Source organism: Mesorhizobium quangtriensis, from assembly GCF_040081925.1.
Classification (GTDB): domain Bacteria; phylum Pseudomonadota; class Alphaproteobacteria; order Rhizobiales; family Rhizobiaceae; genus Mesorhizobium_K; species Mesorhizobium_K quangtriensis.
Genome location: NZ_JBEBMF010000002.1, coordinates 1387422 through 1442198, shown reverse-complemented (window position 1 = coordinate 1442198; position 54777 = coordinate 1387422). Strand labels below are relative to the sequence as shown.

At 61.7% G+C, this 54777-nt stretch carries 58 protein-coding genes and 1 tRNA gene (2 of these 59 running past the window's edge); 28 read left to right on the top strand and 31 right to left on the bottom strand.

Features of this window, described 5'->3' with window-relative positions; all coding sequences use genetic code 11:
- The 5 genes from ABMA32_RS15660 to ABMA32_RS15640 all read right to left on the bottom strand — a co-directional run.
- On the bottom strand, window positions 1-715 hold the start of the coding sequence (locus ABMA32_RS15660; protein WP_349014672.1) for an amidase. Its footprint begins 734 nt before the window's first position; only the first 715 of its 1449 coding nucleotides appear in the window; it begins with the start codon at window positions 713-715; the stop codon falls past the left edge of the window.
- Between the two features lie 175 nt (window positions 716-890).
- A complete protein-coding gene (locus ABMA32_RS15655) occupies window positions 891-1580 on the bottom strand; it encodes an SDR family NAD(P)-dependent oxidoreductase (RefSeq protein WP_349014671.1) in 690 nt (229 codons plus the stop codon).
- 27 nt (window positions 1581-1607) lie between these two features.
- A complete protein-coding gene (locus ABMA32_RS15650; RefSeq protein WP_349014670.1) occupies window positions 1608-2594 on the bottom strand; it encodes a transketolase family protein in 987 nt (328 codons plus the stop codon).
- Window position 2595: 1 nt separating this feature from the next.
- Window positions 2596-3480: a transketolase gene (locus ABMA32_RS15645; protein ID WP_349014669.1), complete on the bottom strand. Its 885-nt coding sequence runs from the start codon at window positions 3478-3480 to the stop codon at window positions 2596-2598.
- 50 nt (window positions 3481-3530) lie between these two features.
- On the bottom strand, window positions 3531-4616 hold the full coding sequence (locus ABMA32_RS15640; RefSeq protein ID WP_349014668.1) for an SDR family oxidoreductase: 1086 nt from the start codon (window positions 4614-4616) through the stop codon (window positions 3531-3533).
- A 210-nt stretch (window positions 4617-4826) separates the two neighbouring features.
- Here ABMA32_RS15640 and ABMA32_RS15635 point away from each other — a divergent pair, with 210 nt between their 5' ends.
- From ABMA32_RS15635 to ABMA32_RS15620, 4 genes are all read left to right on the top strand, one after another.
- Complete coding sequence (locus tag ABMA32_RS15635; protein ID WP_349014667.1) at window positions 4827-5900, top strand: glycerol dehydrogenase; 1074 nt, start codon at window positions 4827-4829, stop codon at window positions 5898-5900.
- Between the two features lie 68 nt (window positions 5901-5968).
- Window positions 5969-6328 carry a DUF2147 domain-containing protein gene (locus ABMA32_RS15630; protein WP_349014666.1) on the top strand — a complete coding sequence of 120 codons (360 nt, stop codon included), beginning with the start codon at window positions 5969-5971 and terminating at the stop codon, window positions 6326-6328.
- A 4-nt stretch (window positions 6329-6332) separates the two neighbouring features.
- Window positions 6333-7772: a cryptochrome/photolyase family protein gene (locus ABMA32_RS15625; RefSeq protein ID WP_349014665.1), complete on the top strand. Its 1440-nt coding sequence runs from the start codon at window positions 6333-6335 to the stop codon at window positions 7770-7772.
- A 46-nt stretch (window positions 7773-7818) separates the two neighbouring features.
- Window positions 7819-8220 (top strand): DUF2177 family protein, encoded by a 402-nt coding sequence (locus ABMA32_RS15620; protein ID WP_349014664.1) that lies wholly within the window; start codon window positions 7819-7821, stop codon window positions 8218-8220.
- 10 nt (window positions 8221-8230) lie between these two features.
- On the opposite strand, the gene ABMA32_RS15615 is transcribed toward ABMA32_RS15620, so the two are convergent.
- The 4 genes from ABMA32_RS15615 to ABMA32_RS15600 are packed head-to-tail and all read right to left on the bottom strand — an operon-like array spanning window position 8231 to window position 11279.
- Entirely contained in the window at window positions 8231-9259 is a 1029-nt protein-coding gene (locus ABMA32_RS15615; protein ID WP_349014663.1) for an SAM-dependent methyltransferase, read from the bottom strand.
- 3 nt (window positions 9260-9262) lie between these two features.
- Window positions 9263-10075, bottom strand: a complete 813-nt coding sequence (locus ABMA32_RS15610; protein ID WP_349014662.1) for a DUF1295 domain-containing protein — start codon at window positions 10073-10075, stop codon at window positions 9263-9265.
- Between the two features lie 14 nt (window positions 10076-10089).
- A complete protein-coding gene (locus tag ABMA32_RS15605; RefSeq protein ID WP_349014661.1) occupies window positions 10090-10710 on the bottom strand; it encodes a ChrR family anti-sigma-E factor in 621 nt (206 codons plus the stop codon).
- Window positions 10707-11279, bottom strand: a complete 573-nt coding sequence (locus tag ABMA32_RS15600) for a sigma-70 family RNA polymerase sigma factor (protein WP_349014660.1) — start codon at window positions 11277-11279, stop codon at window positions 10707-10709. The genes ABMA32_RS15605 and ABMA32_RS15600 overlap by 4 nt, the downstream gene beginning before the upstream one ends.
- Window positions 11280-11463: 184 nt before the next feature.
- Between ABMA32_RS15600 and ABMA32_RS15595 the strand changes: the two genes are divergently transcribed.
- The 3 genes from ABMA32_RS15595 to ABMA32_RS15585 are packed head-to-tail and all read left to right on the top strand — an operon-like array spanning window position 11464 to window position 14851.
- The gene (locus tag ABMA32_RS15595) at window positions 11464-12828 is read left to right on the top strand and encodes an NAD(P)/FAD-dependent oxidoreductase (protein WP_349014659.1); all 1365 of its coding nucleotides are present in this window, start codon (window positions 11464-11466) and stop codon (window positions 12826-12828) included.
- The gene (locus tag ABMA32_RS15590; RefSeq protein WP_349014658.1) at window positions 12825-13604 is read left to right on the top strand and encodes a DUF1365 domain-containing protein; all 780 of its coding nucleotides are present in this window, start codon (window positions 12825-12827) and stop codon (window positions 13602-13604) included. Before ABMA32_RS15595 ends, ABMA32_RS15590 begins: the two co-directional genes overlap by 4 nt.
- The gene (locus tag ABMA32_RS15585; protein ID WP_349014657.1) at window positions 13601-14851 is read left to right on the top strand and encodes a class I SAM-dependent methyltransferase; all 1251 of its coding nucleotides are present in this window, start codon (window positions 13601-13603) and stop codon (window positions 14849-14851) included. The genes ABMA32_RS15590 and ABMA32_RS15585 overlap by 4 nt, the downstream gene beginning before the upstream one ends.
- Before the next feature lie 20 nt (window positions 14852-14871).
- Here ABMA32_RS15585 and ABMA32_RS15580 read toward each other — a convergent pair whose 3' ends face one another.
- Window positions 14872-15150 carry a hypothetical protein gene (locus ABMA32_RS15580; protein WP_349014656.1) on the bottom strand — a complete coding sequence of 93 codons (279 nt, stop codon included), beginning with the start codon at window positions 15148-15150 and terminating at the stop codon, window positions 14872-14874.
- A 129-nt stretch (window positions 15151-15279) separates the two neighbouring features.
- Here ABMA32_RS15580 and ABMA32_RS15575 point away from each other — a divergent pair, with 129 nt between their 5' ends.
- The gene (locus tag ABMA32_RS15575; protein ID WP_349014655.1) at window positions 15280-16317 is read left to right on the top strand and encodes a winged helix-turn-helix domain-containing protein; all 1038 of its coding nucleotides are present in this window, start codon (window positions 15280-15282) and stop codon (window positions 16315-16317) included.
- 611 nt (window positions 16318-16928) lie between these two features.
- On the opposite strand, the gene ABMA32_RS15570 is transcribed toward ABMA32_RS15575, so the two are convergent.
- Window positions 16929-17004 (bottom strand) — tRNA-Ala (locus ABMA32_RS15570).
- A gap of 124 nt (window positions 17005-17128) precedes the next feature.
- Between ABMA32_RS15570 and ABMA32_RS15565 the strand changes: the two genes are divergently transcribed.
- The 3 genes from ABMA32_RS15565 to ABMA32_RS15555 are packed head-to-tail and all read left to right on the top strand — an operon-like array spanning window position 17129 to window position 18394.
- Complete coding sequence (locus ABMA32_RS15565) at window positions 17129-17419, top strand: YggT family protein (RefSeq protein WP_349014654.1); 291 nt, start codon at window positions 17129-17131, stop codon at window positions 17417-17419.
- A 19-nt stretch (window positions 17420-17438) separates the two neighbouring features.
- Complete coding sequence (locus ABMA32_RS15560) at window positions 17439-17774, top strand: DUF167 family protein (RefSeq protein WP_349014653.1); 336 nt, start codon at window positions 17439-17441, stop codon at window positions 17772-17774.
- Window positions 17775-17806: 32 nt separating this feature from the next.
- Window positions 17807-18394 carry a hypothetical protein gene (locus tag ABMA32_RS15555; protein ID WP_349014652.1) on the top strand — a complete coding sequence of 196 codons (588 nt, stop codon included), beginning with the start codon at window positions 17807-17809 and terminating at the stop codon, window positions 18392-18394.
- Here the strand turns inward: ABMA32_RS15555 and ppa are convergent, their stop codons facing one another.
- From ppa to ABMA32_RS15530, 5 genes are all read right to left on the bottom strand, one after another.
- Entirely contained in the window at window positions 18395-18931 is a 537-nt protein-coding gene (gene ppa / locus ABMA32_RS15550; protein WP_349014651.1) for an inorganic diphosphatase, read from the bottom strand.
- Between the two features lie 104 nt (window positions 18932-19035).
- On the bottom strand, window positions 19036-19542 hold the full coding sequence (locus ABMA32_RS15545; protein WP_349014650.1) for a GNAT family N-acetyltransferase: 507 nt from the start codon (window positions 19540-19542) through the stop codon (window positions 19036-19038).
- A gap of 115 nt (window positions 19543-19657) precedes the next feature.
- The gene (locus tag ABMA32_RS15540; protein WP_349014649.1) at window positions 19658-20296 is read right to left on the bottom strand and encodes a TPM domain-containing protein; all 639 of its coding nucleotides are present in this window, start codon (window positions 20294-20296) and stop codon (window positions 19658-19660) included.
- Window positions 20296-21081, bottom strand: a complete 786-nt coding sequence (locus ABMA32_RS15535; RefSeq protein ID WP_349014763.1) for a TPM domain-containing protein — start codon at window positions 21079-21081, stop codon at window positions 20296-20298. The genes ABMA32_RS15540 and ABMA32_RS15535 overlap by 1 nt, the downstream gene beginning before the upstream one ends.
- 94 nt (window positions 21082-21175) lie before the next feature.
- Window positions 21176-21808, bottom strand: coding sequence for a LemA family protein (locus ABMA32_RS15530; protein WP_349014648.1), 633 nt, complete (start codon window positions 21806-21808; stop codon window positions 21176-21178).
- Between the two features lie 45 nt (window positions 21809-21853).
- Here ABMA32_RS15530 and ABMA32_RS15525 point away from each other — a divergent pair, with 45 nt between their 5' ends.
- From ABMA32_RS15525 to ABMA32_RS15510, 4 genes are all read left to right on the top strand, one after another.
- A complete protein-coding gene (locus ABMA32_RS15525; RefSeq protein ID WP_349014647.1) occupies window positions 21854-22114 on the top strand; it encodes a hypothetical protein in 261 nt (86 codons plus the stop codon).
- Window positions 22115-22117: 3 nt separating this feature from the next.
- Entirely contained in the window at window positions 22118-22999 is an 882-nt protein-coding gene (gene pdxY / locus ABMA32_RS15520) for a pyridoxal kinase PdxY (protein WP_349014646.1), read from the top strand.
- A gap of 60 nt (window positions 23000-23059) precedes the next feature.
- Complete coding sequence (locus ABMA32_RS15515) at window positions 23060-23707, top strand: carbonic anhydrase (RefSeq protein WP_349014645.1); 648 nt, start codon at window positions 23060-23062, stop codon at window positions 23705-23707.
- Window positions 23708-23785: 78 nt separating this feature from the next.
- Entirely contained in the window at window positions 23786-25834 is a 2049-nt protein-coding gene (locus ABMA32_RS15510) for a M3 family metallopeptidase (RefSeq protein ID WP_425475531.1), read from the top strand.
- Window positions 25835-25865: 31 nt separating this feature from the next.
- Here the strand turns inward: ABMA32_RS15510 and ABMA32_RS15505 are convergent, their stop codons facing one another.
- Window positions 25866-26147 carry a hypothetical protein gene (locus ABMA32_RS15505; protein ID WP_349014644.1) on the bottom strand — a complete coding sequence of 94 codons (282 nt, stop codon included), beginning with the start codon at window positions 26145-26147 and terminating at the stop codon, window positions 25866-25868.
- A 181-nt stretch (window positions 26148-26328) separates the two neighbouring features.
- Between ABMA32_RS15505 and typA the strand changes: the two genes are divergently transcribed.
- From typA to ABMA32_RS15475, 6 genes are all read left to right on the top strand, one after another.
- The gene (gene typA / locus ABMA32_RS15500) at window positions 26329-28158 is read left to right on the top strand and encodes a translational GTPase TypA (protein WP_349014643.1); all 1830 of its coding nucleotides are present in this window, start codon (window positions 26329-26331) and stop codon (window positions 28156-28158) included.
- 74 nt (window positions 28159-28232) lie between these two features.
- Entirely contained in the window at window positions 28233-28592 is a 360-nt protein-coding gene (locus ABMA32_RS15495; protein ID WP_349014642.1) for a hypothetical protein, read from the top strand.
- 96 nt (window positions 28593-28688) lie between these two features.
- Complete coding sequence (locus ABMA32_RS15490) at window positions 28689-29600, top strand: DMT family transporter (protein WP_349014641.1); 912 nt, start codon at window positions 28689-28691, stop codon at window positions 29598-29600.
- Between the two features lie 68 nt (window positions 29601-29668).
- Entirely contained in the window at window positions 29669-30283 is a 615-nt protein-coding gene (locus ABMA32_RS15485; RefSeq protein ID WP_349014640.1) for a LysE family translocator, read from the top strand.
- Between the two features lie 116 nt (window positions 30284-30399).
- The gene (locus tag ABMA32_RS15480) at window positions 30400-35160 is read left to right on the top strand and encodes an NAD-glutamate dehydrogenase (RefSeq protein ID WP_349014639.1); all 4761 of its coding nucleotides are present in this window, start codon (window positions 30400-30402) and stop codon (window positions 35158-35160) included.
- Between the two features lie 70 nt (window positions 35161-35230).
- Window positions 35231-36556: an MFS transporter gene (locus tag ABMA32_RS15475; protein ID WP_349014761.1), complete on the top strand. Its 1326-nt coding sequence runs from the start codon at window positions 35231-35233 to the stop codon at window positions 36554-36556.
- Between the two features lie 77 nt (window positions 36557-36633).
- Here ABMA32_RS15475 and rpsP read toward each other — a convergent pair whose 3' ends face one another.
- The 4 genes from rpsP to ABMA32_RS15455 all read right to left on the bottom strand — a co-directional run bounded on the left by rpsP (window position 36634) and on the right by ABMA32_RS15455 (window position 40159).
- Window positions 36634-37023 carry a 30S ribosomal protein S16 gene (gene rpsP / locus ABMA32_RS15470; protein ID WP_349014638.1) on the bottom strand — a complete coding sequence of 130 codons (390 nt, stop codon included), beginning with the start codon at window positions 37021-37023 and terminating at the stop codon, window positions 36634-36636.
- A gap of 42 nt (window positions 37024-37065) precedes the next feature.
- Window positions 37066-37395 (bottom strand): chorismate mutase, encoded by a 330-nt coding sequence (locus ABMA32_RS15465; RefSeq protein WP_349014637.1) that lies wholly within the window; start codon window positions 37393-37395, stop codon window positions 37066-37068.
- 7 nt (window positions 37396-37402) lie between these two features.
- Window positions 37403-38983, bottom strand: a complete 1581-nt coding sequence (gene ffh / locus ABMA32_RS15460; RefSeq protein ID WP_349014636.1) for a signal recognition particle protein — start codon at window positions 38981-38983, stop codon at window positions 37403-37405.
- Window positions 38984-39214: 231 nt separating this feature from the next.
- On the bottom strand, window positions 39215-40159 hold the full coding sequence (locus ABMA32_RS15455; RefSeq protein ID WP_349014635.1) for a CPBP family intramembrane glutamic endopeptidase: 945 nt from the start codon (window positions 40157-40159) through the stop codon (window positions 39215-39217).
- Window positions 40160-40489: 330 nt separating this feature from the next.
- On the opposite strand from ABMA32_RS15455, the gene ABMA32_RS15450 reads away from it, so the two are divergent.
- Window positions 40490-41290 carry a lytic murein transglycosylase gene (locus ABMA32_RS15450; protein ID WP_349014634.1) on the top strand — a complete coding sequence of 267 codons (801 nt, stop codon included), beginning with the start codon at window positions 40490-40492 and terminating at the stop codon, window positions 41288-41290.
- A gap of 72 nt (window positions 41291-41362) precedes the next feature.
- Here the strand turns inward: ABMA32_RS15450 and ABMA32_RS15445 are convergent, their stop codons facing one another.
- A complete protein-coding gene (locus tag ABMA32_RS15445) occupies window positions 41363-42586 on the bottom strand; it encodes an argininosuccinate synthase (RefSeq protein ID WP_349014633.1) in 1224 nt (407 codons plus the stop codon).
- A 170-nt stretch (window positions 42587-42756) separates the two neighbouring features.
- Between ABMA32_RS15445 and ABMA32_RS15440 the strand changes: the two genes are divergently transcribed.
- Window positions 42757-43398 carry a LysE family translocator gene (locus tag ABMA32_RS15440; RefSeq protein ID WP_349014760.1) on the top strand — a complete coding sequence of 214 codons (642 nt, stop codon included), beginning with the start codon at window positions 42757-42759 and terminating at the stop codon, window positions 43396-43398.
- Here ABMA32_RS15440 and ABMA32_RS15435 read toward each other — a convergent pair.
- From ABMA32_RS15435 to ABMA32_RS15400, 8 genes are all read right to left on the bottom strand, one after another.
- Window positions 43376-43852 carry a hypothetical protein gene (locus tag ABMA32_RS15435; protein ID WP_349014632.1) on the bottom strand — a complete coding sequence of 159 codons (477 nt, stop codon included), beginning with the start codon at window positions 43850-43852 and terminating at the stop codon, window positions 43376-43378. The two genes, ABMA32_RS15440 and ABMA32_RS15435, sit on opposite strands and share 23 nt — an antisense overlap.
- On the bottom strand, window positions 43849-44298 hold the full coding sequence (locus ABMA32_RS15430; RefSeq protein ID WP_349014631.1) for a hypothetical protein: 450 nt from the start codon (window positions 44296-44298) through the stop codon (window positions 43849-43851). Before ABMA32_RS15430 ends, ABMA32_RS15435 begins: the two co-directional genes overlap by 4 nt.
- Window positions 44299-44304: 6 nt before the next feature.
- Entirely contained in the window at window positions 44305-45537 is a 1233-nt protein-coding gene (gene rlmN / locus ABMA32_RS15425; RefSeq protein ID WP_349014630.1) for a dual-specificity RNA methyltransferase RlmN, read from the bottom strand.
- A 156-nt stretch (window positions 45538-45693) separates the two neighbouring features.
- Window positions 45694-46203: an invasion associated locus B family protein gene (locus tag ABMA32_RS15420; protein WP_349014629.1), complete on the bottom strand. Its 510-nt coding sequence runs from the start codon at window positions 46201-46203 to the stop codon at window positions 45694-45696.
- A 268-nt stretch (window positions 46204-46471) separates the two neighbouring features.
- Window positions 46472-46816 carry a YkvA family protein gene (locus ABMA32_RS15415; RefSeq protein ID WP_349014628.1) on the bottom strand — a complete coding sequence of 115 codons (345 nt, stop codon included), beginning with the start codon at window positions 46814-46816 and terminating at the stop codon, window positions 46472-46474.
- A 67-nt stretch (window positions 46817-46883) separates the two neighbouring features.
- Window positions 46884-47180 carry a 4a-hydroxytetrahydrobiopterin dehydratase gene (locus ABMA32_RS15410; protein ID WP_349014627.1) on the bottom strand — a complete coding sequence of 99 codons (297 nt, stop codon included), beginning with the start codon at window positions 47178-47180 and terminating at the stop codon, window positions 46884-46886.
- A gap of 78 nt (window positions 47181-47258) precedes the next feature.
- Window positions 47259-47852, bottom strand: a complete 594-nt coding sequence (gene thpR, locus ABMA32_RS15405; protein ID WP_349014626.1) for an RNA 2',3'-cyclic phosphodiesterase — start codon at window positions 47850-47852, stop codon at window positions 47259-47261.
- 134 nt (window positions 47853-47986) lie between these two features.
- Window positions 47987-48649: an arylesterase gene (locus tag ABMA32_RS15400; protein ID WP_425475530.1), complete on the bottom strand. Its 663-nt coding sequence runs from the start codon at window positions 48647-48649 to the stop codon at window positions 47987-47989.
- Window positions 48650-48710: 61 nt separating this feature from the next.
- On the opposite strand from ABMA32_RS15400, the gene ABMA32_RS15395 reads away from it, so the two are divergent.
- The 4 genes from ABMA32_RS15395 (at window position 48711) to ABMA32_RS15380 (ending at window position 53686) form a co-directional block, all read left to right on the top strand.
- Window positions 48711-49406: an ABC transporter ATP-binding protein gene (locus ABMA32_RS15395; protein WP_349014625.1), complete on the top strand. Its 696-nt coding sequence runs from the start codon at window positions 48711-48713 to the stop codon at window positions 49404-49406.
- Window positions 49407-49524: 118 nt separating this feature from the next.
- On the top strand, window positions 49525-52023 hold the full coding sequence (locus ABMA32_RS15390) for an ABC transporter permease (protein WP_349014758.1): 2499 nt from the start codon (window positions 49525-49527) through the stop codon (window positions 52021-52023).
- 200 nt (window positions 52024-52223) lie between these two features.
- Window positions 52224-53006: a Bax inhibitor-1/YccA family protein gene (locus ABMA32_RS15385; protein WP_349014624.1), complete on the top strand. Its 783-nt coding sequence runs from the start codon at window positions 52224-52226 to the stop codon at window positions 53004-53006.
- 95 nt (window positions 53007-53101) lie between these two features.
- Window positions 53102-53686, top strand: coding sequence for a GNAT family N-acetyltransferase (locus ABMA32_RS15380; protein WP_349014623.1), 585 nt, complete (start codon window positions 53102-53104; stop codon window positions 53684-53686).
- A 15-nt stretch (window positions 53687-53701) separates the two neighbouring features.
- Here ABMA32_RS15380 and ABMA32_RS15375 read toward each other — a convergent pair whose 3' ends face one another.
- Window positions 53702-54340 carry a GntR family transcriptional regulator gene (locus tag ABMA32_RS15375; protein WP_349014622.1) on the bottom strand — a complete coding sequence of 213 codons (639 nt, stop codon included), beginning with the start codon at window positions 54338-54340 and terminating at the stop codon, window positions 53702-53704.
- A 199-nt stretch (window positions 54341-54539) separates the two neighbouring features.
- Here ABMA32_RS15375 and ABMA32_RS15370 point away from each other — a divergent pair, with 199 nt between their 5' ends.
- A protein-coding gene (locus ABMA32_RS15370) for an ABC transporter substrate-binding protein (protein ID WP_349014621.1) crosses the window boundary here: on the top strand, window positions 54540-54777 show its beginning. Its footprint extends 554 nt past the window's final position; the window shows 238 of its 792 coding nt (coding positions 1-238); the start codon lies at window positions 54540-54542; its stop codon lies off the right edge, out of view.

Below are 54777 nucleotides of genomic sequence, written 5' to 3'. Positions count from 1 at the left end.
CAGGCAGTGTGCCGGATACAGCGTCGAGATAGGCTGCGGTATCGCGGACTGTCCGTGTATTGGCCAAGAAATAAGCTCCGCCGTGCCAGACATCCGCGAACGGCGCCATCGTGACCCGGCCGCGCGACGGTTTCAGGCCAAGCACGCCGCAACAGGACGCGGGAACACGAATGGAGCCGGCAGCGTCACTCGATTCAGCGATCGGGACCATCCTCGATGCGACTGCTGCGCAGGAGCCGCCGCTGGAACCCCCCGCCGTTACGTCGGCCCGCCATGGATTGACCGTCGCGCCATAGAGCTTCGGTTCAGTCGTGATCGACCAGCCGTTTTCGGGAGCGTTCGATTTGCCGACGAGAAGGAAGCCAGCCTTCTTCAGGCGGGTTACCACTTCCGCATCGAAATCAGCGACGACATCCTTGAGATAGCGCGATGAGTTTGTATTCGGCGCGCCCTTCCATGATGTCGCCAGTTCCTTCAGCAGATAGGGTACGCCTGCGAAGGGCGCGTTGCGGTCGACGGTCTCGGCTGCCTCGAGACCCATGTCGTAGAGCTTGTGGATGACGGTGTTCAGAGAAGGGTTGAGCTTCTCGATCTCAAGGATCGCAGCCTCGACCAGTTCGGCCGGAGAGACTTCCCCGCGATTGACCAGTTTGGCGAGGCCAAGTCCATCGGATTCGATGTAGGTGTTCAACAGGTCTTTGGTGACGGCCGCCATGGTCTTGCTCTCCCTTCAAGCGCACAATTGGACAGTCCAGTTAGACCGACCAAACATGCCCTTGTGACATGCCGGCGTTCGCCGCTCCAGCGCGCCGACGGGATATCAAGATGCTGCCGCCTCTTGTGTTGGGCTCATGCTTCCCAAAGCCGGCTAAAATTCAGCAACGATTGCCTCAGGCGATGGAATAGCCGCCGTCGACCGGGAGTACGGCTCCATGCACATAGGTTGCCTGGTCTGATACCAGGAAGGCGATCACGTTCGCGACCTCGGAAGGCTCGGCCCAGCGGCCGAGCGGGATACGCGCAGTAATTTTCGGCTCACGCACAGGATCGTTCTTGGCACCCATGCCCATGCGCGTCATGATCCAGCCCGGTGCAACCGCGTTGACCCTTATGCCCTCCGCTCCCCACGCTACCGCCATCGATCGCGTGAGCGCCACTATGCCACCTTTCGATGAGGCGTAGGCCGGCGATTTCGGTGAGCCGAAGTAGCTCCACATCGAAGCGATATTGACGATCGATCCACGTGCGTCGCGCAGTTTCTCGCGGGCGGTCGTGGCTGCGGCGAGACTGGCAGTCAGGTTGACGTCGAGGACGAACTTGAAGTCTTCCACACCCCATTCGCGCTCCTGGCGAAGGATACCAGCGCAGTTCACAAGCGCATCGATCCGATCGGCTTTCGCGACGAGAGCGTCCAGGTCCTGCTGCTTTGTCACATCGGTCGCGACGAACTCGGCGCCTTCGGGAAGGTCGCCTTCGGTATCGAGTCCACCGGCGATGATCCTGTAACCCGCTGCCGCCAGACGATGGCAGGTGGCGAGGCCTATGCCTGTGCCGCCACCAGTCACTATTGCAGTCTTCATGCGAATTTCCTCCATGTCTGCGCGTTATTAGCCGCGCAGAAATCCTTCCGCCACCTCGCGGATGCCTGCGCCGTCGAGCTTGTAGTAGGCGTAGAGATGGGTAGGCGGCGCGATCAGGCTGTACTCGTCGTAGATTCCGTGACGCTTCAGCCTGATGCCCTTGCTCTCGTCGGTCAGGACTTCAGCGACGGCCGCGCCGAGCCCGCCAAGCACGTTGTGCTCCTCGACCGTCATCAGCTTGCCGGTGCGCGAGCGATCCGCCGCTTCGATGATCGCGTCGCGGTCGAGTGGCTTGATCGAAGCCATGTCGATGACTCCGACCGAGCGCCCTTCTGCCTTCATCGCGGCCGCGGCTTCAAGCGCGGCATGGACCGTGATCCCGCAAGCGATAATGGTCAGGTCTTCGCCGAAACCGTGGACATGCGCCTTGCCGAAAGTGAACGACGGGCGGCTTTCGTATACTACCGGATCGCGGCCACGACCGATGCGGATGTAGATGGGCTGGTCCCATTCGGCGGAAGCGGCGATAACGGCCTCGAGCTGCGCGCCGTCAGAAGGCGAGACAACCGTCAGGTCGGCGATCGAGCGCATCGTGCCGATGTCTTCTGTCGCATGGTGCGAGGTTCCATAGAAGCCGAGCGAGATGCCCGTATGATGGCCGATCAGGCGTACCGGCTGACCGCCATAGGCCACGTCCATGCGGATCTGCTCGCAGGCGAGCAGGCCGAGAAACGACGCGAAAGTCGCGACGAATGGGACGACCCCGGTGGTCGCGATGCCGGCGGCGACGGATACCATGTTCTGCTCCGAGATGCCGAAGGAGATGTAGCGGTCGGGGTAGGCGGCGGCAAAACGGTTGAGGCCGTTCGAATATTGCAGGTCGGCGGAACCCGCCACCACATTGTGCCCTGCCTTCACGAGATCGATGAGCCCATTCGACAAATGGTCGAGACCGGGGTTTTTCATGTTGAGCCCGCGATATTGCCACGAGTTGGGCGACTTCGGTCCGTTCATCTCAGATCACCTGCGACTTGATTTCAGCGATCGCCTCGTCGGCGTCGGAGGGGTCGAGCCAGCCAAGATGCCAGCCCGGCTCGGTCTCCATGTAGGAGACGCCTCGGCCCTTGAGGGTCTTGGAGATGACCATGGCCGGCTGGTTGCGCGTATCGTCGGCGCGCAAACGGCGAAGCAGTTCGGTTACCGCGGCGATATCGTGGCCATCGACTATGTGCACTTCCCAGCCAAAAGCACGCCATTTCTCGTCCAGCGGCTCGATTGCCATCACGTCATCGACGCGACCGTCGAGCTGGAAGCCGTTGCGATCGATGATGCCGATCAACCGGCCGAGCTTGTTCTGCGCGGCGAACAGCGCGGCTTCCCAGACCTGACCCTCCTGCATCTCGCCGTCGCCCATCATGCAGAAAACGGAATAGTGCTTGCCGGTCCAGCGCTGGGCCAGCGCGATTCCGATCGCGTTCGAGAGCGCATGTCCGATGGAGCCCGACGAGAAGTCCACGCCGGGCACCTTGCGCATGTCCGGGTGGTCTCCGAGCGGGCTGCCGAGGCGGGTGTAGTCGTCCAGCCATTCCGTCGGGAAGAAACCGAGATCGGCGTAGATCGGGAACAGGCCGACGGCTGCATGGCCCTTGCCTATCGTGAAGCGGTCGCGCTCCTCCCATTTGGGTTCGCCTTTGCGGAGGTTCATCACGTCGTAGTAGAGCGCCGAGAAGACTTCCGCCGCGGAGAAGACGGAGGTGTAGTGCCCGGTCTTGGCGATATCGATCAGACGCACGGTCTCCAGCCGGATGAATTGCGCGCGCTCCCGCAGCCGGTCGATCGTGGCCTGGTCGGGTGCGTAGCTGTTTCCGGCGGGCGCGACTGTGCCCGTTTGCGATGTCATGTCGCTCTCCTTGCTGTCATGCGATGCCGGCGAAGCAATTCGGTCGGCCTTTATCGTTCGAAACGCGGTATGATCCGCTCGTCTTCGAGGCGGCGGAAAAGGTCGAGGAAGGTGTCGGTGGAGGACTGGTAGTCGAGGAAGCCCGCCTTGCGGCTGCGCGTCATGTCCGAGATGCATTCGACCTTGCGGCCGAAGTCAGCGTCCGTGTGCCACCACGTTGCAAGGCGCGAGATGTCCGGCTCGGCCAATCCGTACTTTTCCGCCATGGAGCGCCAGATGGGACCGGCGTCCGCCATCAGTTCCTGCAGGCTCTGCTGGCGACCATCATAAGGCGGGGCTTCGAGGCCGAAGTGGTCGGCGATGGTCTTCCACATCCGCTTGTAGCGGAAGACGTCGCCATTACCGGTGTTGTAAGGTCTGTTGGCTGCCTGCGGCGTTGTCGCGGCCCACGCCGCCTGCCGTGCGATGAGGCGCGCGTCGCTGATCTCGGTCAGCATGTCCCACTGCTCCTGCACACCGGTAAAGGCAAATGGCCGTCCGGTCTCGCGGCAGATGGAGGCGTAGCAGGCCAGCGTCAGGCCGTGGTTCATCAGAGCGCCGACGGCGAAACCGACGATCGCGTTCGGCCGATGAACGCTCCAGGTGAACCCGTTGCGCTGGGCGGCTGCGAACAGCACATCTTCCTGGTCGTAGTAGAAATTCGGGATCGGAAGCCGCGGCGTCTCTTCCAGAAAAGGCGTATCGGGCAGGTAGCGGCCGAAATCCTTGAAGGGCCCGAGATAATGCTTCACGCCGGTGATAAGCACCACATGCTTCAACGGTTGGCCGGACGCCTGCAACCCATCCAGCACGTTCGACAGGTGCCGCGCATTGATTTCGCAGGCTTCTTCTTCGGTATTTGCTGGGGTCCAGCTTGCCTGGAAAAGATGGGTTACGGGTCCAGCACGAGAGATCGCTTTAGCGACGGCCTGCCGGTCATTTAGGTCGGCGGCCAGCGGGATAGTCCCTTTGGGCGAGCGTTCGGGACGCCTCGCCAGGCCGTGCACAGTCCAGCCGTCCGCCAGCAGCCTCTCGCATATATTGCCACCGACAATGCCGGTGGATCCTACAACAAGGGCAACACGCCTTTCAGTCATCTTGTTACTTCCTCCCGGCGGGCTCTTAGGCTGCTTTCGCCGCTTGACCCTGCTCGGACCATAAAAGCAGGACACGTACAAATCAAGCATGATGCATCATGGATGATACTTGATTTGAGGAAAGCGGTCGGTTACGTAGGATTCATATGGTGGACCCCGCGTGGTGCATCGTATGCAAACCGCCTGCACGACCGGGAGGACTATCGAGCAATGATCATATTCGGCTCGCCGACGCGCTACGTTCAGGGCGCAGGCGCTCTTTCGAGCATCGGTGCGGAAATAGGCAGGATCGGCTCTTCCGTAGCGTTTGTGCTCGATCCATTGATCCAGGACAGTTACGGCGATGCGATCGCAGCGTCGTGCCGAGAGGCGGGTATCGACGCGAGGCAGGTCCGCTTTTCGGGAGAATGCACACCGCAGGAGGTCGACAGACTCCAGCAGGTAGCCGGGGACGTAGCTATCGTCGCCTCCGCTGGCGGAGGGAAATGCATCGATGCCGGCAAGGCACTCGCCAACCGGACCAGCGCGCTGATGGTAACCATACCCACCATCGCCTCCACGGATGCGCCGACCAGTCACAACTATGTCATGTACGATGAAAACCATCGCATGCTCGGCGTCGAGAAGATGCGCCGCAATCCAGCGCTGGTCCTCGTCGATACGGCGGTCATTGCCCGCGCGCCGAAAAAGCTCTTCGTGTCCGGCATCGGCGACGCGATCGGCAAGGTCTACGAGGTCGATGCCTGCGCCAACGCGGGCGGGATCAACGTCTTCGGTGGAAAGTCCTCGCTGGCTGCGGTGACGCTCGGGCGAGCGTGCCACGGCGTCCTGCTGGATCATGCTGAAGGCGCGCTTGCTGCGATCGACCGTGGAGTGCCGGACGAGACCTTCGAAAAGGTCGTCGAAGCCACCGTTCTTATGAGCGGCCTTGCGTTCGAAAGCGGAGGTCTCTCCATCGCACATTCGATGACACGCGGCTTGACGGCAGTGAAGGTGTACGCCGACACCCTGCACGGCTTCCAGGTCGCCTACGCGAACATCGTGCAGATCAGGCTCGAAGGACGTCCGGAAAAGGAAATAATGGCGCTGGCGGATTTTTACGGAAAGGTCGGGCTGCCGCGCAGCCTTGCCGAGCTTGCGGCTTCGGCAGACAACGAGACGCGGGACAAGATTGCAGAACTGACCATGACGTCTCCGCATATCCGCCATTTTCCACGCCAGATCGCTTCCTCCGATGTGCGCGACGCGATGGTCTGGGTAGAGAAGACATTCGCTCCGCACTGATGTGATCCAAATTTTACGCTGGAGCGTATCGCCCTCGAACGAGGACGATTGCCATGCGTGGAATTGTGATGTCGGTTATTCTATCGGCGCTTGCCTGCGTGGCGGCCGAGGCAGGCGAGAGCGGTATCGAAGGCCAATGGAAGCGCGAGGACGGCAATGCGCTGGTTCGCATTGCTCCCTGCGGCAAGGACATATGCGCCACGAATTTGTGGATCCGTGATACAAGCAGGGGCGAGGAGGTCGGCGACAAGCTGGTCATGTCGCTGACGCCGGACGACGCAAATACCTATTCCGGCAATGCATACGACCCCAAGCGCAAACTCAACTATTCGATCGTCGTCACCGCGCGAAAGGGCGGATTGGTGACCCGCGGGTGTTTCGTTGGAAAAATGATCTGCAAGGACGTGTCCTGGACCGCTGCCAACTAGAGAAATGAAAAGCTCGGCAGCGCCAATCATCGTCCTTTTTCGCAAAGACCTCAGGATTTCGGACAACAGGGCGCTTGCCGCGGCAGCGGATACCGGTCGGCCGGTCGTACCGCTCTTCATCCTCGATGAAGGTGGTGCTGGCGCAAGGCCGACGGGAGCAGCGAGCCGATGGTGGCTGCATCACTCCATTGCTGCGCTGTCTAAATCCATCGAGAAACTCGGCGCCACACTTCTCCTGCGGAAGGCAGACACCCAAAAGATCGTCGCGGAGACGATCAAGGCGAGTGGTGCCGACACAGTGTTCTGGAACCGGCGCTATGCACCGCCGGATATCGTCGTGGATACGGCGTTGAAGACTGCCTTGCGTGCGGACGGGTTGGACGCGGAGAGCTTCGATGGCTTCCTGCTGAACGAGCCTTCGCGCGTCGCAACGCAGTCGGGCGATTTCTACAAGGTGTTTACGCCTTTCTACAAAAGGCTGGCGAGCGACACCGAAGCGCGAGACCCGATTGACGCTCCGAAATCGCTTCCCGAATGTAGCGCCAGGCTGAAATCCGAAAAGCTCGATGCGTTCGGTCTTTTGCCGACGAAGCCAGACTGGTCGGGCGGATTGGCCGAGTGCTGGCAGCCGGGCGAGGACGGTGCACGGGATAGGCTCGAAACGTTCCTGGAAGACCGCCTCGACGGTTATGCGGACAGCCGAGACAAGCCCGGCGAAGACGGGACGTCGGGGCTGTCGCCACATCTGGCGCACGGCGAGATCACGCCGTTTCAGATCATGGCGGCGCTCACGCGCAGGAGCGGTCGTGATGCCGAAACCTTTCGGAAGGAACTTGCGTGGCGCGAATTTTCCTATCACCTGCTGTTTCACCGCCCGAAGCTTGGCCAAGAAAACTTTCGCCCGGAATTCGATTCCTTCGAATGGCAGAGCGCGCCGGCCGCGCTGAAGGCGTGGCAACGGGGACAGACGGGCTATCCGATCGTGGACGCCGGTATGCGCGAACTCTGGCAGACGGGTTGGATGCACAATCGCGTGCGCATGATCGCCGCGTCGTTCCTGATCAAGGACCTGCTCATCGACTGGCGCAAGGGTGAGGAATGGTTCTGGGACACGCTGGTCGACGCCGACGCGGCGAACAATCCTGCGAGCTGGCAGTGGGTAGCAGGGTCGGGCGCGGACGCCGCGCCCTATTTTCGTATCTTCAATCCGGTCCTGCAGGGCGAAAAGTTCGATCCCGACGGGAGCTATGTCCGACGCTATGTGCCGGAACTGGCGAATCTCCCGGATCGCTACGTGCACCGTCCGTGGGAAGCGCCGGCCCCCGTGCTGAAGGATAGCGGGCTGGAACTCGGCAAAGGCTATCCGCGACCGATCGTCGACCACGCGCAGGCGCGAGATCGTGCAATGGCCGCCTATCGCGCGACACGCGGCGGAGAAAACTGATCCGACCCGCTACCCGGCACGTAAGGTACATCGAGGAGACGAACCCATGACCTACATCGCCGCCTACATTGCTTCGCTGGTCGTGTTTGGCGTGCTCGATGCCATCTGGCTGACGACCATGACGAGCAGGCTTTATCGCCCAGTGCTTGGGGAGATACTCCTCGGCGATCTGAGGATCGCTCCGGCAATTGTCTTCTATTTCCTGTATCCGGTCGGCCTGGTCGTGTTCGCGGCGATGCCGGCGCTGCGCAACGGATCCGCCGGAACGGCTCTGATCTATGGTGCGCTGTTCGGTCTGATCGCCTATGCGACCTATGACCTCACCAACTATGCAACGCTGCGCAACTGGACGCTCCAGATCACCCTGATCGACCTCGCCTACGGGACGGTCGTCGCGGCGCTCACCGCGCTTGCGGGCTACTATGCGGCCCGCTGGTTTGCCGGCTGACGCCAGCCTGCTAACGGGACGGTGCGAGCCTGTAGTGGCTTATGCCCCAGGCCGTGCCGTGCGAATGGCCGAACAGGCCTGAGGTCGCCAGGAAGAAAAGCCGCCAGCGGCGGCGCCACAAGGCCGCATCCTTGCCATAGACATTGCGCAGGACCTCATCGATCTCCTCGGCTCTTGCATCGTAGTTCGCCAGCCAGGCGTCTGCCGTGCGCTTGTAGTGCTCGCCGCTCCACCGCCAGTCCTTTTCGACCGTAAAGCTTTCGGGGAATGCGCTCATCAGTTCGTGACTGGGCATCAGCCCGCCGGTGAAGAAGTGCTGCGCTATCCAGTCGCCGGGATCGTCGTGGTCGAAACGATATGGTGACGCGACGTGGCTGAAGACGTGGATGAAGGCGCGCCCATCCGCAGCCAGCCAACCCTTCATGCGCGCCAGCAGCAAACGCCAGTTGGCCATGTGTTCGAACATCTCGACCGAGACGACGCGATCGAAAGCCGCGTCAGTCGAGAAATCATTCATGTCGGCCGTGACGACCGTGAGATTTGCCAGGCCGCGTCTGCCGGCTTCCGCCGTTATGAATGCGCGTTGCGAGTGCGAGTTCGACACCGACGTAATCCGGGCATTGGGCAATTTCTCGGCCATCCAAAGCGACAGCGAGCCCCAGCCGCAGCCAAGCTCCAGAATCGTCTGCCCGTCCTGGAGATCGGCATGTTCGGCGGTTTGGGCCAGCGCATGTTCCTCCGCTTCTGCAAGCGTCGTTTCCGCGGATGGAAACAAACAGCAGGAATATTTGCGGCGCGGTCCGAGAACCAGGCCAAAGAAGCGCTCGGGAAGCTCGTAGTGCTGCGCGTTGGCGTCGACGGTATGGATGGCGATCGGGTAGTCGTCCATCGAGTCGGCAAAGCGGGTGGCCGTTCCGGTCGGTAGGGTAGAAAGTCTCCTGTCCGTCCGCGCGACGAGAAATTCGATCGCCGTCCGCAGGACAGGGTCAGGCCAGGGAAATGCTTCACCGAATTGCGTGGCGCGGTCGATCAGTCCCATGGTTCATCCTTGTCTTCGATCTGGCGGCAAAGGAAAGAAGGCGCTGGTTTGCGCCTGGTATGCGCGATAGGCGTCGCCACGCGTTGCGATCATATGTTCCTCCAGGGGAGGAATCCCCGAGACATGGGCAAGCAACCAGTACATGCAGGCGGGCGCGGCGAGCGCTACCCATCCCCATTCCCACGCTCCGATCGCCAGAAGCGGATAGGCAAGCCAGCCCAACCACTCGAAGAAATAGTTCGGATGGCGCGACCAGCGCCACAGGCCCACATCGCAGACCTTGCCGCGATTTGCCGGGTTGGCCGCGAAGCGGCGCAACTGGCTGTCGGCAATCGCCTCGCCGGCGACGGCGACCAGGATGACGACAACGCCGAGCCAGTCCTGCAAGCGTAACGCAGGCTCGGGATTTGAGGCGGCGAGCACCATCGCAAGCCCAAGCGGAATGCTGACGAGTGCCTGCTTCTGCAACAGCAGAAACATCTGGCGCCACGCATCCCCGCCCCAGCCCTTCAGCAGAGCGGCATAGCGCGGATCATCGGTGATGCCGCGCGTGCGTCGCGCGATGTGGAGGCCGAGCCGCAGCGCCCAGAGTGCTGCGAAGACTGCCACAAGTGCTCGCCTGGATGGCAGCGCGGCGGCACCTGTCGGTGGAAGGACGGCGCCGGCCAACCCGACGATGCCAACGCTGAAGGTCCAGACCGTGTCCACCCATCCGGAGTTTCTCGTCCGCTGCCAGGCAACCCACGCGATCGACATGCCGACGCACAGCGCCAGACCGACGCAGAGGACTGTGACCAGAAACAGAGTAGCGGTCACGGCTCAGCACTCCGTCAAAGTTTGATCAGCGGCTGAAGAAGGCGGCCAAGCCTGCTCTGCAGATGGATGTTGCCCTGGAGCGCGACGATGCAGATGCAGCGTTCGCCGGCGCTGACAGTCGGCCTGTGCTCCATCGTTTCGTCGGCCTCGTCGAAGTCGCCGGGGCCGTAGCGGCCGAACTCGTGCTCGAAGGCACCCTCGAGAACGCAAGTCCATTCGTATCCGGCATGCTTGTGATGCGGCAGCTTCGTCCCGGGTGCGGCCTTCAGCATGAACACCTTCATGCCGCCAACCTCGGGCACCGACACCACACGCTGGCGCACGCCCGGCCCAACCCAACGCCAAGGTCCGAGTTCGTATTCCCACAGCGGGTCGGTCCCGTCGGTCAAGTCGAGTGCAGAATCATGCCCGATGCTGCGCAAAGCGGCCTCAAGAGCGCCGGGCTTCAGGGCGACAACCGGAGCCTGCTCCAACAACGCGCCGCCGATCGCCTCGTACCTTGCGACCTCGCCTTTGCAGACCGCACAACGGGAAAGATGCATGGCGACGACCAGGCGACGCGCCTCGTCAAGCGTCCCCGAAGCATAGGCGACAAGGGTTTCGTCTGTGGGGTGATGTTTGATTTCGTTCGTCATTTCAGTTCACCAAGTGGACCGCGCAGGCGTTGGAATGCGAGCCTCATCCGCGACTTCACGGTTCCGAGCGGAATGCCTAACAGTTCGGCGATTTCGGAATGCGCCAGCCCGTCGAAGAAGGACAGCCTGATGACACGCAACTGCTCGTCCGGCAGGCTTGCCAGCGTCGACCTCACTATGCTCTCGCGCTCCGCGATCAAAAGATGCATCTCCGGTTCGTCGTAGTCTTCCTCCTCGGGCGCCACCTGTTCCTCAAGCCAGGAGGCGGCGCGCACGTCGCGTCTCCCGAGATCGACGCTGACGTTCCGCGCGATCGCATAGACCCAGGCGGACGCGCTGGCGCGAGCCGGATCGAAGAGCCCGGCCTTGCGCCAGACCCGCAGCAGCGTTTCCTGCGCCAGGTCTTCGGCCCGGTCGGCGCTTGCGCCCCGGCGCATCATCATCGCCTTCACGCGCGGCGCATAATGCTGGAACAGTTCCGCAAATGCGGTACGGTCCTGCGTTGCCGCGATCCTGATGATCAGCCGGGCTGGATCGAATTCCACCATCGCTTTGTAATATACGTTCAAGCGTACTCCGGCTGGCAAGAAAGCGCTTAAGCGCTGCTTTCCGTCGGTTTTTCAACCGGATTACGCGCAGCGCCGGGATTTGGATCACCGGTGATCCGACAACGCGTTCCCTACGTATTCCGATAGCGTTGGTATCCCTAGTTCGAGAGACTGGGATCTAGAGACGTGATTGTCAGGAGCCAACATGCATCCGCGTGAAGCAAAAAAGCGCATCGCAGTCGTCGGCGCGGGTATCTCAGGCCTGTCGGCGGCATGGTTGCTCGGCCAAAGGCATGAGGTCGTGCTTTACGAGCGTCAGGCTCGGCTTGGGGGGCACTCGAACACGGTAATGGTGGATGGTGCGCACGGCCTGACACCCGTCGATACCGGCTTCATCGTCTACAACGAAGCGACCTACCCCAATCTCAAGGCATTGTTCGCCTACCTGGGCGTCGACACCAAGGCATCCGACATGTCGTTTGCGGTATCGCGCGACGGCGGACGGCTCGAGTATTCGGGCGCCGGACTCGCGGGCCTGTTTGCGCAGAAGCGCAATATGGCCAATCCACGCTTCTGGTCGATGCTGCGCGATCTCGTACGCTTCTACCGCACGGCCGCTACCGACCTGCCGCATCTGCCGAGTTCCCAGACGCTCGGCGACTACCTCAAGCGGGGCGGCTATGGCACCGCATTCCGCGACGATCACCTGTTGCCCATGGCCGGTGCGATCTGGTCTGCACCCTGCTCGACGATGCTCGGCTATCCGGCGAGCGCTTTCATCCGCTTTTTCCACAACCACGGTCTTCTGCTGCTTGGCGACCGCCCCCAATGGCGCACCGTCCAAGGAGGCAGCATCGCGTATGTGCGCAAACTGGCCGACGCATTCTCGGGCAGCATCAGGTTAGGCGCGGATATCGCTTCGATCACGCGACATGATGGTCACGTGACCATCTTCGATCGCCGCGCGGGCCCGGAACACTTCGACGCGCTGGTGATTGCGACACATGCCGACGAGGCACTCGGCCTTCTTGCCGATCCATCGGCGGAGGAGCGCGCGCTTCTTGGCGCCTTTCGCTACAGCCGCAACGAGGCGATCCTGCACACGGACGACAGCATCATGCCACGGCGGCTCTCCGTCTGGGCGAGCTGGAACCACATCGACAGCAGGGCCGGTGACGATGCCGCCAGCGTAACCTACTGGATGAACCGGCTGCAGGGATTGGAGACGCCGCGCCCCATTTTGGTGACGCTCAATCCGCGGACGCAGCTGGACGAAGCATTGGTCCTGCGTCGCGAGACCTACCATCATCCGATCTTCGACAGCGCCGCCCTGGAAGCGCAAAAGCGCCTGTGGACCTTACAAGGCCGGCAGCGGACATGGTTCTGCGGCGCGCATTTCGGCTCAGGCTTCCACGAGGACGGGTTGCAGTCGGGCCTTGCCGTCGCCGAGGCGCTCGGTGGAGTGAAGCGGCCATGGGATGTGGCCGGACAATCCTCGCGCATAGCGCTGCCGGAAAGCTGGCCTGAGATACAGTCTATCCCGGAGGCGGAACGGGAGATTGCCGCTTGACCGGGTCGCGTATCTATTTCGGCACGGTGTCGCATCGCAGGCTGCGACCGCGCGTGCACGCTCTCAAATACAGAATGTTCTGGACGCTTTTCGATCTCGACGAGATCACCGATCTGCAGAAGCGAAGCCTGCTGTTCTCTTACAACCGCTTCAATGTGTTAAGCTTCCATGATACTGACCACGGCGACGGCAGCGAGTCAGCGTTGCGACAGCAGATTGGGCGGACGCTTGATGAACACGGCATTGCCTTCGATGGCGGCTCCATCCTGCTGTTTTGCATGCCGCGCGTCCTCGGCTACGGCTTCAACCCAATCAGCGTCTATTTCTGCCACCTGAAGGATGGAGAGCTCGCAGCCATAGTCTACGAGGTACACAACACCTTCGGTGAGCGGCATAGCTACGTGTTCAGCGCGCTTGAAGAAAAGGCACCTGCCGCGCATGGCTGTGACAAGCGCTTTCACGTATCCCCATTCATGGACATGGACATGCGTTACGAATTCAGAACACTGTTGCCGGCTGACCGTTTTGCCCTGGTCATTCGCGGCTCCGACGCGGACGGCACGTTGATCCACGCGTCGCTCGCCGGCGCCGCCCGGTCATTCGACACGGCCAACCTGCTGCGCGGCCTCCTGCTTTACCCGCTACTTACCCTCAAGGTTACGGCGGCGATTCATTGGCACGCGCTGCGCCTCTGGCTGAAGGGGATCCGCGTGAGGACCAAGCCGGCTCCACCCCATCAACCCACCACAGCGGTCTCGGGTATTCCAAGGCCATGACGGGCAAATATGAAATCACAGAAATCGATGGCTTGACAGCGAAGTCTCCCGGGATTGTGGCGAAGCTGGCATCGCGCATCGTCCCCCCGTTGGTTGCCGGCCGACTTGTGATCGAACTGCCGTCTGGCGAACGAATCGATCGGCGCGGCACAGCGCCTGGCCCTGAGGTCTATGTCATTGTTAACCGGTCGCGAGCCCTCCTGCGACTTGTGTTCGGCGGTGATGTGGCCTTTGCCGGGTCCTATCTGGACGGTGACTGGTCGACGCCGGACCTGCTGAGGCTTTTCGAATTGGTGATGCTGAACGAATCGGTGTTCCGGCGCTCGCAACAGCCGGCTCTGCCGGTTCGGCTGATGGCCCTGCTTCGCCATACTGCGCGCAGGAACACGCGGCGGGGAAGCCGGCGCAACATTGCCGAGCACTACGATCTCGGCAATGATTTCTACCGCCCTTGGCTTGACCGGGACATGACTTATTCCGCCGCGCTTTTTGCGAGTCAGGAGACCTTGGAGGAAGCGCAGGAAAACAAGATCAACCGCATCGCCCAAATGATGGAACTCAAATGTGGGAAACGCGTGCTCGAAATCGGATGTGGCTGGGGTGCGTTGGCACAGGCGCTAGTGAGGGGCCGCGGCTGCCATGTAACCGGCGTGACCTTGTCGGAAGAACAGGCCGCCTACGCCCGCAACCGTCTAAGGCAGGACATAGATCGAGGCGACGCGGAGATACGCCTTCAAGATTACCGTGATGTCCAGGGCTGTTTCGACCGCATCGTGTCTATCGAAATGTTCGAGGCGGTGGGACAAGCCTATTGGAACACCTATTTCGAACTGCTCAAGGGACGGCTGGCCCCGGACGGCACTGCGGTACTTCAGGTCATCACAATCGCCGAAGATCGTTTCGAACAATATCGGAACACGCCGGACTTCATCCAGCGCTACATCTTCCCCGGTGGTATGCTGCCAACGAAACGTCATCTCCATGATCTGGCGTCGCGGGTGGGTCTTCGAATCTCCGAGACGGTTTCGTTCGGTGGCAGTTACGCTAAGACGCTTGCCGAGTGGCGATCACGCTTTCTAGCCTCTTGGCCACAGCTTCAGGCGATCGGATTCGATGATCGCTTCAAACACATGTGGGACTACTATCTGGCGTATTGCGAAGCTGGCTTCCGCGCAGGGGCGACCGACGTCACTTTGCTCCAGCTTAAACACCGGCAAGCGCAAGCGGACGTATCTGGCACAGGATAGTGGCCGACACAGGCGGCGACTCAGCGCGGACCACCCCATAGAAGGGCAGGTGCCAGTCCGTTATCCGGAACGTCATACATTATGGCCCCGAGTTCCTTATCGTGGTCCGGACCCAGTATTCGGATGGTTGTAACACCAACCAAATCATCTAGCGGACTTTTGCCGGGTTCGATTTTGCTGCCTCCCGCCAGGTCAATGTCGGCGCCGCTCGGCAAGTTTGCCGCAAAGGCTTCTGAAACGCCAACTGCTACATAGAACGCCAAGCCGCAGCCAAGCCGAACACGAGTTCGCTTGTCCATGAACTCCTCCCATCGTCTTTAGTTGTGTATCGTGGGCATCACTGTCGGATCATCGGCGTTCGACGACTTCCGGTCCTGAAAGCCGTTCCGAACTATTCCGAAATCTTCGAAAAGACGATATGATTGGTTATGTCGCTTCAACTCGTCACGTTCGGTTCGTTCGCATTCGATTGCGGACACGGGATCTTGTTGCGACATGGGTCTCCGGTTGCCGTCGGAACCAGAGGCCGGGCGCTACTGCAGGCCCTATTGAAAGCAAATGGCGAGGTCGTGACAAAGTCGGCATTAATGGATGCTGCGTGGCCATGCACGAACGTCGAGGAGAGCAATCTTACCGTCCAGATCGCTGCACTTCGCAAGGTCCTCGGCCGGTCGGCTGACGGCGAAGCGTGGATCGCAACTGTTCCGCGCGTTGGATACAGGCTGGTGCATTCGAGGCCGTTACGAAATAGCTACATAGACACCGCAGTCGATGCGCCGGTGCCGCAAGCGACTGGTTCAACGCCTTCTATTGCGGTGATGCCGTTCACCAATATGAGCAGCGATCCCGAGCAAGAGTATGTCGGCGACGGATTGGCCGAGGATTTGATCACGGACCTGTCGAAGGTCGCCGGTCTCCTGGTGATCGCACGCCATTCCTCTTTCGTTTACAAAGGCAAGCAGGCCGATATCCGGTCAATCGCTACGGATCTCAACGTGCGCTATGTGATCGAGGGGAGCGTACGCCGTGCCGCTGATCGGATCCGGATCAGCGCCCAGATCATCGATACGCACGACAATCGCCCACTGTGGGCCGAACGATTCGATCGGGATCTCGCAGATGTCTTCGCGCTGCAGGATGAGATAGTGGCAAGGATCTTGAACAGCGTTTCTGATCTGCTGCCGCTGGTCAAGCAGTCGGTGAAAGGGAATAGGCCCGCTCGTTTGCTGATCGAGAGATCTATCGAACTGGATCCGGGTTTTGCGGACGACATGCAGCTTCGCGCCGCTGAACAAGCGCGGCAGAGGGCCAAGGCGACAATGCGGACAGTCCGGCGCGAGGTGGAGGTGTGGCTTTTGAAACGCCGGCTGCTCGGGGCCGACGACAGCATGTACAAGGATGTTGGTGTTTCTTCCGGGAATGTCGATTGGCTCGTTCGAAACGGTCGTGGCGATCGGTGCGGATAGTCGACGTGGAGTCCAGCGCTGGGCGGGCTCCCCTACAGCCAACCGTACTACCGGCTACGATCCTCGCGTCCCGCTAACGCGGATCGGCTGACTGAAACTGTGTGGCGTTTTCAGAACCTCGTCTCCATTTTGCGTGAAATCTATCTCGCCTTTGCGGATCGAATTCGCGAATTTGCCGAGACAGGAAACTGGTCCCTGACGGCTGCATAACTTACCGATTGGTATCTGTTCAGTCCCGTTAACGCCCTGACGCCGGCCACAGCAAAGCGATCCTTGCCGCCTACAAATTGGCGGCGGCGTGAACGAGGTCGTTCTCGCTTCAAGCAGGTGACCGGCATCTTGTTCGAGTTCTCGCCTGGCCGAGGCGATCCACGTTTCGAGGGTGACTCACGGCGGTCAATATCTTCATCATGCCCGCTACTGCCACATCGAGCGAATTGAAAAGCTGATGACGGCACTGGCCGCCTAGCCGCGAACCATCAACAAAGTGGTCGGGCGTTTCATTGGGCTCAGCCACTGAGGGCGCAAACGGCCAAAGTGGGGATGCAAGTGGGGACAGCGCAGCACTGTTCCAATTCCTGCATACATTTCAATTGGATACATACCGCCGTTGGTGGAGCTGAGGGGGATCGAACCCCTGACCTCGTCATTGCGAACGACGCGCTCTCCCAGCTGAGCTACAGCCCCGTTCGGCGGATGGCGCATTTATCGATTGGCGTCCCCGACTGTCAAGCGGCGACGCCGGACCGTCGCAGGCCTTGTGGCCTCGTCGGCCAATGGCTAAATGTCGCTTGGTTAACGGGAGAATGGCATGCTGGCGCTCATCAGGACGATCGACCTTGCTCTCTATCTTTACTGGTGGATCATCATCGGCTCAGCGATCTTCTCCTGGCTTTACGCCTTCAACGTCGTCAACCCGCGCAACCAGTTCGTCGGTGCTGTCGGCAACATGCTGTTCAAGCTGACCGAACCGGCGTTGCGGCCAATCCGGCGCTTCATGCCGGATCTCGGTGGCATCGACATCTCACCGATCGTGCTGCTGCTCATCATCTATTTCATCAGAGAACTGTTATGGTCGACGATTGCTCCTCTAGTGATCTAGGCCGAGGCTGGTTTCGCGCATGGCAGTCACGGACTGCTACCGGATACGCCCGGACGGCATCGCCGTATCCGTCCGGGTGACGCCGAAATCCTCTGCCGATGCCATAGACGGTCTTGGCGTGCAGGCTGACGGCGCCGTCCATCTCGCCGCGCGAGTCCGCGCGATCCCCGACAAGGGAGCAGCGAACGCGGCATTGGAAAGCCTCCTGGCCGCGAGGCTTGGGCTCCCCAGAAGCAGCGTCGCCATCATCGGAGGATCGACGTCCCGGCTGAAGACCGTCCGTCTGAGTGGTAACCCGGACGATCTTGCCGCCGCACTTGGCGAGGCGGTGGCGCAAGCCGGCAAGCGCGCATAGACTGCGTGAGCCTCCTTCGAAGGAACACGCAGATGAAAAGAGTCCTGCTCGCAGCTTTCGCAAGTCTGCTGATCGGCCAACCCTCGGTTGCCGGCGATATATCGAGCGCCTATACCGACATCGATACCGACAAGAATTGCTCGATCTTCTCGGCCAACGAGGAAGGCGGCGAGTTCGCCAATTTCGTCTGCGATGGCTGGCGCGGATATCCGGTCCTGATCTTTTCGGGCGACCTGCGCGAATCCGTCCTGTACGGCTTCCCCGCCAAGGGCCGTCAGGTATGGGAAAGCTTCTCGGCCTTCAACAGCACGGGTCCCAAGATCGAATGGCGTATCGATACCGAGGGATCGACATCGATCCCCTTCGCAACGATCCACCGCTGGTTTGTCAGCGACGACCCCGACAATCCGAAGAAGAAAACGGAAGTCCTGGTCGTTTCCAAGGTCGGCCAGATCGGGCAGCAGGACGGATGCGTCGTCGGGCTCGTCCGCGCCAGCGGTAACGCCGGCGCGAACGATGCTGCCCGCAAGATCGCCGACGACAAGGCGCGCGGCTTCGCCTGCGGCACGGACAAGTGGACAGTGACAGGGGAGGTCCCCGACTTCAGCCGCAGCGACTGATCAGCCTTTTTCGGTCTTTCCGCGCTCGATCGCCTCAACGATCATCTGCTTTGCGCGTGCGGCATCGTACCAGCCGCCGATCTTCACCCATTTGCCGGGCTCCAGATCCTTGTAGTGCTCGAAGAAGTGCTGCACCTGCTGGAGCGTGATATCCGGGAGCTGGGTGTATTCCGTCACGTTCTCGTAGCGCAGCGTGAGCTTGGGCGAAGGAACGGCGATCACCTTCTCGTCCTGCCCGGCATTGTCTTCCATCACCAGCACGCCGATCGGCCTGACATTGATGACGCAGCCCGGCACGAGCGCGCGCGTGTTGCAGACGAGCACGTCCACCGGATCGCCGTCGCCCGAAAGCGTATGCGGCACGAAGCCGTAGTTACCGGGGTAGCGCATGGACGTGTGCAGGAAGCGGTCCACGAAAAGCGTGCCTGCGTCCTTGTCCATCTCGTATTTGATCGGCTCGCCGCCGATCGGCACTTCAATGATGACGTTGACGTCTTCCGGCGGATTCTTGCCGATTGGTACCGCTTCAATGCGCATGCGCGTCCCTCTTGATGACTGACCGCATCGATATCGGCGTGGCAATGCAAGCGCAACACACCGGTTGTCGCGGTCGGCCTAACCTAGCGGAAAGCTGGAAACGCTCAATCCCAGATGAAGGCGATCTTCTTCAGCGCCTTCTGGTCGAAGACTTCGACCCCCTCGGCCACGTCACGGCCGCCGGCACCCTGGTAGAAGGACAAAGCTCCGGAATTGTCCTCAAGCGCCCAGACGACGAGGCCGTGAAGCCCGGAGGCGGCAAGCCGGTTGCGGGCTTCGGCAAACAGCCGGCTGCCAAGTCCGATGCCCTGATATTCGGGCCGAAGGTAGAGCTCGTAGATTTCGCCCTGCTGCGACAGCTCGCGGGCGCGATTCTTGCCGATCGTTGCGTAGCCGGCCAGCTTCCCGCCGATCTCGATGACAATCACGCTCGCCGCGCGCCTGATCGCATTCGCCCACCATTCGGCGCCGCGCCGGCCGATCATCTTGGTCAGCGCCCGGTGCGGGATGATGCCGCTGTAGGCGCCGGTCCATGCTTCGTAATGGACCTCGGCGATGGACGCCGCATCGCGCGGTTCAGCCTTCCTGATATCAATCGTCAGCGTGTTCATGATCTATTAACCATAAACACTGCGCGGACTCTCTGGCAAGCGGCTATTGTCCACCACCGACAATCGCCGGCACCGACAATCGCCGGCACCGACAATCGCCGGCTAGTCGATGGGATCAAATTTCGACGAGGTGGTCGTCGAGTTCGTTGATATCGTCGACGCGTACTGGAAAATGCTCCGAAAGCAGAGCGCCCACGGCGGCGATTGCAGTCACGAACCCATCGGTCAGCCTCTCGTTCCCGGCGTCTTCGATCAGCCCCGCGACGATTGAATCCCACATCTCCTGCGGCACCTTCGCTGCGATCCTTGCGTCGGCGATGATCTCGGCGTAGCGCTCGGCCAGTGACACGAATATCAGCACGCCTGTGCGTTCGGCAGTCAAATGGACGTTGCGTGCAAGGAACTGCTTCAACGCGTTGTCATGCGCACGCATGTATTGCCATCGGCGCGGCGCCAGTCGCACGCGGATGTCGGGCAGCGCGTAGATCAGCAGCAGCGCCAGCGCGATCGCTAGCAATTGCGCGCCAACGAAGACAGGCAGCCGCATGGTCAGCCACCACGTCTCGATCAGGAACGCGACGCCGAGGCTGATGACGAGGATCGACAGGATGACGACCAGCGAGGAGGAAAAGAAATAGCCGTCGCTGCGCTGCGCCACCACGCAATAGATTTCTCCTGATGTCGAGACCTCGGCATTCCGGATCGCCTCGGCGACGCGCTGGTGTTCTTGCTCGGTGATGGCGGACCTCTTCATTACCAGCTCCCCGAAGACCCGCCGCCGCCCGACGAACCGCCACCGCCGGAAAATCCGCCGCCGCCTGACGATCCACCTGACCAGCCGCCGCCGGACGAACCGCCGCTCCAGCCGCCGGATGACGAGCGGCCGCTTGAATTATAATTGAAGGTCATGCCGAGCCATTCATAGCGGCCCGGCCCCAGCTTGCGCCCGTAGATGCGCGGCAGGATCGACATGGCGAAGCCGCCGAAGAACAGCGTCGCCCAGACGATGAGGAACAGCGCAATGATGAGCGTGTCTGGATCCCAACTGGTATCCTGGTTGCGCTTCGCTCTTGCCTCCAGCTCGGCGGCGTTGCCATCGAGCACCATGACGATGTCGTCGACTGCCCGCGAAATTCCCCCGGAGAAATCCCCGGCACGGAAGGCTGGCACCATGGTGTTTTCGATGATCAGCCTGGAGTGGAGGTCGGTCAGTGTGCCCTCGAGCCCGTAACCGACCTCGATGCGCATCTTGCGGTCGTCGCGCGCCACGAGAAGCAGGATGCCGTTGTCCTCGCCGGCTTGGCCAAGGCCCCACGTGCGGAACAGCCGGTTGGCGTAAGGTTCGATCGCTTCGCCGTTAAGGCTGGGGATGGTTGCGACGACGATCTGGTCCGAGGACTTTTTCTCGAAATCCTCGAGCTTTCGAACGAGTTCCGCCTCGGGTCCGGGTTCGATCAGGCCCGCATTGTCGACAACCCGCCCGGTGAGCGTCGGCAAGCTCTGCGCTGATGCAAGGTGCGCGCATGCGACGAGCAACAGTGCAAGGCATGCGACAACGACATACCGACCCGGACGGGGATCGGCAAAAGGGTTGGGTGTGAAAGGCGTCACGACCCGCCCCGCGATGAAAGGATCAACCGCCCTGCTGTTGCGTGCCGAAATCGACCTTCGGTGGCTCCATGGCGTCATCCGCGGCCGTGAAGTTCTGGAACGGCTTGTTGCCGAACCACAGCGTGTTCCACAGCATGGACGGGAAAGTCCTGAGCGACGTGTTATAGACACGCACGGCTTCGATGTAGTCGCGCCGGGCCACGGCAATGCGGTTCTCGGTTCCCTCAAGCTGCGCCTGCAGCGCCAGGAAGTTCTGGTTCGCCTTGAGGTCCGGATAGTTTTCGACGACGGCCAGCAGCCGCGAAAGCGCGCTGGTCAGGCCGGCCTGGTTGTCCTGAAACGCCTTGAACGCCTCGGGGTCGCTCAGCGTTTCGGGCGTGACCGTCACCTGGGTCGCTTTCGCGCGCGCCTCGACAACGCTTTCAAGCACTTCCCTTTCGTGGGAGGCGTAGCCCTTCACCGTCTCGACCAGATTGGGAATGAGGTCGGCGCGGCGCTGATACTGGTTCAGGACCTCGCTCCAGGCCGCCTTGGCCTGCTCTTCCTGCGTCGGGATGGTATTGTAGCCGCAAGCCGAGAGCAGGGGCAGCAACAAAAGAGCCAGAAACGTAGGCACTCGAACGGCGAGAAGGTTGCGGGAAAGCTTGGCAAGCATGGGATCATCCCTCAAGGTCATGACTGAACCGAAACGAGAATTAGCATGGCTGGGTCGGAAAGACACGATGAAGAACGCGCTGAATCCCGGCGCATATTGGAACGCGTGTCCCAGGAGGCCGAGGCCGGCGGCCGAGGCGCCATCGATCGTGCCGCCAACAGGGCGCGAGACCACCTGACGGCCTCCGATGTAGACCAGAGCGACTGGGCGGAGTATTGGGGGACGCGCATCGGACGAACGATAGGAGCCCTGTTCCTCGTCTTCCTCATCTTCTGGCTCGTCATGTATCTTGCCCAAGGCCACTGAAAAATGACCCCTGAATCCATCGCAGCACCCCGGGCGGTTATCGTGATCTCCAGCCATGTGGCGCGGGGATCGGTGGGCAACCGAGCCGCTGTTTTCGCCCTTGAGACGCTAGGATATCCGGTCTGGGCGGTTCCCACCGTGATTTTGCCCTGGCACACCGGACATGGCCCATCAACGCGCATTGTGCCGATTCCAGAGCAGTTTTCCGCCTTCACGAGAGACCTCGAGCAGGCTGCGTGGCTTGGCGAGGTCGGCGCGGTGCTGTCGGGCTATCTCGGGAACGCCGAACAGGCGGCCGACGTGGCTTCCCTCGTCCGCAGCGTCAAGGCGCAGAACCCGAAGGCGCTCTACGTCTGCGACCCGGTCATGGGCGATAAGGAAGGTCTCTATGTCCCGGAGACAACCGCTGCCGCGATGCGCGATCTCCTCATCCCCCTCGCCGACGTCTCGACGCCGAACCGTTACGAACTGGAATGGATCGCCGGCCACAAGCTGCGCGGCCTTGCCGATATCATCGCTGCGGCGCGAAAGCTTGGTCCTGCCCGTATGCTGGTGACCTCATCGCCGGGGCGCTCGCTGGGTGAAATCGGTAATCTGCTCGTGACGAAGAACGACGCGCTGCTGGCCGAACATCGACAGATTTCAGGTCCGCCCAGCGGCATGGGCGACCTCACTTCCTCGGTGTTCCTGGCGCGCTTGCTGGCCGGTAACGCGGACGAGCAGGCGCTACGGACGACAACGGCGACAGTCTATGAGGTGCTCTCGCGGGCCGCCGAGCGGGGCGGCGACGAGCTTCAGCTCGAAACGGACGCCGTCAGCCTCTCCCGTCCGGCGGCCGCAGTCGAAATGCGCCGTCTTACGAACGAAGGCGAACGACTGGCTTGATCGTTGCTTTAGCTGACTAACCCACGTTGCAGTGCAAAAAAATGCCGTTAATGTCTGCCCATGGTCCATCTTCCTGAACATCTAATCGCCGGCTACCGCAATTTCATGAGCGGCCGCTACGCTTCCGAAAGCGATCGCTACCGCGCGCTCGCGCGGGACGGACAGTCTCCCGAAACGATGGTGATCGCCTGTTGTGATTCCCGCGCCGCGCCGGAGTCGATCTTCGATGCCGGGCCGGGCGAGCTTTTTGTCGTCCGCAACGTCGCCAATCTGGTGCCCCCCTACGAGCCGGACGGGCGCCATCATTCGACTTCGGCCGCGCTGGAATTCGCTGTCCAGAGCCTGAAGGTGAAGCACATCGTCGTCCTCGGCCACGGTCGCTGCGGCGGCATCGGGGCGGCGCTGAACACCTCAGCCACACCGCTTTCGCCGGGTGACTTCATCGGCAAGTGGATGAGCCTGATTGCCCCAGCTGCGGAAACCGTCGCAGGCTCCACCCTGATGACGGCCTCCGAGCGCCAGACGGCGCTGGAGCGCATTTCCATCCGCTATTCGATCGCCAATTTGCGCACCTTTCCCTGCGTGAAGATTCTCGAGGGCAAGGAGAGGCTGACGATTTCCGGCGCGTGGTTCGACATCTCGACCGGCGAATTGTGGGTCATGAACCGCGACACCGGCGATTTCGAGCGTCCTGACCCGGCGATCTGATCGACGACGCGGCGCATCGCGTTGCGGTACAGCGAAGCCGCACCTACATCGCCCAAGACCCACCTGTAGGAAATTTTCATGACAAAGCCCGTCGATCTCGATCGCCATCCGCTCACGCATTGGGACGGCCCCCTTGGTCTGCCGGACTTTTCGCGCATCGACGACGCCGATTTCGGACCGGTTTTCGACGCCGCACTGGCTGCGCACCAAGCCGACATCGACGCGATAGCCGACAATCCCGAGGTCCCGACAGTCGACAACACCTTTGCGGCTATGGAGCTGTCCGGCGACCCGCTGGACCGTGTGTCGGCGATCTTCTGGTGCAAGACCGGTGCCAACACCAACGACACCATCCAGGCGATGGAACGCGAGATCGCCCCGAAAATGTCGCGGCACTATTCGGCGATCTCGATGAACGAGAAGCTGTTCGCGCGCATCGACGACCTCTACCAGCGGCGGTCCTCGCTCGGCCTCGACCCCGAGACGTTGCGGCTGGTGGAAAAGAGCTGGAAAGGCTTTGTGAAGTCGGGCGCGAAGCTCGACGCCCATGGCAAGAAGCGGCTTGCGGCGGTCAACGAGGAATTGTCCTCGCTCGGCACTACCTTCAGCCAGAATGTGCTGGCGGACGAAAAGGAATGGGTGATGTTCCTCGGCGCGGACGATCTTGCAGGTCTGCCCGAATTCCTGAAAAGCGCGATGGCTGGCGCAGCGGAATCCCGTGGCCGAAAGGGCGAGTATGCGGTCACACTGTCGCGTTCGATCTACGAGCCCTTCACCACCTTCTCCGAACGGCGCGACCTGCGCGAAAAAGCCTTCAAGGCTTTTATCAGTCGCGGCGAAACCGGTGGCGAGACCGACAACGCCCCCGTCGTGAAGAAGATGCTGGCCCTGCGCGCCGAAAAGGCGAAGCTGCTCGGCTACGAAAGTTTCGCGGCGCTCAAGCTCGACGACACGATGGCCAAGACGCCGAAGGCGGTGTTCGAACTTCTCGAACCCGTCTGGGAAAAGGCGCGGGAAAAGGCCGCAGCCGACGAAGCCGAACTACAGCGTCTCGCAGCGGCCGCGGGCAGCAACGAGAAGCTGGCAGCCTGGGATTGGCGCTTCTACCAGGAGAAGCTGCGCGCCGAAAGATACGCCTTCGACGAAGCCGAGCTGAAGCCCTACCTTCAGCTCGAACAGATCATCGCCGCCTGCTTCGATGTCGCGACGCGCCTATTCGGCGTCACCTTCTCCGAAAAGCAGGGCGTACCCGCCTGGCACCCCGATGCGCGTCTTTTCGAGGTCCTGAACGCCGACGGATCGCGTCGCGGCCTGTTCCTCGCCGACTATTTCGCCCGGCCTTCCAAGCGTTCGGGCGCATGGATGAGTTCGCTCCAGTCAGGCTACCGGCTCGGTCACGGGTCCAGTCCGTTCATCTACAACATCATGAATTTCGCCAAACCGCCGGCTGGCGAGCCGGCGCTGTTGTCGCTCGACGAAGCAAAGACGCTGTTCCATGAATTCGGCCATGCGCTGCATGGCCTGCTGACGGAAGCATACTGGCCATCCCAGTCCGGCACGTCCGTTTCGCGCGACTTCGTGGAACTGCCATCGCAGCTCTACGAACATTGGCTGACCGTTCCGGCCGTGCTCGAAAAATTCGCGCGCCACTACAAAACGGGAGAGGCCATGCCGCAGGCCCTGCTCGACAAGATGCTGGCTGCCAGCACGTTCGACGCCGGCTTCCGGACGGTAGAATTCACATCGTCCGCGCTTGTCGACATGGCCTATCATTCACAAAAGGATGCGCCCGCCGATCCACAGGCTTTCGAAGCCGAGACCCTGAAAAAGCTTGGCATGCCGGATGCCATCGTCATGCGGCACCGAACGCCGCATTTCTCTCATGTCTTCTCAGGCGACGGCTATTCGGCCGGCTACTATTCCTACATGTGGTCGGAAGTGCTCGACGCCGACGCCTTTTCCGCGTTCGAGGAAGCCGGCGACGCCTTCAATCCCGAGATGGCAGCGAAGCTGAAGAAGCATATCTATTCCGCTGGCGGCTCGGCCGACCCGGAAGCGCTCTACACGGAATTTCGGGGCAAGATGCCGACGCCAGACGCGATGATGGCCAAGCGCGGCCTAGCCTGACCGCCAAGCAGTCACGTTCCACGAGTTTGCTTCAGCGCTTGGGATAGCAGGTCAGGGGTACATCCGGCCAAATGGCCTGATCGCAGCCTGCGTCAGCTTGCTGACGCTTGAATTCGGGCGAAGTCGGGCCGGTCACCATGTGATCGACGCCGAACGCCGCGTCAGGAAAAGCTTCTTCCGCAGCCGACTGAGGCAAAGCCGGCCCTTCGATCTGGCGCGTCCCGGTCGAGTGGGCAACACCTGCTGCTAGCAGGAGTGCTACCGACGCGGTTGCGACTGTGCTTCGGAAAACGCGAGAAAAAGCCGTGTTCATGGCCGTTAACTTTTCTGGCGGGGAATCGATCCGCCTTGTTACACTTTTAATTGTCGGCCCAGATCCCTAATTTTCGGTAACCAATAGCCCCCTTTCGCAACTGCGAAAAAACCTGTATGAGCCGCGCAACTGAAGTTGCGGCGCCGGTATCCGCGTGCCGCCCCACTCCCGAGATACGATCATGAAACTTCGCAACATCGCGATCATCGCGCATGTCGACCATGGCAAGACTACACTCGTCGACCAGCTCCTGAAACAGTCCGGCTCCTTCCGTGAGAACCAGCGCGTCGCCGAGCGCGTCATGGATTCAAACGACCTCGAGAAGGAACGTGGCATCACGATCCTCGCCAAGGCTACGTCGATTGTCTGGAAGAACACCCGCATCAACATCGTCGACACCCCCGGCCACGCCGACTTCGGCGGCGAAGTCGAGCGCATCCTCTCCATGGTGGACGGCGCCATCGTGCTCGTCGACGCTTCGGAAGGCCCGATGCCGCAGACCAAGTTCGTGGTCGGAAAGGCGCTCAAGGTCGGCCTGAAGCCGATCGTTGCGATCAACAAGATCGACCGTCCCGACGGCCGCCATGTCGAAGTCATAAACGAGGTGTTCGACCTCTTCGCCAATCTCGACGCGACCGACGATCAGCTCGACTTCCCGATCCTTTACGGTTCGGGCCGCGATGGCTGGATGAACGTCAATCCGGAGGGTCCCAAGGACGAGGGTCTCGCACCGCTGCTCGACCTCGTGCTGAAGCACGTTCCCGAGCCGACTGTGGAGGAAGGCCCGTTCCGCATGATCGGTACCATTCTCGAGGCCAATCCGTTCCTCGGCCGCATCATCACCGGGCGTATCGCCTCTGGTTCGGTCAAGCCGAACCAGGCGGTCAAGGTTCTCGGGCAGGACGGCAAGACCATCGAAACCGGCCGCATCTCCAAGATCCTCGCCTTCCGTGGCATTGAGCGGCAGCCCATCGAGGATGCGCAGGCAGGCGACATCGTCGCCATCGCCGGCCTCTCCAAGGGCACCGTCGCCGACACGTTTTGCGATCCGGCTGTCACGGAGGCTATGAAGGCGCAGCCGATCGACCCGCCGACGGTCACCATGTCCTTCATCGTCAACGACAGCCCGCTCGCCGGCACCGAGGGCGACAAGGTCACCAGCCGCGTCATCCGCGACCGGCTGTTCAAGGAAGCCGAAGGCAACGTCGCGCTGAAGATCGAGGAAGCCGAGGGCAAGGACTCCTTCTACGTGTCCGGCCGCGGCGAATTGCAGCTCGCCGTGCTGATCGAGACCATGCGTCGCGAGGGCTTTGAACTCGCCGTCTCGCGTCCGCGCGTCGTCATGCATAAGGACGAGACCACCGGCCAGATGATGGAGCCGATCGAGGAAGTCGTCATCGACGTCGACGAGGAGCACTCCGGCATCGTCGTGCAGAAGATGTCCGAGCGAAAGGCCGAGATGGTCGAACTGCGTCCGTCCGGCGGCAATCGCCAGCGCCTCCGTTTCTACGCTCCGACCCGCGGCCTGATCGGCTATCAGTCGGAACTTCTGACCGACACGCGCGGCACCGCCGTCATGAACCGTCTGTTCCACGACTACCAGCCGTTCAGGGGTGTGATCGCCGGTCGTACAAACGGCGTTCTGCTCTCCAATGCCTCGGGCGAAGCCGTCGCTTACGCCATGTTCAACCTTGAAGATCGCGGCCCGATGATCATCGAGCCGGGCGAGAAGGTTTATCAGGGCATGATCATCGGCATCCATAGCCGCGACAACGACCTCGAGGTCAACGTGCTGAAGGGCAAGCAGCTCACCAACATCCGCGCCGCCGGCAAGGACGAAGCCGTGAAGCTGACCCCGCCGATCCGCATGACCCTCGACCGCGCCCTGTCGTGGATCCAGGACGACGAGCTGATGGAAGTGACACCGAAGACGATCCGGCTGCGCAAGCTCTATCTGGATCCGAACGACCGCAAGCGCTTCGAAAAGCAGAAGCTCGCTGGCGCGGCCTAAGCTTTTCCTCGGGCTTCCGCAGGAACGCCTCTTAACTAAACTCCGTTTGGCTTGTGCCGAGCGGAGTTTTTTTCATGCCAAGCAACACCTACCAGCTCTTCGAGCGGGCGATGGCGAAGCGCAGGCCGATCGCCTGCCGTTACCAAGGGCATCCACGCGCGATCTGCCCCGTCATCCTTGGTCACTCGGGCAGCGTCGAAAAGGCGCTCGTCTGGCAGTTCGCCGGTTCCAGTAGCAGCGGCGCGGTAAGCGGTCGATGGAAATGCCTGACGCTTTCAGAGGTAGAGAAGGCAGAAATCGTCGAAAGGCCATGGCGTATGGGCGAGCGTCACGGGAATACCCAAAGTTGCGTGAAGGATGTCGACCTGGACGTCAATCCGGACAGTCCGTACGCCCCAAGACGGCGGTTGCCCGTGCTTCGCGTGATCAAGTAGCCACTGGCGCTTGCGCTGGACCGGAAAATAGGCCGGCCTGTATCTGTGTGTTCACGTCGGTTCGATCTAACCGCGAACTCCCGCCGGATCGAGCCCGTGTCGAACATCAGAAACAGCACATCCCCCTTGTTACCCATCCTTGTCTGCCTCGCTGGCGTCTTCCTGCTTTCGGCAATGGACGCGGCAGTCAAGGGTCTGGTCCTGACGATCGGCGCCTATAACGCGCTTCTGTGGCGCAGTGTCTTCGCCAGCATCGCGGCGGGAACAGCATGGAAGGCAACTAAACAAACGCGCCCCGATGCAAATGCCCTGCGGCTCCATATTCAACGCGGCATCGTCATGTGTTTCGTCGGGTTGCTGTTCTTCTGGGGAGTCGGCCGCCTTCCGCTCGCCGAAGCGATTGCATTGTCTTTCGTCGCGCCGCTGGTGGCGCTTTTCATGGCCGCCATCATGTTGGGCGAGCGAATTGGCCGGTCCGTCATCCTGGCGTCCATCATCGGCATGGTCGGGGTGGTGATTATCCTGTTCGGCAGGTTTGGCGCAGGCAACTACGCGCCTGACGCCCTGCTTGGGGTGGTCGCAATCCTCGCTTCCGCTTTCTTCTATGCCTATAATCTGGTGCTGACCCGCCGTCAGTCGCTTGTCGCGAAGCCGTTGGAAGTCGTGTTTTTCACGAATCTGGTTGCGTTGGTCCTGCTAGGTGCGGCGGCGCCCTGGTTTGGTCTGTGGCCAGCCCCGGACCAGTGGGCGCCGATCATCGGCGTGACAGTGCTGGCTCTCGGAGGGCATGCCATGTTGAGCTGGGCCTACGGCCGCACCGAGGCTCAATATTTGATACCGACGGAATATTCGGCATTCGTCTGGGCGATCCTGCTCGGATGGTTCTTTTTCGATGAGGCTGTGGGCGCGTCTACAGTTGCCGGCGCGGTGTTGATCACCCTCGGGTGCCTGCTAGCATCCCGCTCGAAGCCCAAGCTCGCCGAACCCATCGAGGTGGCCGCCATCTGATCGAGGGGCTTGGTCAGCCATTTGGCTGGGTCAAACAAAGTGGTTATGATCTTTGGGGAGGAAATCCGATGGACCTGACATCGCTTCTGATCTTTGCCGGCGCGCTTATCGTGGCCGCAGGATCGCCCGGCCCATCGATTGCGGCCCTTGTGTCGCGCGTCATCGCGAAGGGCTTCCGCGATGTCTTTTCGTTTCTGGCTGCCATGTGGATCGGCGAAGCGATATGGCTTTCAATGGCCGTGTTCGGGCTCGCGTTTGTCGCGCAGACCTTCCACCTCGCTTTCGTCGTCGTGAAATGGGTCGGGGTCGCCTATTTGGCCCGGCTTGCATGGAAGATGTGGACTGCGCCGGTCGTGGTTCGGGATGGCGCCATGCCGCGCGAAGATTCGCCGGCAAAGCTTTTCCTCGCTGGCATGGCCGTCACGCTCGGCAATCCGAAGATCATGATGTTCTATTTGGCGCTCCTGCCGACCATAATCGACCTCGGCTCCGTAACGATTCTCGGTTGGGTCGAGCTGACGCTCACAATGGCGCTGGTGCTTATCGCCATCGACCTGACCTGGGTCATCGCTGCAGCGCAGGCGCGGCGGCTGCTGAAGAGCGAGCGCGCCATGCGCATAGCCAACCGGGTAAGTGCCGGAACTATGGCCGGAGCGGCGGCGGCGATCGCGACGCGGCCCTGACAGTCGCATCTCCTTCACGTCATGTCGGCATGTGAAACGGCGGCAGATGGTCGCCAAACTGTAGCCTTCTGCTACCATAGTCGCAAAAGCATGCTTCGAGGGAGGGATTCGACGCCATGGCCGACACGCGCGCAGCATCCGCGAAGGTAGCCCGCAAGGGTAAGACCTCAGGACCCTCCCGGTCTTCCATCCATCTGATGGACAGGGCACCGGCAGAGGATGTCGCCGCCTATGAAAAGGCCGTACTGGACCGGGCCGCAGCACTCGCCGAAAAGGCCGTTCTTTCGCACCGCAAGGGCGAAAGCGTCATCTCCATAGTCACAGACCCGGCCATCGTTTGCGAAGGACGAGGACAGACCGTGATCACCGTGGTCAACGACAACATGCCTTTCCTGTTCGATTCGGTGATCGGCGAGGTGTCCGATACGGCCGGCGAACCGACGCTGGTCGTCCATCCCGTGATCGGCGTACGGCATGACAGGAGGGGCGTCAGCGAAATCGTCGGCGACGGTGTCAAGGACGTAGACCGTCTTTCGGTGATCCACATCCATGTCGGCGCGCTTTCAGAGGAGGATGCGACCGGTCTCAAGCAACGGCTGCAGAGGGTTTTGGCCCAGGTCCGCTCGGCGGTTGCCGATTGGAAGCCCATGCTGTCGCGGCTGGAGCGCGTCATCTCGGACTACCGCCATCAGCCGCCGCAGCTGGACAAGCGCACAATTGCCGAGGCGCTCGCGTTCCTGGAATGGCTGCGCGACGACAACTTCACCTTCCTCGGCATGCGTGAGTTCCATTACACGGGCGGCGAGAAGACCGGCACGCTCACACGAGCGAAAGCGCCGGGACTGGGCATACTGGCTGACCCTGACGTGCGTGTCCTGCGAAGGGTCGGTGGAGAGGCGACAACGCCTGAAATCCGGGCCTTCCTGCATGGCCCGGAGCCGTTGATCGTCACCAAGGCCAACGCCAAGTCCCACGTGCACCGCCGCGCCTATCTCGACTATATCGGCATCAAGACCTTCAATGAGAAAGGCAAGCTCACGGGCGAACTGCGCGTCGTCGGGCTCTTCACCTCGACTGCCTACACGCGCTCTGTCATGAAGATCCCCTACCTGCGCTCGAAGGCCGAGGCGGTGATCCGCAAGTCCGGCTTCAACCCGGACGATCACTCGGGCAAGGCGCTGATCAATGTGCTCGAAAGCTATCCGCGCGACGAGCTGTTCCAGGTTTCGGTCCCGCTGCTGCGCAAGCATGCGGACGCGATTCTGGGGCTGACCGAACGCCCCCGCGTCAGGGTGCTCTACCGTGTCGACCAGTTCGACCGCTTCGTCTCGGTTATCGTGTTCGTGCCGCGCGACAGATACGATTCCATCGTCCGCGAGCAGATTGGGCAATATCTGAAGACCGTGTTCGAGGGCCGCGTTTCGGCCTACTACCCCGCCTTTCCAGAGGGCGGGCTGGCGCGTGTCCACTTCATTATCGGGCGCTCGACCGGCAAGACGCCGAAAGTAGAGCCGCGCGTGATCGAGCACGCAATCCGTGACATCGCTCGCACCTGGGAAGACTCGTTGCGCGAGGCGGCCGCCGATGCCGGCGCCGATCTTGCGCTGCTTACGGTCGCGGCGCGGCTGCCGGTGAGCTATCGTGGCTCCTTCACCGCATCGGAAGCGCTGGCGGATGCGCGGCGGATAGCCGTCGTGGGACCGGACCGTCCCATCATCATCGACTACTATCGTCACGGGGAGCAGACGCCGGCGCAGGCATCGCTGAAAATCTATCACCATGCCGGGCCGGTTTCGCTCTCGCGCAGGGTGCCGGTGCTGGAGAACATGGGTTTCCGGGTGATCAGCGAGCGCACCTTCGAGGTACAGGGAGCGCCCGACGGGCCGGTTTTCATCCACGACATGGAACTCGACAGTGCTTTCGGAGCGCCGATCGACCTGTCCGACAACGGCAAGCTGTTCGAGGAGGTTTTCCTGTCGGTGTGGCGGCGGGAAGCCGACGACGACTATTTCAATGCGCTCGCCCAGACCGCCGGTCTAGGCGCACCCGCCATCGGCGTGCTTCGTGCCTATGGCAGATATCTTCAGCAGGCAGGCATTCCCCAGAGCCAGTGGATCATCGCCGGCGTCCTGAACCGCTATCCGCGGATCGCACAGGCGCTCTACAAGCTTTTCGTGCAGCGCCTTGGACCGGCAGACCGCAAGGACGCGTCTGTTACCGCGAAGCAGATGAAGGCGGAAATTCGGAAATCCCTCGAGAACGTGCCCGCCATCGACGACGACGCGATCATCCGTCGTTATCTCAACCTGATCGAATCGACATTGCGCACCAACCACTTCGTGCCGGACCTGCGCGCAAAGGGGCAATCGCTGGCGTTCAAGCTCGATTCGCGCGTCGTTGACGGCTTGCCCGAGCCAACGCCATGGCGCGAGATTTTCGTCTATGGCCCGGAGGTTGAAGGCGTGCATCTGCGCTTCGGACCGGTCGCCCGCGGCGGGTTGCGCTGGTCGGATCGCGCGCAGGACTATCGTACGGAAGTGCTGGGCCTCGTGAAGGCGCAGCAGGTGAAGAATGCGGTCATCGTACCGGTTGGCGCCAAGGGTGGCTTCTATCCCAAGCGCTCCACGGCGGGCCTTTCCCGCGACCAGATTTTCGACGCAGGCCGCGCGGCCTATATCAACTTCGTCTCCAGCCTGCTTTCGATCACCGACAACATCGAGGGTGACCACGTAGAGCCACCCGCGGACGTGGTGCGGCGCGACAAGGATGACCCCTATTTTGTCGTCGCCGCCGACAAGGGGACCGCCACTTTCTCGGACACCGCCAACGCCATCAGCCAAAAGCATGGCTTCTGGCTCGACGATGCGTTCGCCTCCGGTGGCTCCGCCGGCTACGACCACAAGAAGATGGGCATTACAGCCAAGGGAGCGTGGGAAGCGGTCAAGCGGCATTTCCGCGAGATGAACCGCGACATCCAGGCGACACCCTTTACGGTCGCAGGTGTCGGGGACATGTCGGGCGACGTATTCGGCAACGGAATGATGCTGTCCGAGCAGACGCGGCTCATCGCTGCTTTCGATCATCGCGACATCTTCATCGACCCTGATCCTGACCCGGCCGTGTCGATGGCGGAACGCACGCGGCTGTTCGCGCTTCCGCGCTCAAGCTGGCAGGACTACGACAAGGCCAAACTCTCCGTCGGAGGCATGATCGTCTCGCGCAGCCAGAAGTCGATCACGCTGACGCAGGCGGCCGCAACCGCCATCGGCCTCGACAAGACTGTCGCGCAGCCGACCGAGATCATCAAGGCAATCCTCAAGGCGCCCATCGACCTGCTCTGGTTCGGCGGCATCGGAACCTACATCCGTGCTACCGGAGAAACGAACCAGGAAGTCGGCGACCGTGCCAATGACGCGGTTCGCGTAACCGCAGCCGACATTCGTGCGAAGGTTATCGGCGAAGGCGCCAACCTCGGCGTGACCCAGCGGGCGCGCGTCGAATTCTGCCTGCTTGGCGGCGCCTGCAATTCCGACGCAATAGACAACTCGGGCGGGGTCAACTGCTCGGACGTCGAGGTGAACATCAAGATTGCTCTGGCATCCGCGATACGTAAGGAAACGCTTACGCGAAATGCCCGCGACAGGCTTTTGACTGCCATGACCGACGAGGTGACCCACCTGGTGCTTGCCAACAACTACCAGCAGACGCTGGCGCTCTCGGTCGCACGCAAGACGGGAATGGCGGAATTTCCGCATCACGTCCGCTTCATGGCTTCCCTGGAGGCGAGGGACCTGCTCAACCGCGAGGTGGAGAACCTGCCTTCGCCGGCCGATCTCGTCGAGCGCGAAGGCCGCCGTGAACCTCTTACCCGTGCGGAACTAGGCGTTCTTCTTGCCTACGCCAAAATCGTATTCTTCTCGGACATCATCGCCAGCGACGTTCCCGATGAGCAGCACTTCGAGCAGGATCTTAGCGCCTATTTTCCGGACCGGATGGAGCGGAAGTTCGCCGGCGAGATTGCCTCGCACAGGCTGCGGCGCGAAATCATCACGCGCGTCGTCATCAACGACATGATCAATCGCGGGGGACCATCCTTCGTCACTCGGCTGCGTGAAGCAACAGGATGCGAAACGCGCGAAGTGGTGCGCGCGTTCGCCATCGTTCGCGACGGCTTCGCCCTGCCGGCGCTCTACGCGGAAATCGATGCGCTCGACAATCGCATCGACGGACAGGTCCAGCTGGATCTCTATACGAGCGTGGGCCGTGTGTTGTTCGAAGCCGTGGCCTGGGATCTGAAGAACAGCACAGGCGACAAGGCTCTGGCCGAGCAGATCGCAGCGCTTCGGGAAGCGCGCCGCGTCCTGGAGCCGAAGCTCCACTTGCTTTTGCCGAAATTCCCGAAGGAGAGGCTCGCTGCACGCAGGCTTGGACTGGTCGAGTCAGGCGTGCCGGAAAGGCTTGCGGCGCGCCTCGCCCTGCTCGATGCTTCGGAGCTGATCCCTGACATCGCGCGCGTCGCATCCGATGCCGGCGCGGACCTTATCGATTCCGCGAAGGCATTCTTCGCAGTGACGCACGCGTTTCGTGTCGGACGTATCGAAGCTGCGGCGAGCTCGATTGAACCGTCCGACTATTATGAGGACATGGCGCTATCGCGCGCCGGAGATACGATCGATGCCGCGCGGCGGGGCATTGCGGTCGCAGCACTTTCGGGCCATGGCAAGCAAGCCGATCCAGTCGCATCATGGCTGGAGGCCGGTGGCGAGCGCGTCGCCAGAACACGCGAGCGGTTGCAGGCGCTGACGGAGGGAGGCGAGATCACGGTCTCGCGTCTTTCCGTTGCGGCCGGTTTGATGAGCGATTTGGCCAATGCCTGAGGCGGCCTGAAAGGACAATCGCGTGAGCGAGACTGAGCCAAAAGCACCTCGGCGCGGCATCTGGGGATGGATGCTGTTCGACTGGGCAGCACAGCCTTTCTTCACCGTAGTCACCACCTTCATCTTCGGCCCCTATTTCGTGTCACGTATGGCGGCTGATCCCGTAGCCGGCCAGGCGGCCTGGGGGTACGGCATTGCGGCGGCGGGTCTTGTCATTGCAGTTCTCTCGCCGATCCTCGGTTCGATCGCCGACCAGACCGGGCCAAGAAAGCCGTGGATCGCGATCTTCGCGGTGATCAAGATCGTCAGCCTCTGCGCTCTGTGGTTCGCGGCGCCGGGGTCGAGCCTTTTCTGGGTCGTTCTCGCGTTCTCGCTGGCTTCAATCGCGGCCGAGTTCTCGGTCGTTTTCAATGATTCCATGATGCCGCGTTTGATTCCCAAAGCTGACATCGGCCGCGTCTCCAACGTCGCCTGGGGGCTCGGCTATCTCGGCGGCATGATCGTCCTGATTTTCGTCGTCGCTTTCATGGCCAGCTCGCCTGAGACCGGAAAGACGATCATCGGCTTGAATCCAGTATTCGGCCTCGATCCGGCTCAGGGCCAGGATGCTCGCGCGACCGGCCCGCTTTCAGCGCTCTGGTATGTCGTGTTCATCCTGCCGATGTTCCTGTTCACGCCCGACGGCAAAAAAGGCCTGCCGATCGCCACCGCCGTGCGGAGGGGGCTCTCCGAACTGGCCTCGACCGTGCGCGAGGTTCGCAAGCGGAGCGGCATTCTGCGATTCCTCATCGCCCGCATGATCTACCAGGACGGCGTCGCCGCGTTGCTTGCGTTGGGCGGCGTATTCGCCGCCGCCATGTTTGGCTGGTCGATCATGGAGATTGGAATCTTCGGCATCATCCTCAACATCGTCGCCATCTTCGGTTGCGTCGCCGCAGGCCGGCTCGACACGAAATTGGGATCCAAGGTCGTCGTCATCGTGTCGCTGGCGATGTTGATCGTCGCCACTCTTGGAATCATATCGACCGGGCCGGGCTACACCTTCTTTGGACTGCTGCAACTGCCGGGCGTCGACAGTCTAGGCATGTTCGGGACACCTGCCGAAAAGGCCTACATCGTGTTCGGCCTGCTGATCGGCCTCGCGTTCGGCCCAGTGCAGGCCTCTTCGCGATCCTATCTTGCCCGAAGCGTAACGGCCGACGAAGCCGGTCGCTATTTCGGGATTTATGCGCTCGCAGGCCGCGCTACCAGCTTCGTCGCGCCGTTCACTGTGGCGACTGTCACCGCGCTGACGGGTTCGCAGCGGCTGGGGATGGCAACCATCCTGCTATTTCTGGTCGGCGGACTGATCGTGCTCTGGCCGACACCTTATCCGGCCGACAAGGTCCAAGACTGAGCATGATCGGAGCAAAGAAAAACGGCGGACGATTGCTCGCCCGCCGTCTGCGTTTGGACCACCCGCAGAGAGGTTGATCAGGAAGCGGCTTCTTCCGCCGGTGCGGTAGCTGCGGCGATCGCTGCAGCCGCGTCTTCCTGTGCCTTCTTCAGCGCGGCGAGGCGTTCCTGCGCCTTCTTGCCGGGCTGCGCCTTGGTCGGGTTGCTGCGGGCTTCGCGCTTGGTGATGCCGGCCTCGTCGAGGAAGCGGGCGACGCGGTCGGTCGGCAGCGCGCCGTTCGACAGCCAGTGCTTGACCCGCTCCTCGTTGATCTTCACGCGCTCGCCGTCCTTCGGCAACAGCGGGTTCCACGAGCCGACCTGCTCGATGAACCGGCCGTCGCGCGGCGAACGGACGTCGGCGATGACGACGTGGTAGTAGGGACGCTTCTTCGAGCCCGCACGGGCCAGGCGAATCTTCAACGACATTCTTTAGCTCCTTGGAATTCTGTCGGTTGATAGCTTGTCTGTTCAGGTGTTCTGCTTCAGCTCGCCGTTTCCGGCGGCGATCTGTTCGTGGTGGCGGATCACCTCCTTGACGACGAAGTTAAGGAACTTCTCCGCGAAATCGGGATCGAGTTGCGCTTCGTCCGCAAGGCGGCGCAGCCGCGCGATCTGCTGGGCCTCGCGAGACGGATCGGCCGGCGGCAGTCCATGCTCGGCCTTGAGAACGCCGACCGCCTGCGTACAGCGGAAGCGCTCCGCAAGCATATGGATCAGCGCCGCATCGATGTTGTCGATCGAGGCGCGGTAGCCTGCGAGCTTTTCGCGCGCAGCGTCCATTCCTGCCGGTTCGCTCATTTCCGCCTCACTTCTTCTTGCCCACGCCAGGAAAGTTTCCAGGCAGGCCGCCCTGACCACCGAGACCCGGCAGCTTCATCCCGCCGAGGCCGGGCAGCCCACCACCCATGCCCTTGCCGAGACCAGCAGCTTCAGCCTGCTTCTGCAGGGCCTCGAGCTGCTTGGGGTCCATCTTGGAAAGGTCGGGCATGCCGCCCATGCCGGGCATCATGCCGCCCCCGAGACCACCCAATCCCATCTTGCTGGCAAGACCGCCCATCATGCCGCGCATCATCCCGCCGCCTTTGCCCTTGCCGCCCATGGCCTTCATCATATCGGCCATCTGGCGGTGCATCTTGAGCAGTTTGTTGATCTCGGACGCATCAGTTCCCGAGCCGGACGCGATACGCTTCTTGCGGCTGTGCTTGAGCAGGTCTGGATTGGCGCGCTCGGCCTTGGTCATGGACGAGATGATGGCGATCTGGCGCTTGAACATGCGGTCGTCGAGACCGGCCGCAGCGAGCTGATCTTTCATCTTCCCCAGGCCGGGCATCATCGACATGATGCCGCCCATGCCGCCGAGCTTCGACATCTGCTCGAGCTGGCCGGCGAGGTCGTTGAGGTCGAACTTGCCCTTGGCCATCTTCTCGGCCATGGCGCGCGCCTTCTCGGCGTCGATGGTCTCCGCAGCCTTTTCGACGAGGCTGACGATATCGCCCATGCCGAGGATGCGGTCGGCGATGCGCTTGGGATGGAACTCCTCCAGCGCGTCCATCTTTTCGCCGGTGCCGATCAGCTTGATCGGCTTGCCCGTGACCGCGCGCATGGAGAGGGCAGCGCCACCGCGTCCGTCGCCGTCCATGCGGGTCAGCACGAGACCGGTGATGCCGACGCGCTCGTCGAAGTTGCGCGCGAGATTGACCGCGTCCTGGCCGGTCAGGGAGTCAGCTACCAGCAGGATCTCGTGCGGGTTCGACGCGCTCTTGATGTCGGCCATTTCGAGCATCAGCGGCTCGTCGATATGCGTGCGGCCGGCCGTGTCGAGGATGACGATATCGTGGCCGCCCAGCCTGCCCGCCTGGACCGCGCGCTTGGCGATGTCGACCGGCGACTGGCCGGCGATGACGGGCAACGTTGCGACACCGGTCTGCTCGCCGAGCTGGCGCAACTGCTCCTGCGCGGCCGGGCGGCGCGTATCGAGCGACGCCATCAGAACCTTGCGGTTCTGGCGATCGGTCAAGCGCTTGGCGATCTTGGCAGATGTGGTCGTCTTGCCCGAGCCCTGCAGGCCGACCATCATCAGCACGACCGGGGCCGGTGCGTTGAGGTCGATCGCGACGCCATCCGAACCCAGAGTCTCGACCAGCTCGTCATGGACGATCTTGACGACCATCTGGCCCGGCTTGATCGACTTCAGCACCTCGGCGCCGACCGCCTTGGCGCGCACCCTGTCGGTGAAGGAACGCACGACGTCCAGCGCCACGTCTGCCTCAAGCAATGCCCTGCGAACCTCGCGCAGCGCAGCCGAGACGTCCGCCTCCGACAGCGCGCCACGACCGGTAAGGCCGTTCAAGATCGAGCCAAGTCGTTCCTGTAGGTTCTCGAACATCTTGCTTCCTTGCTCCCGGCAACAAAACCGGGAGGTAGTGCTTCCTGACCAGTCATCCAAGCGATAAGCAAAGCCAAAAAGCACCCGGGGGCGCATCGCGCTGCCGGGTGTTGGCTTCCGGGATCATCCTCTCATAAGGCGTCCCGGTCAGCTTGCTCGGAGTATTACTCGTCGCGGAATTTGCGCGGCTTAGATAGGAAAAGCGCCAAGGAGTCAAGTTTGACGGCGGTTTCAGCCCAAATCCGGCCTTACCCTCAACGGCGACCGCGGATGCAACAGCAGCAACCACGTCAAGCCGATCGAAACAAGGCTGATACCTGCGATCAGGGCCGTCTCGCCGGAGGTCCAAGCCAGGCTGTCCAGCGGCGGTGCCTGGAAGAGCGCGAGACCGCCGAGCGTCTGGTCGTGAGAGATGAGGGCAAAGCCCGTGAGATTGTTGCCGAGATGGGCGCCCATGGCAGCGCCGAGGTTGCCGGTTGCATAAACCAGGAGCGCCAGCAGCGCGGAAAACGCACCGATGGCGATCATGACGCCGATATTCATGCCGATCGGGGAGACCGGGTTCCAGTGCAAGGCAGTGAACACAAGGGTAGGCAATACGGCCCAGACGATTGGACTGCGGAAGAGAAAGGCCAGACCGCGCTGGAGATACCCGCGAAAGAGAAGTTCCTCCGCCGAGGTCTGAATGAAGGCGAAAAACGCCAGCGGAAGAAAAATCAGAGCCCAGGTGCCGATGGCGATGGGACCGCGCGATATGCCGGGCATGACCGACAAATAGGCGATTTCGGTCACGAGCGAGGTGACGACCACGGCCGCAAATCCCCTGATAAAACCGGATCTCGAAATGCGCGCGCTGACGCCGAACAGGCGCGACAGCTTTTCCTTGTGGAGCAGGCGCATCGCGATCCAGATACCGATCCAGATGCCAGCGAAGGTGACGAGCGTCGCGAATATGCCGGTGGAACTGCCCAGAAACCTCTGGATCGGATCGCTTCCGCCCGAACTGTCCGCTGGCCCCTGAAGCAAAAGTCCATAGGACCCAGCAAAAATCACGGCCATCGTCGTGCCGAACCACAAGACGACGATAATGATGACGCCGAGGATAAGGCGCAGGATCGTCGTCTTTTCGTTGGGCGAGTGCCTGTAGCGCTCGAAAGCCGAGGAATCGATTGCCATCGGGAATCCGGTTGAGGAAGAGTTCAAAACGATAGGGTCCATGAACGGTTGCCGCGTCAAGGGGAAGCACTGTGCTTTATAGGTGGAAGGTAAAGGCCCGGTTCGTGCGCGACGGCATGCGCCATAAGGCGTGTCCTGCCGATCACAACATCGGCAACATCGTCCTTTGAACGCAATTTGCCGCAACAAACGCTTGATCGTCGTCAGCTTTTTAGGCATTCGCACAGGATCATGGCTGCTTTGCCTGTCTGCTGGGTCGTGATGAGCTTTGTGTCGGTGACGAGTTCCCGCGACGAGGGGACGTTGGTTCAGGCAACTTGGGAGAACAGCATGGCATTTCTTGCCAGAGGAAAAATGGTCGTGATGGCAGGCGCAGCCGCGCTGGGTCTGCTGCTGACAGGGGCAGCGCAAGCGCAGTCGTGCGGCGACAGCGCAGCCGGGTTCGAAGCCTGGAAGGCGGATTTCGCCCAGCAGGCCAAGGCCAACGGAGTGAAAAAGAAGGGGTTGGCGGCGCTGGCCAATGCCGACTACGCCTCGGCGACGATCAAGGCCGACCGCGCCGTCAAGAAGGCGTTCAGTGGTTCGGTCGAGGACTTCATGAAGCGTCGTGGTGCGTCCACGATCATCTCCAAGGGCCGTTCGCTGAAGAAACAGAACGCGGCGCTCTTCAACAAGATCGAGAGCACCTATGGCGTTTCACCCGGTGTGATCCTCGCCATCTGGGGCATGGAAACCGGCTTCGGCTCCTTCATGGGCAAGCAGAACACGGTCTCGGCCATTGTGACGCTTGCCTATGACTGCCGTCGTCCCGATTTCTTCACGCCGCACGCTATTGGCGCGCTCAAGCTGGTGGACAGCGGTGCGCTAAGCTCCAGTTCGGTTGGCGCCATGCACGGAGAGATCGGCCACACCCAGTTCCTTCCCGGCAACGTGTTGATCTACGGCGTCGGAAACAAGAACCTGCGCGACAAGAATGTTGCGCTCATGTCGACGGCCAACTTCCTCAGGGGACATGGCTGGCAGCCCGGCGTCAGCGCCGAAGGCAATATGGGCGCGATCGCCGGATGGAATTCCGCGCGTGTCTATCAGCAGGCAATCGCGCGCATCGCCATGGCGATCGACGGCGATTGATTGACCCGACATTGAAAACAAAAAAACCCGGCTCAAGGCCGGGTTTTTTATTTCGCGAGTCGCCGGAAGGGTTCAGCCCTTGCGCTTCCTTGCCGCCAGTGTGCGCAGACGAAGGCCATTGAGGCGGATGAAGCCTTCCGCGTCCTTCTGGTCGTAGGCGCCACGATCGTCTTCGAAGGTTACCAGCGCATCGGAATAGAGCGACTTCGGCGAGCGGCGACCCGTCACGATGACATTGCCCTTGTAGAGCTTGAGCCTCACATCGCCTTCGACATCTTCCTGGCTCTTGTCGATCAGGGCCTGCAGCATCTCACGCTCGGGCGAGAACCAGAAGCCGTTGTAGATCAGTTCCGCATAGCGCGGCATCAGCTCATCCTTGAGATGCGCGGCGCCCCGGTCGAGCGTGATAGATTCGATGGCGCGGTGGGCCTGAAGCAGGATGGTGCCGCCGGGCGTCTCGTAGACGCCGCGCGACTTCATGCCCACGAAGCGGTTCTCTACGAGATCGAGCCGACCGATGCCGTTGTCGCGGCCGAGATCGTTGAGCGCGGCAAGCAAGGTTGCAGGCGACAGCTTCTTGCCATCGATGGCGACCGGATCGCCCTTCTTGAAGGAAATGGTGATTTCCGTGGCCTTGTCCGGCGCGTCCATCGGCGAAACGGAGCGCTGGTGGACATATTCCGGTGGCTCGATCCACGGATCTTCGAGCACCTTACCCTCGGAAGACGAGTGCAACAGGTTCGCGTCAACAGAGAACGGAGCCTCCCCCAGCTTGTCCTTCGCCACCTGGATCTGATGATCGCGAGCGAAGTTCAGCAGGTCAGTGCGCGACTTGAACGACCAGTCGCGCCAGGGAGCGATCACCTTGATATCGGGATTGAGCGCATAGGCGGACAGCTCGAAGCGGACCTGATCGTTGCCCTTGCCGGTGGCGCCGTGAGCGATGGCGTCGGCGCCAGTCTCTTTTGCGATATCGACCAGATGCTTGGAGATCAGGGGCCGGGCGATCGAGGTCCCAAGCAGATAGAGCCCCTCATACTGGGCGTTGGCGCGGAACATCGGGAACACGAAATCCGAGACGAACTCTTCCCGGACATCGACGATGCGGATGTCCTTGATCCCCATCAGTTCCGCCTTCTGGCGGGCCGGCTCCAGTTCGCCACCCTGGCCGAGATCGGCGGTGAAGGTCACGACCTCCGCGCCGAGTTCGGTCTGGAGCCACTTCAGGATGATCGAGGTGTCGAGCCCGCCGGAATAGGCAAGCACCACCTTCTTGACGTTTTTCCACTTCGACATGCCGGTCCCCGGAATTTTCACGTTTTCGGGGCGCTTCATAGCAGGAAAGCCGGGAGGGACAAGCCGAACACTCGCGGCAAACGGTGCTGGACCAAGCGGAACCAGCGCTTGAACGGCTGGCGCGGAACATGATGCGGGACTATAGCTTCGACACATTCAGGGCGCGCCACATGTCCTTCATTCCAGATTCCGCCGTTCTCCTACAGTTCGCCATCGCCTCCGTGATCCTGTCGATCACGCCAGGCCCGGACATGACGCTCTTCGTCAGCCGGACGCTCAGCCAAGGTCGTGCGGCCGGGCTCGCGTCGATGGCCGGTGCGCTGACAGGCGTCCTGATCCACACGACACTCGTCGTGGTCGGCGTATCGGCCCTGATCCTGGCATCGCCCACTGCATTCCTCGTGCTGAAAATCTTCGGCGCGGGGTATCTCGTCTTTCTCGCCTATCAGGCGCTCCGCTACGGCTCCGCTTTCTCCCCGCAGGAGAAGAAGGGGCCGCGCATCTCGATTGCCCGCAGTTTCTCCGTAGGGCTCGGCGTGAACCTGATGAATCCCAAGGTCATCCTGTTCTTCGTGACCTTCCTGCCGCAATTCGTCTCGGCTCACGATCCCCACGCAGCCGGGAAGCTGTTCTTCCTCGGGGTGATGTCGGTGGTCATCGCGATTCCGTTGTCGGTACCGATGGTGCTTGCGGCTGATCGTTTCGCCGCCGCCATGAAGGCGAGCCCGCGCGTGACGCGCTTCGTCGACTATCTTTTCGCCGGCGTGTTCTCGGCCTTCGCCCTGAAGATTATTTCGGCTCAGGCGAAGTGATCTCGCGCGGCTTGCGCCAACCTCCGGCCGAACGTCCTGCTATCAGCCAATAGCCCAGCCCTCCGCACATTCCTGCGCCGATGAGGGCGAACATGAAACCGGGCTCGCCGATCAGCGATTGGTCAGCCTCGGTCGCGCTGCGGAAATAACCCATCACGACCGCACCGATGACGCCGCCAGCGATCGCATAATACAGCCAGTCGCGCAGGCCGATGATTTCTCCGGCAAGGATGGCGAACAAAGATGGAATGAAGGAAAAGTACGCCACGAACAGTGCAATGAACGGAATCGAGAAGACGACCGATCCTATCACCACAGCCGGCGTTTCCTCGGCGGTGAATCCCAGCATCGGCAGCGAAACCACATGAAGGAAGGCGCTGGAGCACAGCGCGGCGACGGCATAGCCGAGCAAGACCACCACGCTGCGGATGAGAAAAGTGAGGATGCCATTCATGCCGTGGGAAGCCTTCTGTTCCGCGCGATGAACCGTCCCGCCAACGTCCAGTAGGCCGCTCCGCCCGCAAATCCGCCGGGAAGCGCTGAAATGATCAGAAACGGCATGCTGAACGGAGAGCCTGCAAAGCCCCAAAAGAATGCCAACGAGGGTATGACATTGAGAAGACCCGCAGTCGCATAGTCGCGCCACCTCGACCAGTCGAGCCTTTCCCCGATGATGATGGCGACGATGAAACCGGGCAACGCGCACAGGAAGGTCCAGAAGAAGCCGACCGCGAACATGCCCGGCAGGTCCCGCAGAAGGCCCATCAGCGAGCCGTTGGTCCCGCCATCCGGCAGCGCCGCGGGTGCGAGCATGATAGATTCGGTGACAACAACGGCGACGCAGACGGCGGCGAGGTATCCAACAGCGATGAGAGCAATCTTGCCCAGTATTCTCACCACGCCGGCCTATTCGCCGTGTCCCGCGATCATCATCGCCTCGAGCGCGAGGCGTTCCGTCTTCTTCATGCGCTCGGACTCCGACTTCAACTGGCCGCAGGCGGCCAGAATATCGCGGCCGCGCGGCGTGCGGATCGGCGATGCGTAGCCTGCATTGTTGATGTAGTCGGAAAACTTCTCGATCGTCTCCCAGTCCGAGCACTGGTAGTTAGTGCCCGGCCAAGGATTGAACGGGATCAGGTTGATCTTGGCAGGAATGCCTTTGAGCAGTTTCACCAGTGCCTTTGCGTCTTCGAGGCTGTCGTTGACGTCCTTCAACATCACATATTCGAAGGTGATACGCCGCGCGTTCGACAGGCCTGGATAGGCACGACAGGCCGCGACCAGGTCCTTCAGCGGATATTTCTTGTTGATCGGCACGAGCAGGTCGCGCAGGTCGTCATTTGTCGCATGGAGCGAGATGGCCAACATGACGCCGATCTCCTCGCCCGTGCGCGCGATCTCAGGCACGACGCCAGAGGTAGACAGCGTGATGCGCCGCTTGGACAGGGCGAGACCATCGCCATCCGAAGCGACGAGCAGGGCCTTCTTCACCGCTTCGAAATTGTAGAGCGGTTCGCCCATGCCCATCATGACGATGTTGGAAACCTTGCGCCCCTCCGCCGGTACGATTGCGCCGGCCGGCGTGTCCCGATCCGGGAAATCGCCGAGACGATCGCGCGCCGTCATCAACTGCGCGAGAATTTCCTCGGCCGTCAGGTTGCGCACCAGCTTCTGCGTGCCCGTGTGGCAGAAGGAGCATGTCAGCGTACAGCCGACCTGGCTGGAGATGCAGAGCGTACCGCGCCCCTCTTCGGGAATATAGACCGTCTCGATCTCGACGGGCCGCCCAGCGCCGCGCGGCGGGAAGCGAAACAGCCACTTGCGCGTTCCGTCGGCGGAAATCTGCTCTTCGACGACCTCGGGTCTGGCGATGGAAAAATGCCGGTCGAGTTCTACGCGCAGGTCCTTCGAGATGTTGAACATCTCGGAGAAATCGGAAACGCCGCGCACATAAAGCCAATGCCAAAGCTGCTGTGCGCGCATCCTGGCCTGCCGCTCAGGCACGACCCCTGAGGCAACAAGCGCCTCCGCCAACTCGGCACGGGTGAGGCCGATCAGCGGCGGCTTCTCCAGGACGCCAGCGCGCGACGCAAGCGCCCAGCGTGTCGTTCCGTTGGTAAGATCGATCGAGAGGGTCATAGCCAGGTCATATAAGTGATGGCGGACCATTCTGCCCGCACGCTTTCGGCGCATGTATCACGCGAACCGTCCGGCGTCACGCAGCCAGCCTGCTCATGAAAAGCGAAAGAGCCGGTCAACGCCGGCTCTTTCAAGCATGTTCGTCAAATCTTAAGGCTATTTACAGCCGGCGATGGAATCCAGCGCCGCCGAAATGCCCTTCAGCGAGAAAGAATAGCTGGTCTTCGTGCCGCGTCCGGAAGTGGCCTGAACCTGCATGTCCGCGCCGCCCTTCATGGCCGCGATGAGCTGCGGCTCCTCGGCGGCGTTCTCTACCCAGGCGGATTTGCCCTTGGTGAACATGGTGAAGCTCTTGTTGCCAATGGCAACCGAGACCTTTGAGCCTTCGCGCAGCGCATAACCGGCGATGAACTGCGGCTCGAAGGACACCGCCTGACCGGGCCGTTGGCTGACGAAGAAGAACATCTGGCCATGGTCGACACTGGCCGGCTGCATCGACTTGGGCTTCGGAACGGTCAGTACGTAACAGACGCGCCCGTTCTGGGCCTGATAGCTGTAGGTCGCCCAATCGCCGTGCTCCGACATCTTGCGAGCTGACTGCGCATAGGCATGGCCCGCGAATGCAACCATCGCCAGACCGGCGAAAATCGAGATCAAACCCCGCATCGTCTTTCCGTTTTCCTTCCTTCGGCCGGCCATATCGCGCAACCACAATAGGGCCGGGAGCGACCCAAGCCGTGTTGGGTTCATTTTGATTTAATTTGGGTTACCAAAGGATGAACGCCCAAGGCAAAAGGGAATTCCTCATCAGTCACGCCATCACGCGCGGACAGCCCGCGCACTTGTCCCTCGTTAGGGTTCAAAGGTACGAAAACGGCAAGAGTTTGACCTTCTTCGCGGCCGCCGGGCATTGCTGCGGGTTCAGCGAAAAGGATCAGTCGGAAACGAGCGCCTCACGGGCGGCCAACCGGTGTGCCGGCGTCATATGCGTACGCACTGCGGCGAGTGCAGCCGTCAGAACCGCCATGTCGTCGGTAAAGCCGAAACCAAGAATGAAGTCGGGGATTGTGTCGGTTGGCAGCACGAAGTAGCCGAGCGCGGCGAGCAGGATCGCCTTGGCGCGCAACGGCGTGTTCTTGTCGAGCGCACAGAAATAGCCCGCGACGACCTCGTCCATGAACGGGATGTGGCGCGCCGCCTTCTTGGCGGTCCGCCAGAATTTCGCTCGAACCTCGCCCTCGTCTGCATCGACGGAAGCGGTAGCGAAGTCTTTCACCATTGGCGCTCGATCTCCTCTCGCACATGTGATGTGGGAAATATCTATCGCCTTGGCAAGATGCGCCGGTTCAATCGCCTGCGTAACGGTTCATCCGCTTGGCCAGTTCGAAATCCAGCGCAGTGAGACCACCGGCGTCATGGGTGTTTAGCTTGACGTCCACCGTCTTGTAGACGTTCGACCAGTGCGGATGATGATCGAGCTTTTCTGCCGCCAGTGCCGATCGTGTCATGAACGCGAAAGCCTCGCTGAAGTTCTTGAAGACGAAGCTGCGGCTGATCGACAGCCCGTCCTGCGCGAGAACCCAGCCAGCAAGTCCGGCCATGGCCTCTTCTACCGCTTGTTTTGCAAGCTTTTCTCGCGCCATGAAGATGCTCCCTATGTTGCGAGGAACATAGCGCAATACCCACGGAGGCCAAGGCTTTGGTGTCCACCCGTGAGGGCTTCAGAATGTCCTCAACGCATTCCAACCGACATCCGGGGCCGTCGCGGCGCGCGCATCCCCACCGGTCAACGGCCACGCCTCCTCAATGATGTAAGGCCCGCCGCCCACCGACTCGCGCGAGGACATCAGCACGAACCGCCCAACGCGAAACGGAGCGGTCAGGAAATTTCCGCGCGCCGAGAGATATTTCGCAACCTCCGCTGGGCTCGAATTGCGCAGCCGCGCCAGGGTGACATGCGGCGTGAACTTGCGCGGATCGGAAGAGACGCCAAGACGCTGGCAGATGCGATCGATCTCGCCCTGCAGCGCGTTCAGGTCAGGAGAGGCCTTGGTACCCGCATAAACAGAATGCGGCTTCTTCGACCCGAAGGCGCCGACGCCCGAAAGGGTGAGCGAGAAGGACGGTCGCCGCACCCTGTCGAGCGCATTGGCGATCTCGTCGGCGACATGGCCTTCCACATCGCCGATGAAGCGAAGCGTCATGTGATAGTTTTCGACATCGATCCAGCGCGCACCGGGCAGTCCGCCCCTGAGCAAGGAGAGCGAAAGGGCCGCATCACGCGGAATTTCGAGGGCGGTGAAAAGTCGCGGCATGGCCAGGCTCCCTTCCTCGAATCGTACTCTGGTCTCAGCGAATCACCGATCCCTACACGGAGCAAGCGGTTTTTTCGCACCTGCACATCCGGCAGATCATTCCGCTGCGTCATCCCAAGCGTTCCCTAGGGTGATCACTGGTTCGCTCCCGTCCCGGCGTTGCCGGCGAGGTTCGCAAGCGCCTGTTCAACAACCGGAAGCGCGTTATCAACCATGCGGTCGACGCCCGCCGCGTTGGGATGCATGCCGTCCTCGAGCAAAAAAGCCCGGTCGGCCGCCACGCCTTCGAGAAAGAACGGATAGAGCAGGACACCATGTTTTTCGGAAAGGCGCGGATAGATAGCATCGAACGCTGTTTGATAATCCTGCCCCAGGCTGGGCGCGGCGCGCATGCCGGCGAGCAGGACGGCAATGTTGCGCTCCTTGAGCCGCGTCAGCATCGCGTCGAGGTTCTCTTCCGTTATCGCAGGCGCGATTCCGCGCAGCATGTCGTTGGCGCCGAGTTCGAGGATCACGAGTTGCGTGCCGTCCGGGACAGACCAGTCGAGACGAGACAGGCCGCCTGACGTCGTGTCTCCCGACACGCCGGCCCCGGCAATCACGACATCGTGACCCTTGTCCCGGAGTGCTTTTTCGAGCTTTTCGGGGAAGCTTTGGCCGGCATCAAGACCATAACCGGCCATCAGGCTGTCGCCGAAACCGACGATCCTGTACGGCTCGGCCATCGCGGACGGCGCCATGGAAAGAACCAGCAATCCGGCAAGGAAGACGAGGCGTGAAGAAAAATTGAAAGCCATTCCGCAAAGCCCATATGACAAAGACGTTCCCGCCTTCGCCACCATATAGGATAGTTTCTTCGTGACAGAACCCGTCATCCAATTGAAGGATGTTTCCCTGACGCTCGGTCACGGTGCATCGTCCGTCCACGTGCTGAAGAGTGTAAGCCTCGATGTCGCCGCGGGCGAGGCGACTGGCATCGTGGGCCCCTCCGGGTCTGGCAAATCGACCTTGCTGATGGTTCTGGCAGGGCTGGAGCGCGTGGATTCAGGCACCGTGCGGATCGCCGGCGACCTGATCAACGACAAGAGCGAGGATCAGGTGGCCGCCTTCCGAGGTCGGAACGTCGGCATCGTCTTCCAGTCGTTTCATCTGATACCAAACATGACCGCGTTGGAGAACGTCGCCGTCCCGCTTGAACTCGCGGGACATGCCGACCCCTTCGGCGTCGCCGCGCGCGAACTTGCTTCCGTTGGCCTTTCTGAACGCACGACACACTACCCGGGAGAATTGTCGGGCGGCGAGCAGCAGCGCGTGGCGATTGCCAGGGCGCTTGCGCCCGAGCCCCGCATCCTCATCGCAGACGAGCCAACCGGTAATCTCGATCAGGCAACCGGCAGGCAGATCGCGGATCTCCTGTTCGCGAAAGCTCAGGAACGCGCCATGACGCTGGTGCTGGTGACGCACGATCCTTCGCTCGCAGCGCGCTGCACGCGCCAGGTTGCGATGCGTTCCGGTCGGATCGAAACGGCTTCGGCAAGCGCCGAGGCCGCCTGACATGTCTGTCGACCAGCTTGCATCGCCGCCCAGCCATCTGTCCGATACAGCTTCCACACCGGCAAACTTTTCTCCCCTGAGAAGCTTCCGGCTCGCGCTTCGGTTCGCCTTGCGCGAGATGCGCGGCGGCCTGTCGGGCTTCCTCGTCTTCATCACCTGTATCGCGCTTGGGGTGGCTGCGATCGGCGGCGTGAATTCTGTCGCCCGCTCCATCACCGCTGGCGTTGCAGAGGAAGGCCAGGCGCTGCTCGGCGGCGACATCCGGTTCGAACTCAACCAGCGCGTGGCAACGAACCAGGAACACGACTTCCTTCAGGATCTGGGCACACTGGCCGAAAGCGCAAACATGCGCACCATGGCACGGTTGGAAGACGGTTCCGACCAGGCGCTGGTCGAGGCAAAAGCGGTGGACGCGGCCTATCCTCTCTATGGCAACCTCGTCACTGAGCCACGTCTCCCGTTCGCGGACCTGTTTGGCGAGAAGAACGGCATCTACGGCGCCGCTGCGCCCGATCTTCTGTTCGAACGGCTCGGCGTGCAGCTCGGTGAGCGCATCAAGGTCGGCAGCACGACATTTGAACTGCGCGCCCAACTCACAACCGAACCCGACGCGGCCTCGGATGGATTTGGCTTCGCTCCAAGGTTGCTGCTCTCCCTTGACGGCCTCAAGGCAGCCGGCCTCGTCCAGCCGGGAAGCCTCGTGGAACATGTCTACAAGGTCCGCCTCGACGGCCAGGTTTCGGAAGCACGATTGAACGAAATCCGCGAACAGGCCGGCAAGGACTACCCCCAGGCCGGCTGGTCCATTCGCACGCGCCTCAATGCGGCTCCCGCGCTATCGGCAAACATCGAACGCTTCTCGCAGTTCCTGACGCTGGTGGGGCTGACCGCGCTGGTCGTCGGCGGCGTCGGCGTCGCCAATGCGGTGCGCGCCTATCTCGACGGCAAGCGGAGCGTGATCGCGACCTTTAAGAGCCTCGGAGCGTCCGGACGCTTCGTCTTCTTCGTCTACCTGATCCAGATGCTCTTGATCTCGTCCATCGGCATCGTGGCCGGCCTGATCCTTGGAGCTCTTATGCCCTTTGCGGCGCAGGCGGCGCTTGCCTCCGTCATCCCCATTCCGACCGAAGTCGGCGTCTACCCGTCGGCACTTGCCATGGCGGCGCTGTTCGGCGTGTTGGTGACGCTCGCCTTTTCCCTTCTCCCGCTTGGACGTGCGCGCGACGTGCCGGCAACAGCGCTGTTCCGTGAGTTGGGTTTGGAGGCGGGCGCCCTGCCGAGGCGAATTTACGTGGCTGCCGCGATCGCCATCGCGCTTCTTCTGGCGTTCCTTGCCGTCTGGTCCGCAGGCGACAGGCGCATCGCCATCGTCTTCGTCGGCGCGGTTATCTTTGCCTTCATCGTGCTGCGAGGCGTGGGCTATCTCGTGCAATGGCTGGCCCGAAGAAGCCCGCGCGTACGTTCGGTTGCGCTGCGTCTGGCAATAGGCAACATCCACAGGCCGGGCGCGCTGACGCCATCGGTGGTGCTGTCGCTGGGATTGGGCCTGACGCTGCTCGTCACGCTTGCCCTGATCGATGGTAATCTCAGGCAACAGATCGCCGGCACCCTGCCGGAGCGCGCTCCCAACTTCTTCTTCGTGGACATCCAGAGCGGCGAGGTCGAGGATTTCGCCTCCTTCACGGCCGCCGAGGCGCCTGGATCGAAACTGGTTCGCGTTCCCATGCTGCGCGGGCGCATCGTCCAACTGAACGGCATCGACGTCCAGAAGATCGAGGTGCCGCCCGACGGCGCCTGGGTGCTGCGCGGCGATCGCGGCATCACTTACGCTGCAAGAATCCCCGAAAGCTCTACGCTGGCGGCAGGCGAATGGTGGCCGGAGGATTATTCCGGCGAGCCGCTCGTTTCCTTCTCGGCGCAGGAGGCCGGCGAGATCGGCGTCAAGATCGGCGACACCGTGACCGTGAACGTGCTTGGGCGCGACATCACCGCCCGGATCGCCAACTTGCGCCGGGTGGAATGGGAGTCAATGTCGATCAACTTCGTCATGGTGTTTTCGCCGAACACCTTTGCCGGTGCTCCACACAGTTGGCTGGCGACCCTGACCCTGCCGGAGGGGTCAACCGCAAATGAGGCGCGCATCCTCAACGCGGTGACCAAGACGTTCCCGTCCGTGACGACGGTTCGCGTCAAGGACGCCCTTGACGTGGTCAACCGCATTATTGGCCAGCTCGGCACGGCGATCCGGGCGGCGGCTTCCGTGGCGCTGATCGCCTCGGTTCTGGTTCTGTCGGGAGCGCTGGCGGCAGGTAACCGCGCCCGTATCCACGACGCGGTCGTGCTGAAGACGCTCGGTGCAACGCGTCGGACACTGATTGCAGCCTTCTCCCTGGAATATGCGTTGATCGGCTTGGCGACTGCCGTCTTCGCGCTCTTTGCCGGCGGTAGCGCCGCCTGGTACGTGGTCTCGCAGGTCATGCGCCTGCCCTCGGCATTCCTGCCGGAGGTGGCGGCGGGAACCGTGGTCGCGGCACTCGTGCTGACTGTGGGCTTCGGGCTCGCCGGCACCTGGCGAGTGCTCGGGCACAAGGCTGCGCCGGTCCTGCGCAACCTGTAGATCATGGTGAACGCGCGGTAACGGATGCGTGATGACAAAAATGTCATCCGCTCCCGGCGGGTTGCAAGCCCTTACGGCTCTTGTCCTTTCGCGCGCGACGCATCATATTCCGCGTAGGCATGCTGGAGCCTCGCCAGCGGCGCCTGGGCGCTTTTAAGCTGCCTGACACCGGACGAGGCAGGAGCAACGTGAGGAATCCAATGGCTGAACTCCGCAATTATCAGACGCGCGCTGTGCCGAACGCCGGCAGCCGCGTCGATACCTCGATTGACGAGGGTCTGCGCGCATACATGATCAAGGTCTACAACCTGATGGCGCTGGGCCTTGTCATTACCGGCGTAGCCGCTCTGGCCACGGTCATGATGGCTACCACCAATGACCCGACCGCCGCCGCCACGACGCTGCCTAACGGCAAGATGCTGACGTCCCTCGGTCTCGCGCTCTACGCCTCGCCGCTGAAGTGGGTCGTCATGCTCGCCCCGCTGGGCATGGTGTTCTTCCTCAGCGCCCGTATTCAGTCGCTGAGCGTATCCGCCGCGCAGACCACGTTCTGGATCTTCGCCGCATTGATGGGCATCTCGCTGTCGTCGATCTTCCTGGTCTACACGACGCAGAGCATCGTGCAGACGTTCTTCATCACGGCTGCGGCTTTCGGCGGCCTGTCGCTCTGGGGCTATACCACCAAGCGCGACCTGACTGGAATGGGCACGTTCCTGTTCATGGGCCTGATCGGCCTGATCATCGCGATTGTGGTGAACATCTTCCTGGCCTCGCCTGCGATGCAGTTCGCCATCTCGGCGATCGGTGTGCTGATCTTCGCCGGCCTGACCGCCTACGACACGCAGAAGATCAAGGAAATGTATTTTGAGGGCGACGAGGTTCTTGTTGCTGGCCGCAAGGCCATCATGGGCGCGCTGACGCTCTACCTCGACTTCATCAACCTCTTCACCTTCCTGCTGTCGTTCCTCGGCAACCGCGAGTAACGGTCGCCAGCCCAAAAGGCTGGACCAGCAAAGATCGAAGGGCGGCCTCATCGGCCGCCCTTTTCTTTTGCCCTCGGCACTGCTTCGATCGAGCCATGTTTGGAAACGACACGACAGGAACACATCTTCGGTCGGCGACCCCGGACGATCTCGATGCAATCACAGCGATCTACGCGGACGCCGTAACGAACGGGACGGCGAGCTACGAACTGGAGCCCCCGTCGCTGAGCGAGATGGCAACCCGCTTCGAAGCGCTCACCTCCGCAGGCTTCCCCTATCTCGTCGCGGAAAGGCAGGGCGATGTGGTCGGTTACACCTATGCCGGCCCGTTCAGGGCACGCCCGGCCTATCGTTTCATCGTCGAGAACTCGATCTATGTCGCACCCGGAGCCCGTGGCCTGGGCGTCGGTCTTCTGATGCTTGAACGGCTGGTGGTCGAAGCCAGCCGTCTTGGGTTCCGGCAGATGATCGCCGTGATCGGCGACGGTCATGCCAACAGCCCGTCGGTGAAGCTGCACGAGAAACTCGGCTTTCGCCATAGCGGCCGGCTGGAAGGTTCCGGCTCCAAGCACGGACGCTGGCTCGACACCGCCTTCATGCAATTGTCGATGAATGGCGGCGTCGTGTCTGATCCCGATCCCGAGTGGCTGCCGGAGCGCACCTTCCGATCGCGAACGTAGGAGGCCAGTCGCCCGTCAGGTGTCGATGGCTTTCCGGAAAGCCTGCTCCCCTTCGATGACAAAGCGCAGCATCCGGTCCCCGGCTGCCACCGCATCGCGGGCACGATGCGCCGCCAGCAGATCGCGCTGCCCGGCGACGATTACCGACAGCGTGGATTCATCGTTCATGGTGATCAGCCGTACATTCTGGACCTGCACGAAATATCGCCTGATCGTCTGGACCAGCGCAGTATTCGGCACGACGGACAGCCAGCTGTTACGAAATGTCTCCGATGCATGGAACAGCGTCGTGCCGTCGCCAGCGCCGACGGCCTTCGCGGCCCTCTCGACGGCCGCCTCCATGATGGCAACGATATCGTCAGTCATGGCCATCGCAGCCATCGCCGCCGCGCGCGGCTCCAACAGGCGGCGCAGTTCAAAAACCTCCAGCACTTCTTCGCGCGTCAGCTTCGGCAGCACGAAGCCGCGCGTCGTCGGTACCAGATAGCCTTCAGCGACGAGGCGCATCAGGGCATCGCGCGCCGGCATTCGGGAGACGCCGAGCGCAGCGGCGAGTGACACATCGACGAGCCGGTCGTCCCATCCGATCGATCCTGTCCGGATCTGCTCGATCAGCAGGTCGTAGATTCGGTCGCGGTGGCTCAGGCGTGACATAGAAACAGAATACAGTTTCTGGAGTAAACTTCATCACATTCCGTCGCGCAATTCGCAAAATGCGCATTTTTTCCACGACAAGAAAATTTTAAGCTCAAAAAATCCTCTTGAAAAGTATTCTGTTTGTGGCAGCTTGGAGGGAGAAGCGGGCCGACGAACACCGTCTAGGGGACCCGCCGCCACAAGAGGAGATAATCACATGATGACCCGTCGTATCCTGCTCGGCCTGACGCTTGCGGTTGGCCTTGCAACTCCCGTCCTTGCCCAGGACGCCCTGCGCGTCGCCGCCTATCCCGCGAACCCGCCGTGGGAGAACAAGACTGAAGCCGGCGGCTTCGAAGGCTACGAAGTCGACATCGTGAACGAGATCGCCAAGCGCATGGGCACGACCGCCAATATCGAAGGCATGGACTTCAAGGCGCTGTTCGTCGCTTCCG

Coding starts and splice junctions, on each gene's coding strand:
- ABMA32_RS15655 (WP_349014671.1), bottom strand. CDS start 1,580: ATGAAGACTGCAATAGTGACTGGTGGCGGCACAGGCATAGGCCTCGCC.
- ABMA32_RS15650 (WP_349014670.1), bottom strand. CDS start 2,594: ATGAACGGACCGAAGTCGCCCAACTCGTGGCAATATCGCGGGCTCAAC.
- ABMA32_RS15645 (WP_349014669.1), bottom strand. CDS start 3,480: ATGACATCGCAAACGGGCACAGTCGCGCCCGCCGGAAACAGCTACGCA.
- ABMA32_RS15640 (WP_349014668.1), bottom strand. CDS start 4,616: ATGACTGAAAGGCGTGTTGCCCTTGTTGTAGGATCCACCGGCATTGTC.
- ABMA32_RS15635 (WP_349014667.1), top strand. CDS start 4,827: ATGATCATATTCGGCTCGCCGACGCGCTACGTTCAGGGCGCAGGCGCT.
- ABMA32_RS15630 (WP_349014666.1), top strand. CDS start 5,969: ATGTCGGTTATTCTATCGGCGCTTGCCTGCGTGGCGGCCGAGGCAGGC.
- ABMA32_RS15625 (WP_349014665.1), top strand. CDS start 6,333: ATGAAAAGCTCGGCAGCGCCAATCATCGTCCTTTTTCGCAAAGACCTC.
- ABMA32_RS15620 (WP_349014664.1), top strand. CDS start 7,819: ATGACCTACATCGCCGCCTACATTGCTTCGCTGGTCGTGTTTGGCGTG.
- ABMA32_RS15615 (WP_349014663.1), bottom strand. CDS start 9,259: ATGGGACTGATCGACCGCGCCACGCAATTCGGTGAAGCATTTCCCTGG.
- ABMA32_RS15605 (WP_349014661.1), bottom strand. CDS start 10,710: ATGACGAACGAAATCAAACATCACCCCACAGACGAAACCCTTGTCGCC.
- ABMA32_RS15595 (WP_349014659.1), top strand. CDS start 11,464: ATGCATCCGCGTGAAGCAAAAAAGCGCATCGCAGTCGTCGGCGCGGGT.
- ABMA32_RS15585 (WP_349014657.1), top strand. CDS start 13,601: ATGACGGGCAAATATGAAATCACAGAAATCGATGGCTTGACAGCGAAG.
- ABMA32_RS15580 (WP_349014656.1), bottom strand. CDS start 15,150: ATGGACAAGCGAACTCGTGTTCGGCTTGGCTGCGGCTTGGCGTTCTAT.
- ABMA32_RS15575 (WP_349014655.1), top strand. CDS start 15,280: ATGTCGCTTCAACTCGTCACGTTCGGTTCGTTCGCATTCGATTGCGGA.
- ABMA32_RS15565 (WP_349014654.1), top strand. CDS start 17,129: ATGCTGGCGCTCATCAGGACGATCGACCTTGCTCTCTATCTTTACTGG.
- ABMA32_RS15560 (WP_349014653.1), top strand. CDS start 17,439: ATGGCAGTCACGGACTGCTACCGGATACGCCCGGACGGCATCGCCGTA.
- ABMA32_RS15555 (WP_349014652.1), top strand. CDS start 17,807: ATGAAAAGAGTCCTGCTCGCAGCTTTCGCAAGTCTGCTGATCGGCCAA.
- ppa (WP_349014651.1), bottom strand. CDS start 18,931: ATGCGCATTGAAGCGGTACCAATCGGCAAGAATCCGCCGGAAGACGTC.
- ABMA32_RS15545 (WP_349014650.1), bottom strand. CDS start 19,542: ATGAACACGCTGACGATTGATATCAGGAAGGCTGAACCGCGCGATGCG.
- ABMA32_RS15540 (WP_349014649.1), bottom strand. CDS start 20,296: ATGAAGAGGTCCGCCATCACCGAGCAAGAACACCAGCGCGTCGCCGAG.
- ABMA32_RS15530 (WP_349014648.1), bottom strand. CDS start 21,808: ATGCTTGCCAAGCTTTCCCGCAACCTTCTCGCCGTTCGAGTGCCTACG.
- ABMA32_RS15525 (WP_349014647.1), top strand. CDS start 21,854: ATGGCTGGGTCGGAAAGACACGATGAAGAACGCGCTGAATCCCGGCGC.
- pdxY (WP_349014646.1), top strand. CDS start 22,118: ATGACCCCTGAATCCATCGCAGCACCCCGGGCGGTTATCGTGATCTCC.
- ABMA32_RS15515 (WP_349014645.1), top strand. CDS start 23,060: ATGGTCCATCTTCCTGAACATCTAATCGCCGGCTACCGCAATTTCATG.
- ABMA32_RS15510 (WP_425475531.1), top strand. CDS start 23,786: ATGACAAAGCCCGTCGATCTCGATCGCCATCCGCTCACGCATTGGGAC.
- ABMA32_RS15505 (WP_349014644.1), bottom strand. CDS start 26,147: ATGAACACGGCTTTTTCTCGCGTTTTCCGAAGCACAGTCGCAACCGCG.
- typA (WP_349014643.1), top strand. CDS start 26,329: ATGAAACTTCGCAACATCGCGATCATCGCGCATGTCGACCATGGCAAG.
- ABMA32_RS15495 (WP_349014642.1), top strand. CDS start 28,233: ATGCCAAGCAACACCTACCAGCTCTTCGAGCGGGCGATGGCGAAGCGC.
- ABMA32_RS15485 (WP_349014640.1), top strand. CDS start 29,669: ATGGACCTGACATCGCTTCTGATCTTTGCCGGCGCGCTTATCGTGGCC.
- ABMA32_RS15480 (WP_349014639.1), top strand. CDS start 30,400: ATGGCCGACACGCGCGCAGCATCCGCGAAGGTAGCCCGCAAGGGTAAG.
- ABMA32_RS15475 (WP_349014761.1), top strand. CDS start 35,231: ATGCTGTTCGACTGGGCAGCACAGCCTTTCTTCACCGTAGTCACCACC.
- rpsP (WP_349014638.1), bottom strand. CDS start 37,023: ATGTCGTTGAAGATTCGCCTGGCCCGTGCGGGCTCGAAGAAGCGTCCC.
- ABMA32_RS15465 (WP_349014637.1), bottom strand. CDS start 37,395: ATGAGCGAACCGGCAGGAATGGACGCTGCGCGCGAAAAGCTCGCAGGC.
- ffh (WP_349014636.1), bottom strand. CDS start 38,983: ATGTTCGAGAACCTACAGGAACGACTTGGCTCGATCTTGAACGGCCTT.
- ABMA32_RS15455 (WP_349014635.1), bottom strand. CDS start 40,159: ATGGCAATCGATTCCTCGGCTTTCGAGCGCTACAGGCACTCGCCCAAC.
- ABMA32_RS15450 (WP_349014634.1), top strand. CDS start 40,490: ATGGCATTTCTTGCCAGAGGAAAAATGGTCGTGATGGCAGGCGCAGCC.
- ABMA32_RS15445 (WP_349014633.1), bottom strand. CDS start 42,586: ATGTCGAAGTGGAAAAACGTCAAGAAGGTGGTGCTTGCCTATTCCGGC.
- ABMA32_RS15440 (WP_349014760.1), top strand. CDS start 42,757: ATGTCCTTCATTCCAGATTCCGCCGTTCTCCTACAGTTCGCCATCGCC.
- ABMA32_RS15435 (WP_349014632.1), bottom strand. CDS start 43,852: ATGAATGGCATCCTCACTTTTCTCATCCGCAGCGTGGTGGTCTTGCTC.
- rlmN (WP_349014630.1), bottom strand. CDS start 45,537: ATGACCCTCTCGATCGATCTTACCAACGGAACGACACGCTGGGCGCTT.
- ABMA32_RS15420 (WP_349014629.1), bottom strand. CDS start 46,203: ATGCGGGGTTTGATCTCGATTTTCGCCGGTCTGGCGATGGTTGCATTC.
- ABMA32_RS15415 (WP_349014628.1), bottom strand. CDS start 46,816: ATGGTGAAAGACTTCGCTACCGCTTCCGTCGATGCAGACGAGGGCGAG.
- ABMA32_RS15410 (WP_349014627.1), bottom strand. CDS start 47,180: ATGGCGCGAGAAAAGCTTGCAAAACAAGCGGTAGAAGAGGCCATGGCC.
- thpR (WP_349014626.1), bottom strand. CDS start 47,852: ATGCCGCGACTTTTCACCGCCCTCGAAATTCCGCGTGATGCGGCCCTT.
- ABMA32_RS15400 (WP_425475530.1), bottom strand. CDS start 48,649: ATGGCTTTCAATTTTTCTTCACGCCTCGTCTTCCTTGCCGGATTGCTG.
- ABMA32_RS15390 (WP_349014758.1), top strand. CDS start 49,525: ATGCGCGGCGGCCTGTCGGGCTTCCTCGTCTTCATCACCTGTATCGCG.
- ABMA32_RS15385 (WP_349014624.1), top strand. CDS start 52,224: ATGGCTGAACTCCGCAATTATCAGACGCGCGCTGTGCCGAACGCCGGC.
- ABMA32_RS15380 (WP_349014623.1), top strand. CDS start 53,102: ATGTTTGGAAACGACACGACAGGAACACATCTTCGGTCGGCGACCCCG.
- ABMA32_RS15375 (WP_349014622.1), bottom strand. CDS start 54,340: ATGTCACGCCTGAGCCACCGCGACCGAATCTACGACCTGCTGATCGAG.